The following is a 50,115-nucleotide window of genomic DNA, read 5'->3' on the forward strand; positions in this document are numbered from 1 at the left end:
GAAGAACGCATTTCTCTAGCAAAAATGCTGTTCGCCACGAGGCAGAACCTGCAAACCACTTCGAAAGATGCTCTAAAATCCGCCGCCACCGAGAGCTTGGTAGGAGTTGACAATCGCTTCGAGTTGCTGCTGCTTGATTTCGATCAGGTGCATTTTGGCCTCCATCAGTTCACGTTGAGCCAAAAGGACTTCGACGTATTCAGCTCGGGCATTTTGGAAGAGCTTATCTGCGACGTCGACCGATGTTTCGAGTGATTTAAGTTGCTCTTTCTTGACCTCGATACTCTGGCGATAGTTTTCAACCTTGGTCATGTGATTGACGACCTCAATGTGAGCGTTGAGGACGGTTCGCTGATATTCATAGATGCTCTGTAACTGCATCGCGTTGGCAGTGCGATAGTCAGCTTGAATCGCACGCTTGTTGATAAGCGGTCCCACCAGATCGATTGCGGCATTGTAGATTAAAGATTCCGGTGTTGAGAGCAGATACCGCATGTTGTAGGCGTTTAAGCCGACTCCAGCTCTAAGACCGAGTGACGGGTAGAAGCGAGCACGAGCAACTTCGACATCAAGACCAGCCGCTGCGACTTCACGCTCGGCCTGGCGAATATCAGCTCGGTTTTGGAGCAGTTGCGAGGGCAGTCCGGCGCTGAGTGCATTGAGATTGAGATCAATATATTCGACAGAGATGCGTTCGACAGGTTGAGGATATCGACCGGCGAGGAAGTTGATGCGGTTCTCAGCTTCAACGATCTCTTGCTGAATGATCAGCTTTTCGCTTTGGTTCTTCTGAACTTCAGCTTGGAAACGCTGTACGGCCAGTTCGGTGCCACGTCCTGCTTCCTTCTTGGATTTCGCAATCTCAAGGCTGTGCTTCTGGATTTGAATCGTTTTGTCCAGCGTCAACATGCGATTGTCGAGTGCCAATAACTCGTAATAATTATCAGCGACTTCGGCGACGAGTCGAGTGACGATGTAATTTCGTCCTTCATTGGTTCCCAGCCAACGCATCGATGCAGCGTCCTGAGCGTTTCTCAACTTTCTCCAAATGTCCAGTTCCCATGAGATGTTCGTTGCGACGAGGAAATCGGGGAGCGGTTCAGGAAAGCCTCGTCCGGGGGCTGCCTGAAGTTGATCCTCGACTGCACCGTCTCGGCTGAAACGGCTCGATTTCTCCACACCGGCTCCGGCTCCGAGAGTGACGAATGGACGGTATTCCCCGCTTCTTGCCTGAACTTCGTTGCACGCGATGTTGATCTCTTCAGCCAAGATTCTCAGTTCTTGATTTCCGACTAATGCCTGATTAATCAAACTGACCAGGAATGGGTCATTGAAGAAAGAACTCACCGATAATTGCGACGAGTTTTCCAGCGTGATGACTTCCGGAATCGGATCGAGAGGAGGAGGGATGAGCAAACTTCCCTCGGGTTCGTCTGGAGCTGAAAAGTCTACATGCGTACTGTTCGCTTCGTTACTCGATGGCTCTGCTTCGAGACTTCGGATCTCGGTTTCATCCTGACTCAGCTCTTTGGGCGGCTTAATGAAGTTGACAAGCTTGATTGTGTCCAGAAGGCCTTTCGATTCAGGCTCGGTCTTATCCGCACTGACGACCTTGATCTCTGATTCGACAGCTTCTTCGCTCTTGCCGATCTCTTCGCTGCTCCGGAGTATGACTCCGTTGTTCAAACTGTAGTAATACGGAAGAGGGGGACCTGAAAGAGCACCGCGATGCCCTGGGATTCCACACCCCGTCAGGCCGAGCATCGAGCCTGAAATCATTGCAGTGAGGCAGGCACGTTTTTTGAACTTCTTGGAGAATGAAGCGGCTAGGAGATTACTCATTATCGTCCCTGATAAACTTGCATAGCTCAGCATCCTGCCGAACTGGTATTTGAGATCGAATCTGATCGAGACCGAGACTGAGGTGGTTGCCCTGACAGATGGTGGGCAATGAACGCTGCCAAGAAAACCGATGTAATGGTTATCGTAATTGCGGTTTTGTTGAAATTACGTCTTGTCGTATGCGTATCGATTGTGCAAGAGATTGCAGCTTAAAGAGGGTGGTTATTCCGGATAGGTAAAGTATGTCGGCGGCCGTTCTCACCAATAGGAGAGCGATTCGCTGGCAGCAGGGGGGGAATGCGATTAGTCAGAGATCAGTACGTTGTAAAACGGGACCATCGTCATGTCTGGTCCGTTCGGGACACGGTCCGAAGTGGTTGATTTCGTAGATCGTGCCCAGGGTGGAAAGATCTATTAACCGACGAGCTACAGTTAAATCGTTTGAGCCGTTAGAAACTTTCCCGTTTCTTGCCGAGCATCAAGTAAGCGATCGACCGGAAGATACAGGGTGTCGCCTGAAGTAGACAGTCTGCGGAGAGAATGCTGACACCGTTGGCAAGTCTCTCCGGGCAGAATGGCTTTCAGCCTGTGTTCACGAATGAAACAGGCTGAAAACGATTTATGTTGAAGCTTCACATCTGCGGTCGATCTTACGTCTTTTGAGGCGCTGCCGATTTGTGCTCGAAGAGTTCAGTCAGCGGTTCGTCGTGTTCATCTCTAATTAATCTGCGACCATCGGAGATCTTGGCGAAAAGATAATAGAGGCCGGGGATTACCAGGACCCCAACCAGAGTTCCCATGAGCATACCACCGACTGCGGTGGTTCCAATCGTGCGGTTTCCGATCGCTCCAGGACCGGTCGCACGGACTAATGGAATGAGACCAGCGATGAAGGCGAAGGAGGTCATCAGAATCGGTCGGAAACGCAACTTTCCGCCTTCGATGGCTGCATCTTTGATGCTTAAGCCTTCCTGGCGACGCTGAACAGCAAACTCAATGATCAGGATCGCGTTCTTACCCAGCAGACCGACCAGCATGACCAGACCAATCTGGCAGTAGACATCATTCGCTAGACCCATTGCCTTTAAAAACAGAAACGATCCAAAAAGACCGACCGGTAATGAGGTAATGACAGCTAGAGGAATAATAAAGCTTTCGTATTGTCCAACTAAAACCATATAAACGAAAATGACAACGATTAAAAAGATGTAGATCGCTGTATTTCCCGCTTTCGCTTCGTCGTAGGCAAGACCCCGCCAATCGATGTCAAACCCCTTGGGCAGCGTTTCGGCAGCGACTTCCTTGATGGCCGCGATCGCTTCACCGCTACTGTAGCCAGCTGCAGGTGCTCCTTGAATTGGAGCAGTGGGATACAGGTTGTAACGACTAATTTCGTTCAGTCCCTGATTCTTCTCGATCTTCATGAACGCAGAGTAGGGGACCATTTCGTCACGATCATTCTTGACGAACATGTTCTCCAAATCTTCAGGGTAACGTCTAAATTCCGGGGCTGCCTGAACATATACCTTGTAGAACTGACCGAAGCGAACGAAGCCTTGCTCCCAGGTACTTCCGATCACAATTGAGAGGTTGTCCATTGCGTCCCGGATCGAAACACCCTTTTGCATGGCGACATCGTTGTCAATGATGATTTCATACTGTGGATAGTTGGCAGCGAAAAATGTGAACAGACCTTTGAGCTCCTTACGTTTTCCCAAAGCTTCCATGAACCTGTCTGTTTGCTCTCCTAGCGCCTTGTAGTCGCCGCTGTTTGTTTTATCGAGCAGATTCACGGAGAACCCCCCGGCAGCACCGAAGCCTGGCACAGCTGGCGGTTCAAAGAACTCCAGCTTCACGTTGGAGATGTCGGTTCCTTTTTCTTCGAGTGCCTCGATAATTTGTTTTGAAGTCAGTTCGCGCTCTGCCCAAGGCTTCAGGTTGATGATGCATGTTCCCGCATTCGATCCGCGACCCTCGGTCAAAACTTCGTAGCCAGCAATGGAGGAGACCGAAGTGATTTCGTCCATCTCTTCACAAATCGCCTGCAGCTCATGGCACTTCGCGTTGGTGTACTCAAGCGTCGATCCGGGCGGGGTTTGAACAATTCCATAGATCATCCCTTGGTCCTCCAGTGGGATGAAACCACTGGGAAGGACCTGATTCACAACCAGAATTCCATAACCAAACGCGCCGATCACGAGCATCGTGAGCATGCGCCGGGTGACGATCCCTCTCAGGATTGAAACGTAACCTCCGGTCACCTTTTCGACACCTCGGTCGAACAGATGCAGGAAGATTCCCAGCGGACCACGCTTCTTCTTCGTTCCGTCGCTTCCTGAAAAAGAGGCTCGGAATGTGAACATCGCTAACACCGCGACGATGCCAGCCATGATTTTTACTCGTGTCGCAGTCAGAGGGAATTGCTCAGAGACCAGTTCGTGGACAATCTCAACGTGCATGAGTTCATAAAATCCGAAGCCGACTGCGAGACCGAGGAGGACGCAAAGCAATCCACGGAGGATGAAAGCGTAACGGCCTGCGACCTTCGACATCCCACGATTCAGTAAGCCAGTGAGACCACTCTGCTTTTCACCATGGTTATGAGGTTTCAGAATCATTGCACACAGAACGGGCGTGAGCGAAAGAGCGACCACACCTGAGATCACGATGGACATCGCCATCGTCAAAGCGAACTGTCGATAGAAGACCCCGACCGGTCCGGTCATGAAAGTCACAGGGATGAACACCGCAGTCATCACCAGCGTGATCGCGATGATCGCTCCGCTGATTTCGCTGACAACTTCTTTAGTCGCCTGATAGGGGCCAAGGTGCTTCGAGTGCATTTTCTCATGGACAGCCTCGACGACCACGATCGCATCGTCCACCACCACGCCGATTGCCAGAACTAAGGCGAACAGGGTGATCAAGTTAATTGACATCCCGAACATCAGCATAAAGAAGAAGGTTCCGATCAAAGACACGGGAACAGCCAGAGTCGGAATCAGTGTGCTGCGGACGTCTCCGAGGAAAAGATAGACGACCAATGAAACAAGGATGAACGCTTCAAACAGAGTGTGCAGCACCTTTTCGATCGAAGCGTCCAGGAAGTTGGAAACGTCGTAAGTGACTGCGTAATCCATTCCGGGAGGGAAGGACGATTTCTTGATTTCCTCGACTTTTTCTTTGACTCTTTCAATCACATCGGCTGCGTTGGAGCCGGGAGTTTGCTTGAGGACGATGGCTGCTGATGGCAAACCGTCGATGTCTGAGTAAAGGTCGTAAAACGAAGAACCGAGCATGACATCCGCGACATCTCCGAGCCTCAGGATTTCCCCTTCGGGGTTAGCCTTCAGAATGATATTTTCGTATTCCTCAGGTGTTTTGTAGCGTCCGATCCAGGTGAGCACATATTCGAGTGATTGCGATGTCGTACCTGTCGCCTGCCCAAGTCGTCCGGGGGAACCGATCATGCTCTGGTCGTCGAGCGCTTTCATCACGTCTTCTGCGTCTACTTCGTAGGCTCGCATGCGTTCCATGTTTAATTCGACACGCATGGCGTACGAGCGATTCCCGAGGATTGTCGCTCGACCGACACCTGGAATTCGCTTGATTTCGTTGAGGACGTTGACGGTGGCGTAGTTGTACAGAAAGTTTTGATCGACGTCCGGGTCTTTACTGAACACGTTCACGTACATCAACATACTCGTCATGTTCTGCATGACGATAATCCCTTCCCGTTCCACGATGGGAGGAAGGTTGTTTTTGACCATTTGCACCCGGTTGTTGACGTTCATCACCGCCACGTTCGGGTCGGTCCCCGGTTCGAAGACGATCTGAATCGTCCCTTCACCGGCACTGGTGGCGTCACCCATCATGTAACGCATGTTCGGCACACCGTTGATGGCCTGCTCTAAAATCACCATCGTCGAGTCGATCAAAATTTTCGCACTCGCCCCCGGATAAGAGACCGAAACTCGCACGCTCGGCGGCGCGACTGAGGGGAACTGGGAAATCGGCAACGTATTGATTGCCAGACCTCCCATGAACAAGATGAGAAGCGAGATGACAATGGCCAAAGCTGGCCGATGTAGAAACTTTTCGAACATGATTTTAGACGTGCCGTCGGTGTGTTCCGGAAGGATGCGAAGTCAGTGGTCTCGTTGCGAGATGAAAACAGAGCCGTAGCACTCTTTATTCTGCGTGGTATTTCAGGTTGGATAGAACTTCTTCGGGAGACCGAAATTCATACTCCACTTTCTCGCCGTCACGAACTTGACCGATCCCTTCGAGGATGATCTTTTCGTTCTCATTGAGTCCTTTCGCGATCAGGAAGATGTCGTCTTTCTCGGCCTGAATGATGATCTCACGTTGATGGACCACATCATCGTCTCCGATCACGTAAACATACTTCTTGGCGAGAGTCTCAAAGGTTGCTCGCTGAGGAATGACGATGGCATCTTTTTGCACGCGATTGATCAAGATGGTCCCTGTCTGACCATGGCGCAACAGACCTTTAGGATTCGGGAAGTCTGCTCGGAAAGAGATGTTTCCAGTTTCATTGTTGAAGTCAGCTTCAATCGCCCCGATCTTCCCGGGCTGCGAGAATTTTTTATGGTTCGCTAACATCAGTTCGATGTTGAGTTCTTCATGCTGGGGATGGTCAGAGTCCTGTTGGTCATTATCATCCTCTTCGTCAGTCTCTCCGGCTTCATCATGGGTATCATCCTGACCCAGCGAGGCCTGATATTCGAAGTAGCGAGCCTCAGGAACATTGAAATAAACCCACATGGTGCTGTTGTCAGACAAGGTCGTGAGGACATCGCCCTCTTCAATCAAGCTCCCCTGTTGTTCGTACAGGCGGTCGATGATGCCGTCAAACGGTGCTTTGATATTGGCAAAGTCGACTTCGGCCTGTGCGAGATTTACTTGAGCCTGGGCTTTGGAAAGTTTGGCTTGTGCCAGTTTCAGTTCCTGGGTCGAGACAATTTTCTGTTCCACAAGTTTCTTGGTGTTGTCGTATTCAACTTGTGCAAGTTCGGCTTCTGCCTTGTCAGCGTCTAACTTCGCCTGGTAGATCGTTGGAAGAATGTTGAAGATGAAATCGCCTTGCTTCACCGTCTGGCCTTCTTTCACTTTGATCTCTTCAAGATATCCACCTTCCAGAGCACGGACTTCGATGTGTCGGCACGAATGGATTTGGCAAACGTAATTTTGGGTAAGAGTGATGTCTTGTTCGACAGGACTGGTCACGATGAGCTTATGTTTTGCATGGTGCTCCCCTCCCTCGTGTTCCGCATGTTCTGCGTGTCCCTCAGCATTATGCACTTCTGCGGAAGCAGAACTCCCGAAGAATTCAGTGTACTTTGCTTTAAGGGTGTCAAAACCTTGGAGTGCAACAGAAGTTGCTAAAAGGACGATGGCGAGAAGTGATGTAATACGCATGAGATGTAACTGCCTGGTCATTAAATCCTGTTCCGAACTCTGTCTGTTGAGTGATCGGAGAAGAGAGAGAAAATTGAAAAATCAGCTGTCTTGTTTCTTCTTTGAAGTCGCTGCAAAGCGTTTCGTCGTTGGTTTCCAATCAGTCCGTTTTCTGAATCCGTGAAACTGATCGCTGCAACGTGTGCATTCGATTCCGTTATTCCCATCAGGTGGATGGGGCAGTTTCCGGTGGAAGATTGGTTTTTCTGCGAGGTCAGTTTGCTGGGATGCAGAAGACTTGCGAAAAGATCGAGTCCTTCCTCGACCTGGTCGCAGTCCCGCGAGTGAGGCAAGACTTGGCGAGACGAAACATGTTTGCGAGGACCGTGGGGGTTTCTGAGCACTAACAAAATTGAAGAATGGGTCTGTCACTTCAGTGAGTGACAGCGATTCCTCTGGCGTTGCTAGCGCTTCTTAGAAATTCTCCAGATCAGAGCGGTGCAGGATCGATGAGCCGACAGAGACGTGAGGTGTCAAAGAGAGTCGAGCTACCCTGTTCCATCTGTGAAGAAGCGGTGATTTTCATGCTGCGAAAAAAGAGTTCGCGAAAGAGAGTGATCATTCTAACTACCTATCCGAAAACATTTTTCAATGTCAAGTTTCTCAGTGTTTAGGAGACCGATTTCAGGTTTCCGGATCTGTTACAAAAGCCTTGGAACAACTGTTAAATCTGTTGTGGTGGATTCGGTCTTCGATTACGTGTTGAGTGTTGAGAGCGGGGCAAACCCGAGCAAATCCAATCTGTGTCTTTCTCTCCTGCCCCGTCACGATCAGCTTCTGAGGTCATGAATTGAAGTCATGAAAGTGATCTTCCCGGGCACGACAAACGTTGAAAATACTCAAATCTAAAGGTCGCTCCACCTTGGGTAATCTTGGAATCTGACTTCTTCTAAGCACCTCTCATGCCAAAGGAAATCTGTGATGCCTCGTTCCGGGCCTGGAAAGTCTTTTGACACGCTGTTTTCTAGGGAAACGAACTTCGCAGTCGATGACTCACAAACGGGAATCGTGACCGGATCTCTGCAACATTTGGCACATCGAGTGCAAAATTTCACATGGGTGAACAGATTTGCGGTCGGTTTGCAAAACGATTTCACAAGAAATCTCCATCGTTGAAACAACTCTTATTTGAATCTAATAAAGGGCTGTTCGTTCTGCCTCGCGAAGACCACTCGTTGAAGTTCTGTCAGTGATCTTCACGGGCACACGGAAGAGCAAACTGCTCTAGATATATTGAAAAACCTTTAGTATTTGCGAAGTTCGTTGCCGAGTTGTCGGCGGGCTTCGTAAACAATCTGCTCGTTGATGGTCAACTCTTCCTGCGGCAAGCTGGTCGACTGGGCTGATTGTGAACTTTGTTGGATTTCGGCTGAAGCATGCGTCTGGGAGGCTTCCGCAGCTAACATTGCGGAGACGAATGCTAAAACATGGGAGGGACGCAACATCTTTGCACTCCTGTGGAATTGAAATGGGAAAAGAGCTGCACAGCTTTAAGCAATTGCAGCCAAGAATTAAAATGCACGATTCATGCCACGCCTGTCTGGCGGGAGGTCGTTCAGCTCATCTCGATGAGCTCGCGACGTAATTGATGCTTGACGTAAGTTGCTTGCTGGCAGCGAAGTTGCTTCAGGCGAAGAGCGAAACATCTCCATTATTTTGAGACCTCCCGAAGGGCTGCTCACCGGAGTGCATATGTTCGGTGAAAGAGCCAGCCATCCTTTATGAGATGAAGCAAGCACTTGCACGATGTGCAATTGCTTGCATTCGAATGGAGAGTGAGAACGTTTTAGGAACTCAGTTCTTTCAGAAGAGAAATTGATCTTCGGTGGCGCGACGATCAGCAATTCTGGAATGCCTGTCCAATCTTGTCTGTCCATTCTAATGCTGGAGTGGCAGCGAATCGCTCTCAAATCGGAGCGTCAGTGGCTCACTGATATCATGACTGGCACGAGACTTGCCTTTATAAGAATGGTGGTTTGCCATCATTGAGGTGTCGTTCTTACCTCACAGCCTTTCCCTATTGCTGATTTTGTATTGTCGAATTCTGACTGGCCCAGACGGAACCTTATGAACACCGATCACTTCGGCATCTTAATCGTCGATGATGAACCCAACATTCGCTCCGGTTTGAAGAAAGGGTTATCCAGAGAAGCGGACTTAACTGAAACCGCAGGCGACGCTGATGAAGGGCTCGCAAAGTTTCGCGAGACACCATTCCAACTCGTAATCACCGATATCCGACTTCCCAGTTCCATCAACGGTTTAGGGCTTGTCGAACTGATGTTGCGAAGCCGGCCGCAGACAACGGTCATTGTGATAACCGCTCATGGAACTGTTGAGACAGCAGTTGAAGCGATGCGACTTGGGGCATTCGACTTCATCACCAAACCGCTCGATCTCGATTTAATTCGTCAGCAGGTTCGAAAGGCGAGGGAACATCATCGCTTAAGGTTGGAAAACTGTGAGCTTCGTGATCAGTTAGCAAGCACGGGAGAGATCTCTGGAATCATCGGCAACTGTAACGCGATGCGGGATGTGTTGCAGCAGGTTCAACAGGTCGCCGGAACAGATGCGACCGTCATGATTCAGGGGGAAAGCGGGACCGGCAAAGAACTCGTTGCTCGAGCACTTCACGACTTGAGTGACCGCAGCAACAAACCATTCGTCGCAGTCAATCTCGGAGCACTTCCGGAAACGCTTTCCGAAAGTGAACTCTTCGGTCACGAGAAAGGTTCCTTCACCGGAGCGTCTCGACGAAAGCCTGGATGCTTTGAACGCGCTGAGGGGGGCTCCTTGTTTCTTGATGAGATCACTGAGATCCCGACAAAATGCCAAGTGGATCTCTTACGGGTACTTGAGTCTCAGCAATATACACGGGTCGGCGGCGAAGAAGTCCTCGACAGTGATGTGCGACTGATTTCTGCAACCAACAAAGCGGCTCAAGCCGAAATTGAGGAAGGAGTGTTTCGCGAAGACCTGTACTATCGGCTCAACATCGTTCCGATTCACATTCCTCCGCTGCGTCAGCGTCGTGAAGATATCCCCCTTTTGATCGACCACTTCCTCACCTGCTGCTGCGAACGTCATCACCGCTCACCGAAAGTTTTCGCCGAGGACGCCATGCAGAAACTGATCGAAGCACGCTGGCCGGGGAACGTTCGTCAACTCCGGAATGTGATCGAACGACTGGTCGTAACCGTCCGTGGTGACACGATTCATGCTGCTGACATTCCTGCTGAACTTACGCAAGTAGACCTTTCGACCAAAAATCATGGGGTGAATTCGAACAGCGTCTGCTCGCTTGCCTCAGCTGTGGAGGAAGCCGAAAAGACAACCATTATCACGGCACTAGCTGCATGTGAGTTTCATCGAGAGCAGACCGCCAAACTACTTGGCGTCAGTATTCGTACGCTGCACTACAAAATGAACCGTTACGATCTTCATTAGAGCATCTTTCGAATTGGTTTGCAGGATCTGCCTCGTGGCGAACAGCATTTTTACTAGAGCTGGTCCTGAAACTTGAAATTGCTCTCTCAAACGTTGAGGAAAGCGACGATTCCAGAGGTTTTCGGACTGGTTCTAGAGAAATGCGTTCTTCACGGGCACACGGTAGAGCAGTTTGAATGCTTCCTCTGACCGTGAAGATCATTCATGGCATCGTGGACTGTTCGCCACGAAACTGGGAGAGGTTGTTTGCGTCAGGCCCTGTTTGCGGAACAATCATCTCACGCTCGTTTTTTCTTCGGCGCATAAAAAAACTCGCTTACCGGTGGCAATGGCCAAGGCAAACGAGCATCTCTGTGTCGAAGGGAGAATAAAACCAGCTAGCTTAAGTATGTAAAAGGGTCCCGAACCAAGTGACACAGCATAAACGGGAATGATACTTGGATATTAGAGCATATTTGATGCCAACGTGCAATCTAGATGTGTCGATAAATTGATTTCGTGGGCGAAATCCACGTAAAAGTCAAAATTCAGGCCGCTGAAAGCTAATTGGGAGGGGCAGTTCGAGTCGTTTCACGAGAGGCGATTCGAACCACTTTGCCGGTGCAGATTGATGCAGTTCGCTGAAAATGTAGAAAATCGCCTGGTAGCCATTCGCTGAGAACAGACTTTTTCACATGTCGCCAGAATTTCAGTCCATGACCACGAATCCAGAAGGATTGTGAGCACTTTTGGCTGTTCTGGCTGACTATGAGTGTTTTTGAATTCGAGGAAGGACTGAACGTGTGAGTGCGATTTCATTGGTTGACAGCGAACTCAGCGGTTGTGTGCACATTTCTCGGTGAGTTTGGTACGCGACGTGCTTTGATCACAGTTTCTGCAATCGAGTGAGAACAGGCCCGCACTTGCTCGAGAGTAAGACGACAAGCGTTTCCGGAGAGTCTCTGGAAACGCTTTCGTCGTTTTAAGGGGTGGTCGAATGCATGTTTTCATCGAATGGTTTATGATGAAGTATTCGGGCGCATCGAAATGCCACATGAAACAAATTTGGGCAGTTGAGGTTTAAGAGCTGACGATGGAAGAATCGGATGTGACACGGATTCATTCTTCGACCTCTGACCCTGCATATTTGATTGTGCAGCGAGGAGACGCATTGCTCGAGGTCGTTGAGCTCCCGGAAAATGGACGTCTGACCGTTGGAAGGGCCTCTTCAAATCGAATTGTTCTTCAAGATCCCAAATGCAGCCGAGAACACTGTGAAATCTACTGTCGAGGGGGACAGTGGTATATTCGTGATCTTGACAGTCGAAACGGATTGACGATCGATGACCGGCGCGTGAAGGACGACCACGCTCTCGAATTCGGTGAGATGATTCGCATCGGACTTTGCACACTCGCTTTTTCCAGTCAGCATCCGGATGAGAACCCTCTGCGAGCAAGCGGGAGAGAGCGATCTGAGTCAGATTCCAGCTATCAGATTATTGAACGGCAATCGGGGACTCAGTACGACAATCCATCGCTGAAAAGAATCCGCAATCATCGTGAAGGGGCTACCGATCTGTTTCGGATCGCCCGAATGATGGTGGCTCCCACGACGGTTGAAGAACTGAGCCGTGTTGTCTTAGACGGGCTCGTCAAGTTTACCGGAGCCACTCTGGGGGGGATCTTGATTGATGTCGATGTCGAGGCTCCCAAGAGTCAAGGTCTCGATCGATTGCTGCCTTACGCCTTGTATGGATGTCAGGATGCCGGTCGGCTTTCCACGTATCTTTCACGGATTGTCTTACACGATCAGGATGCGATCCTCGCTCACGACATCTCGAAGCATTCTGCGTTTGCGGCTCAGGACAGTTTGGTGGAGCTTTCTGCAGAAAGTGCCATTTGCGCTCCGATCCGACATGGTGACTCGGTCTATGGTGTGCTTCATCTCTACTGTATGAATCCTGATCAACCAATGACGCAAGCTGATCTGGAATTCGTCCTCGCAGTGGCTGACCAGATGGGCGACCATTTGCAGACATTATTGGAAAAAGAAGAACTTGAGGATGGGCTGAAAAAATCGCGTCTGCAGATTTCCGAACTACAAAATCAACTCGGTGCGGAGACCGAACTTGTCGGCCATAGCTCAAATTTGGATGCACTTCGCCGATCAATTGTCCGCGTCGCTCCCACGGATGCCCTGGTTCTGATTCGAGGTGAATCTGGCGTTGGAAAAGAGCTCGTGGCACGTGCAGTTCACTTCAATTCGCTGCGAAAAGACAATCCCTTCATTTGCGTCAACTGTGCCGCACTCACTGAAAGTTTGCTGGAGAGCGAACTGTTCGGGCACGAGAAAGGAGCGTTTACCGGGGCATCTTCCCGGCGGTCCGGGAAGTTTGAGCAAGCTGATCGAGGGACATTGTTCCTTGATGAAATCGGAGAGATGAGTCAGGAGATTCAGGCCAAGTTCCTTCGAGTTCTGGAAGGTCAGGCTTTCGAGCGAGTTGGTGGAGGGGAGTCCATTCAGGTGGACGTTCGCGTGGTGACTGCGACAAACCGTGATCTGGAAGAGGCCGTTCGTGAAGGAACCTTTCGTCGCGATTTATTCTTTCGCCTGCAAGTGATTGAAATTACTGTTCCGGCTCTTCGTGAACACAAAGATGACATTCCCGCAATCGCTCAGCACTTTGTTGACCGCTTCTCGACGAATTCAAGATTCAAAATACGTGGCTTTAGTACTGCTGCGATCAAAAAGCTTCAAAACCATCCTTGGCCGGGGAATGTGCGGGAGCTCAGGAATGTCGTCGAACGGGCAGTTATTCTCTCCGACCATGAAGTCCTGCAACCTGAAGACGTCGTCCTGACGAGCTTAAGACTCGACGAGGAGAAACCGGGGCAGGAGCTCCCACAAGCCGATGAAAACATCTCTGAACAAGGTTCTCTGGAAACCAGTGTCGATCCGCTGGTCGACTTGTTCGGAAGCTTTATTCAGTCAGAAACAAGCCTTGATGATCTCGATCGTTGTTATATCGAAGCGGTTTTGGAGTCGACTGACTGGAACAAGTCAAAGGCTTCACGGATTTTGCAAATCGAACGGACGACACTTGATCGGCGACTGAAGAAGTACGGGATTTCCCGTCCCGGTGGAGAGGACGAAGAAGAGTGAGCGAAATGTCTTCGATGGAAGAGCAATTAGCTGAATGTGTTCAACGCTGTCAGGAGCAGATGGCTCATGCTTGGGTCGTTCGTGCATTTGTCAGGCATTCCGACGAAATTGAAGACTTCCCCGAGCTGACCAACATCTGCCGCGCGATCTTTGATCTTTCGCGGGCATTAGAGACCCGCGTCGATGATCCTGTCGGCTACTTTAAGATGCTCACCAAGAAACTGGGCAAGTTTCGAGTGGCTGTCGATGAGTATTCGAAGCTGGTTCCAGAGATTTCGACACATACCAATTTCGGGCAAAGTGTCATTTCCACACAGGTTTGCGCTCGGGAACTCGGAGAATCTCTCGATAAAGCTAAAAAGATTGCCCTTGCCAACTCGTCTAAGTAAGAATTCGCCTGATTTAGGCCGGTTTTCTTCTGTAACACGTTACTCTGCAAGACTTTGCAGAGTCTTTGTGGGAGGCAGTTTCTCTTTGGAAAGCAGTCTCGGGCCTTGCCTTCCAGTTGCGCAGAGCCTCTATTCCTCTTAGCTTGCCACTCAATTCTTTGTCGGATTCGTTAAAACCCGAATATTCTCACAAGTTCCTCCAATCGTCAGAACGATAAAGGTGATAACGGACTTCATGTTAGTTGTCCGTTCGCGAAATGATTGACTGACTTTCTGTGTCCACGACAAGTCCCAATCTCGGCAACTGAACAGAACATTTCTCATCAGGTTTGAGAAGTCGAAATCAGGTTTCGAGAGCGGTTCTAAATAAATCGTACATGGACGTCTTCGCAGCACCTGGAGACAATCAGATGAACTTGCTGAAAAACCGCGTCAAACAATTGTGCCTGCTTGCAGGGCTTGCAATGGTGACGCTCCCGAACAGTGGATGTAACCTTCTGGCCTGGACGACTCAGCTCGCCTGGACAGGAGCCGCCTTCTGGGGGACTACTCCACTGATACCCGTGACTCCCTACTTCAGTCAGCAGATTGAAGATACATATTGGGAGGAAGAACGTTACAAGAAGGTTCCGATTCTCGATCCTGTTGAAGGAGAGAATGCTCCGTTGTTCTGTCTCGATCCGCCGAGTCCAGATGAAGTCATGCGAGCACTTCCAGACAACACTGCTGGAGGAGTTCCGTTCCTGGCGGAAACATCACGTAACAACGTACGAATTGTTGTGGAACCGATCGTCGATCGGGTTGATGAGTGTCGCTTCTTCCCGCAGGTTGGGCCAGCCCGGCTCCACCATTGCCACTACAAATGTACTGTGTACTTCGAAGAGACAAAGCGCTCCAGCTGGCCAGTGCCATTCACTCATAAAGATCAAGTTCAAGAAGTTGTCTACATCGACCACGATCACTTGATCCGTTGTACAGGACCAATTGTTAAATAACTGGAATCGGACTCTCGATGAGAATCGAGAACTCCAGGTGCGCGAAAGCCCGGTCTCTTGATCGGGCTTTCGCATGCGCTGATGCTTTTTGACTGGTGTTATTCCTTGTTCATCCGGTTCTCGTACCAGACGACATTCTTGCTCGTCTGACCTGCGACAAGTAAATCGAGATCGCCATCGCCATCCATGTCGAGCGAGCGGATGTCGTAGGCTGCCTGATCTTCATCGAGTTTGTGAGTTGTGAAGTTGCCTTGGCCATCGTTCTCGAACCAGGCTGTGATTTTCGAATCCTTCGCACAAGTGGCTGCGTCCATGTCTCCATCTGCATCGAAGTCGGCGATCGTTAAACAGTGGGGGCCTTCGAGATCGCTTCCAAAATCGGTTCGTTCCCAGTTTGGTCCTTTGAACCAGCAGAGCCCTTTACCATGTCCACGTGATGCCAGAATATCGTTTCTGCCATCCTGATCGACATCTACAACGAACAGGTTTGACGCCCCCGGTTCTTTGTCTGAAATGAGATGTTTCTTCCATCCCGGTTGCAGCGGATCTTTCGGAGCTTCCCACCACGCAAACCAGTCTCCCGAACCAGGTTTGGCTTGTGGTCCCCCTTTGGCTGCTGTGAGAATGTCTGGCCGACCATCGTGGTTGACGTCTCCCAGTCCCAAATAGTGTGTCAATCCGGGGGCATCTTTCCGGGCAGCGACTGTTCGAGTCCATTTCCCTTCCGGTTCCTTCGGGGCACGATACCAGACGACCGATTCTTGAAACGGTCCCTTCGGAAGGCCGCTATTGGCGATTAAATCTGGCACACCGTTCTGGTCCACATCACCAACGAGCAACCCGTGGATTCCATGGACTTGATCATCGATTAAACGCCACTTCCAGTCTTTCAGCGTCCCATTATTTTCAAGCCAGAAGATTAACCCGGGGTTGTATCGGACTGCGATATAATCGAGATCGCCATCCTGATCGACGTCCATGACTTCAGAGTGAATACAGTTGTGCTTTGGATTCTCATGAAGCACTACATGCTTCCAATCGGGGGCGATGAGAAGGTGGCATTTCCCCTGGCTGTTGCTGATGACGTCAATCAGGCCGTCTCCAGTGAAATCACCCGCGACCACTGTATTGCAGTGCCCCCCTTCAAACAGAGTGTGCTTCACCCAAGCCGTTGGATCGGCACCATGACTTGTTGAAACCATGGATGTCAGGAACGAGACAGCAGTCAGAAAAAGCATCTGGGAAGCAGAATTTTGAAGCACAGGCATTCAGTCACCCTTGGTTGAAAAGAAAAAACCGCTGATGAAGTTTTTCATCAGCGGTTTCTATTCTTACAACCCTCGAAGGGGTCTGTCACTTCCAAGCAAAAGTCTTGGCCTGTTGCTCGTCTTAGAGCATCTTTCGAATTGGTTTGCAGGTTCTGCCTCGTGGCGAACAGCTTTACTAGAGAAATGCGTTCTTCACGGGCAGCGGTAGAGCAAACTGCTCTAATTGAGAATCGGATGGAACTCAAGAAGTGCGATCAGGGCTCCGGCAACGGCACACGCAACGGTTGCGGCCCGGGATGCGGCAGAGTGCCAGCGAGGTTTTGAAATTCGTCTGACAACTTTTTTGCGAGCCACTTTTTGCGGCTGGCGTTGTTGAATTTGAGCTTGAAGATCGGAACAGAGTCCTTCAAGGAAGGGAATTCCGACATGTCTGTCGACGGCTATAATCATCGGTTTCTCCGAGTTAGACCATTGTTGAATGGTGGCGGTGCCCGCAAAAAAAATCGTTTGGATGTTTGGGAACCTTTCCTGAAATTTGAAGTTGTCTGCTCAGTGGATCGAGAGACGTTGACAGAGTTCAAATTTCGGAGCGGTTCGGGGGAATGCCTGCCTCTTGAGCACTCTCGTGCTTTCTGTACCCATCAAGCAGCGGTTCTCTCAGATAACGCTCAGCTCCGCGAGGAAGATTGAGAAGAGACGTTATTCAATCGACGAACCCCGCTTGCCTACAGGGTGCCCGGTGAAGCAATTTGCTCCAGGCAAACGTAAACGTCTGTGATGAGTCGTTGTTTGAGAAAGTTCACAACTCACGGAACAGACACTGTCTTCTATGTCGGCAATTCTTTCGGATCAGGTTTACTCTGGTGGTCAGGGAAACTGGAATATTCACAATGGGCTGAGAAGCTTTAATTCTTAATCGGTTCCTGACTATTCGCCAGATGGAGCGGTTGTAACGGCGGCATTGAGAGGGGCCAGAAATTGGTCTATCAATCGAATGCCGGGCGATTTCCCGGGCGGAATCTCTTTCAATATGCAGGTTCTGCCGATCGTGAACCACTACATGTGGTGTCGGTTGTGTCGATTGTAGGGGTTCTTCCTACAAAATGGTTAAATTGCTTTACATCGGGATTGACCTGATCTAGGATCTGCTTGCTTGAGAGTTGAAACGCGTGGAACGCAAAATTCGCTTTCAGCAACTTGGTGATGCCTTTGGAAAGGCTCACTGGTGAAAGTTTCTCAAACCGAAATGTTTGAGATCAAACAGACCGATGGATCGTGTCTTGATACTGGAATGGAATCCGATGCTTTTGCATCTTCATAATGTGTGTGGTCTCCTCACCTGCCTCCACATTTTGCGTCAGCCAAACCCGCATATCTTCCTTGCTGACCAAGCCCATTCTCTTCCAGTTTTCAAACATGTGGATTCGTTTGACTTGACGCCTCGGAGCTCTGCTCGGGTGGCTTTCACGTTTTGACTTGAATGACTCAGACCAATCCAAGGAAGAGATGTTATGAACGACAAGCCAATCATTGCGATGAATGCCGACTTTCGCCCTGCTAAAAGCGAAACGTTTTCCTTCACATGGATGCACACCGGATATTACGACTCTGTCAGCCAAAGTGGGGGCGTTCCCATCATGCTGCCGCCAATGGCAGAAGATGATGATTTACGACGTGTGCTGGAGCAAATTGATGGCTTGGTTCTCACTGGATGCAAGTTGGACCTCGATCCAATTCGTCTCGGATTTGAACCGCACCCTGTAACGCGTCCGATGCCTCCGCGTCGTGAAGAGTTTGATCGCCGATTGGCAAAGCTTGCCTACGAAATGAAAATCCCCACACTCGCCATCGGCTCGGGAATGCAAACCCTCAACCTCATTTGCGGTGGCAGCCTGTTCCAGCATCTTTCAGAAGATGTTTACAAGTCGCTCTGCCATCGTGACTCAGTTGAGAACTGTCTGCGTCACGTGATCGAAATTGTGCCTGGAACCAAAATGGATGGCATCTATGGTCCCGGAGAAATTCGAGTCAACAGCGACCACCACATGGCAATTGATCAACTCGCTCCAAACTTCCGCGTCTCCGCGACAGCTTTGGACGGCGTGATCGAAGCATACGAATCGATCTCTGAAGACTGGTGGTGCCTGGGAACTCAATTCCATCCAGAAAGCGAATCCTCTTCAGCCCTCGACATGCAGGTCTTCGAAGCATTCATCGACGGCGTCAAAGATCAACAAGTTTCGGGAGCCGATATCCTCTCCTTCGATCAAGCACGACGAGCAGCTTGATTCAAAGAATCACGAGTCGAGAGCAATTTGCTCTATCGTCTGCTCGTGTAGAACACCTTTCCTTTCCCCAGTGAAATTCCTGTTTGCTACGAGTCAAAACGCGAAGACATTTTTTAATACGGCCCAAGTAAGCAAAGCCCGGTGGATCGTTCTACCGGGCTTGCTGCTTTGATAGCATTATGAATGCGAGTTGTGCCTGTGAAGCTGAACTTCATGACTTCATCGACTGCTCGCCACGAGGCTGTTCGCGAATACGATTTCGCAAACTGATCTAAAAAATCTCAGGTTGAGCTGCGATGGAACGGATTGTGTCGACGGTGGAGCTTTCTTTGCCGATTGTCCAAGAGAACTGAACCATCGCTCCGGCAGATTGAAAGACCCACAGTTCGGTGACCTTTCCGTTGGTGGCGAATCGAACAACAGAGTCGGGAGCGACCCCCATTGCTGTTTTCACTTGAGTGGTGGTCATCCCCTTCACAATGCGACCTTCGCGAATCGCTTTTTCGATGGCGGACTCCTGAGAAGGAGGCAGCATTTCAGCGGGCACCCATTCCCCATCGTTCAAAGCGTAACCATTTTGTCTGAGCCAGGCAGCGGCGAGCGGATACTGTGAATTCTGCTTCCAGGCGGCGATGTAATACTTCGCTGCTGTTTTTCGGTCGTTGAGAAGTTGAATCCATTCTTCGGCCAAGTCGACCAGACCACGAGCCCCGTTGTCGGTGTAAAGCGATTCGCGGGCATTGAGCCACGTTGTTTTCGTTCGCGTTACGCCAGCTGCGTCATCCCGTGCTGCGTATCGATTCGCCAGATTCTGCATCTCCTGCCGCGTCATCACGGGGATACGCTGGCTCTCGTACTTCAAACCTGCTTCTTCGTACTGATCGATGAAATCAGTCCGTTCAGGAACTTCTTTCTTGAGTTCAGCAGCAATTTGAAAAGCGTTTTTCCCGGTGGTGTCTGCCTGATTGAGGATTTTTGTTGTTGCGATATGAATATAGAAATATCTTTCGAGTGTCTCGCGTTCTTCTTCAGAAGCTGCTTTAAAGATTCCTTTAGCGTTTTCCAGGTAAGCTTTCGCCCTTTCTGCATCGTAGGTTTCAAGTGGCTTGCGAGCGCCTTCCATGTCATTTGAAACGGAGACCAGCAGGTCCGCGTAGTCTTCAGTTTTGGTCGCCCGGTCTCGTTCTCGAATGAACAAAAAACGGTCCCAATAACCATCGTGTAAAAACTCTTCAATGAGCACTTGGTCGAGTTTGAACTTCCGGGCTTTTTGGATTAACGAAACCAAACCGTTTCGGTCCGAAGGCTTCAGTCCTCGGAATTCAATTTCAAGACCGGTCCGCTGGATCTCTTGTGACGCTTCACGAAGCGCTGGGTCGTTGTAGAAGTTTGCTCGACGAGAGGCCCAACTCGCCAACTCGTACCATTTGGCTGCGTCGTCAGCGTTGATTGCAGATTTCTCGAAAATCAACCGCTCCATATCACTCGGGCGTGAGCGGATAGAGCTCATTGCAAAGACCAGTTTTCCGTCGCGACGTTCTATTTTCCCGGTGACTTCAAGGTTCGTGAAACGTCCAGGTGGTCGATTCACATTGGAACCAAAAATGAACGGCATGGAGCAGTTCACAAATCGCATACTGTCCTCACTAATGAGGGCGTAGCGACCTTCCAGTCTCCAGGTGGTGCCGATCGTTTGCGGCCACTTTTCTTCCGCTTCAACAAAAGATTGAATCGATCGTGCCTGACCGAATGCTTGTGAACAGAAAAGAAGGCAAACCAGCATTGTTGGTACGAGTGAAGTTTTCCGGTTCATTATTTCACTCCCATCCATTTTTCCTGACGATCAAACATTAACTGTTGGTCCGGCAGTGACTGGATCGAGCCAATTTGCAGGTGAGTTGCATTGTAAGTCGGCCGATTCACCCAGAAGAAACTTGTCTCAGGGTCAAACCGGATCTCCCATTCTCCGTCAGGACCGATAAAGAATTCTTTCAGTTGTCCGCTGAAAACGGTGAGGGTCCCACTTCCGGAATCATACGCTGCTTCTGTCGTGGTCTTGGGGAGATGCTTCGCTGATTGAAAGCTGAGGCAAACATTCACTGGCCGTTTTTTCTGGCCGGCTGTCCACGGGAAGATAAGTTCTAGATCGAATCCGTTCTCAATGGCAAAAGGATCATTCGATGGGCGAACATATCCTTCGATGATGTACCAGTCATCCTGAAAGTTCAGACGGAATTTTTCTTGCCAGGCCTCTGCACCATGTTCCACATAGTAACTTTCCGCTTCCTCAACCAATTCGAAGAGAGTGGATGATGTCAGGCGAGTGAGTGCTCGAGTCTCTCGGTAGTACTGGCGAACAGTCTGTGCCTCCAGATCTTCTCGGCCGAGCAAGTCGACAGCATTGGTCGCTTTTTCGAAGTGTCTCCGCGCCTCGACCCAATTTTCGTTTCCGACGGCGACCAAGCCTGCGTCCAGTTCCGTTTTCACAATCGTCACGGCACCGCGTAATTGGCTTTGGCGGATGGAATAGAAGATTGTCAGGCCGAGGATACAAAATATCAGCAGGGCAATTTTGCGATAGGGTGTCCAGAATTCCCAGAACACAATCCAGAAGCCTAGAGCAGTTCGGCAGGAAGCTCCCCACATTCTTACGATGATGTTGGGCTTCTGTTCAACGACCTCAGTCGGGGCGGTCTCTTGGTTTTTTTGTCTTCGTTTACGGCGGGAAACAAACTCTCTCTCGGGATCGAGTTCCTGAATTGAGGGTTTCTGTGTCTCTGCGGAAAGATCGATCGAATCTGAAACTGGCTTGGTTAATGATTTCGTGGCAGACTTTCGTCGCTTCTTCTTGTTCGGAGACGTCTTCGGGATATGCGGCGGCGGATAGACATCTCGGGGGAGAACGAACAGCGAAGAACCGCAAGACTTGCAAACGATATGCTGGTGACGAGAGCGACGAATTCCGGTGTGTTGTTGCCCGCACTCACAATGGACTTCAAACGGCTGAGGCGTTTCAGAAACGTCTCGCTTAAACACATTCGACGCTTTAGAAAACCACTCGTTCATGAATCACGAAAGATTGAAATGAATTTGCCCGCGAAGTCGATTTTGCAAGTAGCCAGAGACCCTTCAATTCTATCGGTTCAGAGCCCTATTCGAATAGTGCTCTCTTTTGATTCTTCAGGAGCCTCAACTTTGCGGAAAGTTCTGCTTTTCTCGTAGTCCCTCGATCTCTCGGATCGCGCAACCAACACAATCGTCTTACTTGTGACGTCTGACTGCCACACGCCCGGTTTACGTGAGCGGTGCTGGAGATGCTGGTTGGAATTCTACGAAATCCAGAATTTGATTGAGATTTCCTGAGCGGAATCCTTCCAGGTCGATTGTGACATACCGAAATCCGATCTCTCGAAATTTTTGAACAATCTGTTCGCGGCAGTCCGGAGCAACCAGAGTTGCGATCGATTCGACAGGGACTTCGATGCGTGCCAAGTCATTTGTTTCGTACCGCACACGAAGTTCACGAAGCGAGAATGTTTCACGAAGAAATGATTCTGCGCGATCAATCATTTGAACTCGTTCAGCGGTCACTTCAACTCCATAGGCGACACGGCTCGACAGACACGGCATCGCCGGTTTGTCCCAAACTTCCAGGCCCCAATGCTTCGCCAAAGCTCGGACGTCTGCTTTTGTCATTCCGGCTTCGACCATAGGACTTCGGACAGAATGCTCCTGTGCCGCTCGCATTCCCGGGCGGTGGTCTCCCTGATCATCCAGATTTGCACCGTTGCAAATGACGTCGACATTTAATCGCGGCAGGATCTCTTCGATGAATTGATACAGTTCACTTTTGCAGTAGTAACAGCGGTCACCGGCGTTTCGCTGATAGCCTGCGACTTCGAATTCTGCTGTTTTGATGACTTCGTGACGAATGCCAATTTCTGCAGAAAGTTGCTTTGCCAGATCGAGTTCGCCTGTGGCCAGTGATGGACTCGATGCCGTCACCGCCACAGCCTGGTCTCCACAGGCAATGAACGCAGCTTGAGCGACAACCGCGCTATCGACACCTCCTGAGAGGGCGACAGCGACACGCCCGTATTGCTGAAGGATTTCGACTAATTTTTCTGCGTGTTGCTCATCCATGTTTCGAGATCTGTTTAAATTTTCCATTCTGATGCTGTTTCTGAATGCAGCCCCTTTGCAAGCGAACAGCTGATATGCAAACAGCAAAGAAAGGGCTTAAGGGTAATCGTCCTTCGAGACCATTGTCCTTAACGAACCGGCAAGAGTAATGGTTTCATGGGACATCGTCGTACATCGTTGCTGGGAGTTCTCTTGGAGCATTTTCAATGCTTGTTGTGCCTGTGAAGTTCACTTTCATGACTTCAGAGACCGCTCCCCAAGAGGCAGAACGCGTACCTGATTTTCAAAAAGGCTCTAGTGAATCAACAACTCTGGGCTCGCTGCCGATCGGCTGTTTGGTGTTGGTGGATTATCTAACGGTCTAAAGGTGAAGACAACAGAGTATTTCGTTTTGTCGGTTCTGTTCCGAGAGGCTGCGTGTAAGGTTCGGCAATGGAACAGCAACACATCACCCGGTTCAAGTTCTGCATATACGCGTTGTTCGATCAACGCTTGGTTCTCTTTGAGATCGTCACGAAAAAAGAGTTCTGAATCAAACTGGTGCTGCCCGAAAGTCATTCGATGCGTTCCGGGAACAAGTTGCAGACATCCATTGTCCTTGTTTTCCGGTCTGAGTGCCAACCACATGCTGACCAACTCCGGGCGAGAATAGGACCAATACCGGATATCCTGATGCCAACCAGTTTCGCTGCTGAACTCCGGTTCTTTCGTCATGATGCAGTTGTGATGAGCAAAAGGGCAGACCAGCGCCGGTCCCAGAAGTTGCTTCAAGCTTTCCCGCAGTGGTGGGAAAGTGAGCCACTCTGTGAAGACAATCCCTCTGCTGTGTGCCTGTTTGAGGCGTCGAATCGTTTTTCCACCGGGATCAAGCTGCGAAGCTGGAGATCCGGGATATTGCAGGTCTGCCTCAAATTCGACTGGTGGAATCGCTTTTTTACGACCAATTTCGGTCGCCTTGAGCATTCTTTCAACAACATCTGAACTGGCCAGATTCCGTAAGATCACGAATCCATGCTCTTCGAAGTGCATGCGATCTGCGTGCGTCATTCCGCTGGTTGAAGTCGATTCAGGCGTTTGCAAGTCACTCTCAATCAATGTAAGTGCTTTTCAAGTATGAGATTCCATCGATTTTCGATGGGGCGAACATTTTTGCGAACAACGGGAAACTCTCCACCATTTGTGATGAAATTTTCATCCGCTGACTAGAATTCTCTTATATTTACGGTCTCTGTGAAGAGTGCTTTCAGGTGCAGAATCGCTCATTTCCACGAGACACGCATGTGTACATCTTTTTTGAAAATGCTTTAGGATGTCACACGCTCAACTCCGTTCGCGAATTGTACGAAATCCGTTTTCTACCGACAAAGAGTTTCAGACGTCTCTCTGTGAGATATGATCAAATCTATGACTACCACATCCGATGTTCCGGTTAAAGCGAAGGCGACACAGCAGAAGAGTGACGCCGGGGCCAAAAAGTTCGCTCCGATGTGGTTGCAGTGGGGAGCCACGATCTTTGCGATCTGCGTTGTCCTTCTGATTGGCGTGTCTCTATTTTGGGGTTTGGCACGCATGAAAACCGCCCCGCCTCGAGAGGAACCCAAACCGACAATCCTCAGAGTCGAAGCATTCCAGATCGAAGCCGTTCCGCTCAAACGATTCATTGCCAGCTTCGGAACAGCCCGGGCTGATATCGAAGTGACCGTCTCGGCAGAGGTTAGCGGTCGAGTGACTGAAAAGAACGGCCTTGAAGTCGGCAATGTCGTTCGTGGCCCGGAGATTCGGACTCTTGCGAATGGGCAATCTTCTCGAAAGCAGGGAGAGGTTCTTGTACAGATCGATCCTCAAACGTACCGGGAACGTGTCACTCAAGCGGAGTCGCTTCTCGAGCAGGACCAAGTCAATTTGAGTCGAATTGAGAAGCAGGAAGCTCTCAATCAGCGACTATTAACTCAGCAACGTGAACGGTTGGAGACAATCACAGCTGAGTATGAGAGAACTCTTGATTTGTACAATCGGCAAGCTGAGAACGAATCGATTGTTCGGCAAAAGAAGCTCGAGCTTGAACAGTATCGGGAAGCGCTCATTCGTCTGGAGAACGATGAGGAATTGTTGCCGATTCAGCGTGAAGAATTGAAAGCACAACGCGCCACACATCAAAGTGACCTGAAACTCTCCCAGCTTGAACTCGACAAGGCGACGGTCCGAGCTCCGACGACCGGAGCGCTCAGCGGTGTCTTTGTTGAGCAAGGTCAGTACGTCAGGGCAGGGGACCCCATTGTTCAAATTACCTCGACAGACCGCGTTGAAATCCCGGTCGCCGTCACACTTGAAGATGCTGTCCGCCTGGGCAAACTCATTGAACAGGGAAAGATTCCTGTCGCTCAACTTGCTCGACACGAAGCGGACTTCGAGTCGTCACAATCGAAAACCTGGAAAGGCTATATCGAACGGATCGACCCCGTGGCTGACGCAGAAACTCGCACAGTCCGTGCGTTTGTCGAAGTCGAAAACGCCGAGCAAAATCAACCACTCCGTCCGGGAACTTTTACCTATGCACGCATCGAAGCAGGAGTAATTGAGATGGATCAGGGTGTTCTGATTCCGAGAGAGGCCCTGCTGGATGGAACTGTATTTGTGGTCTCGGAAAATGACAGGCAGGGCGAAGGGGACAACGAAAAACTCTCTCTGGCAAAACCCCGGCAGGTCACGATCGCTGAAACTTATCAAGCTTTCGCCTTGATCTCTCAGGGACTTCACGAAAACGAGCAGATCGTGACGACCAATCTCGATATTGTCGCCAATAATTCTCTGCTCGATGTCCGCCGGATTCGCTCGCTCGACGATGAATTGAGCCGAGTGAAAATTCCGTACCTGCAGCGACTTTCTCCAAAAGTGCAGGAATAGTTTCTCATCGATCGGACGATTTTCTCTGGAAGCACTTTCTTCTTGTTATGAACGAATAAATCCAGATGATACGCGGGAATGCAACATTCCGAGTAGAGCATGTTCACGGTTGGTCTGAAGCAATGCCGCTGTGTCTTTAGCAGTCATTTAGCACCCGGTGAGTCACCGGGTGCTAAAGAGAACACGAAAGTGTTCTGAACGCAAATGTATCACAGCAGACTAATCTGTCAGTAAAGACAGAATGAGCGTGATTTTACAACTTGATTTTTCTATTCAAATGCCAAGAATTTTCAAGTGACAGCGAATGAATAGAGCTCCCTTCGAGTAGGTGTGCAGGTTCTGCCTCGTGGCGAACAGAAGTTTTATTTGCGAAACGCGTTATTCGCGGGCACACGGTAGAACAGACTGCTCTAGAATTGTCGCTCGAACATCAATCCCTTTTGTAGATACACAGCCATGATGCCAATTTTCGACCCGATGTATTTCGTTTTTCTCGCTCCTGCTCTCATTTTAATGATGTGGGCTCAGGCGAGAATTCGATCGACTTATGCAAAGGCGTCGCAGGTCCCAGCAAGACTTTCTGGAGCTGCCGCAGCGAGGCACATCCTCGACCAGTTTGGGCTTCAGGATGTTGACATCGAGCCGATACGCGGCCACTTGACCGACCACTACGATCCTCGCCATCGCGTTCTCCGCTTGAGTGAGGGAGTTTACGACGGTCGCAATGCCGCTGCGATTGGAATCGCTGCACACGAAGCGGGACATGCGTTGCAGCATGCCGAGCATTACGGGCCGCTCGTGATTAGAAACATGGCGGTCCCCGCTGCTCAGTACGGACCGGGATGGTTCATGGCCTTTTTTGTGTTGGGAATGTTTATCCCAGCGTACTTCTCGCAGTTCTTCTGGATCGGAATCATCGGCTTTATGGCAGTTGCAGCCTTTCAGCTGGTGAACTTACCTGTCGAGTTCGATGCCAGTAACCGGGCGAAACGACTTCTTGCAGAGACCGGAATTTCGGACGAACAGAGCGGCCCAGCACTCAGCAGTGTCCTCAACGCCGCTGCCTGGACCTACGTTGCAGGAACATTGCAGTCTGTTCTGGTGGTTGCCTACTACATCATGCGCTTCGGTGGCAGAGGAAATGACAACTAAAGCAAAGTCGCTCAAGAAGCAACGTAGCCCGGGACCATTGTCCCGGGCAATCAATGATTGCAGAAAATCGTTTTCGAGATGTTATTCAACATCTCTTTTCGAAGAGAAATTCCCTGAGGACAACTTGGGAAACCCACACCAATAAGTTTGCACGGGACAATGGTCCCGTGCTACGTGTGAATGTCGTCTTCGAACTTCCAGCCGCATTCTTTCCAAGCTGGGTTTAACCATCGATGCCAGTTTTTTTTGGGAATCTTCGCAACCAATGGATTGCGACCGATGTACTGAACGACTCGCCAAAGGTGTTCTTCGTCTCTGATAATGCGATCGTAACTCTCTTCCTGCCAGAGAGGGGCCGGGGCTCTTTCTCGTTCACAAATGAACCGACTGCTCGCCCGTTTGATGGCTCCGAGTTCGTTCTCTAACTCAAAACCGTTGAATGGACGTATGATGAGGTGGCAATGATTCGCCATGACCACAAAGCAACCGATTTCGTATCGCTTTTGATGAAAGTGCAGAATTGCTCGATCGAGTTCGTCAGCGTACACATCTCGGGCAAGCAGGCAGCATCCATAGCTTGCATCCATGATGCGATCTTGCCGACGGAACATTGTTTTCGCGTATTCTAGCCAACACTCATCATCCTTAGGATTCGGATATCTGTGTAGCCACTCGCGGCGAATCGCTTCAAGCTCTTGTTGCTGTGCTGCTGGCACAGCGTCAGCGAGATTGAACGTGACGAAGTAGCTGGCCCCCTCTTGTCTCCAATGTGGAAGATTTCGTTGATATCGGTGGATGGGATGGTGATCGAGCAGACCACGAAATCCCGGTGGAGCCGGAAGATTCAATGACATGACAACGAAGCTCAAGAAGCAACGTAGCCCGGGACCATTGTCCCGGGCAATAGATGACGAACAAGAAGTTGATTTCGAGATGTTTTCAACATCTCTTTCTGAGAAAAAAATTCCCTGAGAACAACTTGGGAAAACGCACACTAAAAAAATTGCACGGGACAATGGTCCCGTGCTACGTTGGGTTGGCATTCAGTTATAATTTGCTTAGCTGCGTTTCTCGATAGCGCGTTGCATGGCTGTTCCCATGTCGGCGGGGGATTCGGCGACTTCGACACCAGCAGCTTCCAGAGCAGCGATTTTTTCTTCCGCTGTTCCACTTCCTCCAGAGATGATCGCACCGGCGTGTCCCATCCGTTTTCCGGGAGGGGCTGTTTTGCCAGCGATGAAGGCTGCAACCGGTTTGGTCACATGATCTTTGATGTACTCAGCAGCTTTGATTTCTGCATCGCCACCGATTTCACCGATCATCAGGATCGATTCTGTCTCTGGGTCGTTTTCGAACATTTCGAGCAAGTCGATAAAGTTCGTGCCGATGATGGGGTCTCCACCGATTCCGACAGCGGTCGACTGGCCCAGGTTCAGGTTTCCGAGTTGCCAGGCTGCTTCGTAGGTGAGCGTTCCACTTTTGCTGATCAGGCCGACAGTCCCCGGTTGGTGAATGTAGCCAGGCATGATGCCAATTTTGGCGACACTGGGGGTGATGATGCCGGGGCAGTTGGGGCCGATGAGGCGAACTTCTGGGCGAGTCGCCAGAAATTTGTCGACTCTCGACATATCGAGAACCGGAACACCTTCGGTGATCGCCACAATCAATCGAATTCCAGCATCGGCAGCTTCCATAATGGCATCGGCACAGAATGGAGGGGGGACGAAAATGAGTGAGGTATTCGCACCAGTTTTTTCAATCGCTTCCGCAACGGAATCAAAAACCGGGAACCCATCGACCTCTTCACCACCTTTGCCTGGCGTCACTCCGCCGACCATGACAGCTTCGCCCGGGCGATGCTCTTCAGCATATTCACGGCATTTTTGTGAGTGAAACAGGCCAGCACGGCCTGTGATTCCCTGTGTGATGATCTTCGTTGAACGATCGACTAAAATTGACATCGAATTGATATTCTCGGTTCTGGCGGTGAAACAACTGTCACGAGGAGCAAAATCCCCCTTACTCCCGAATTTCCCTAGACGCTACCCTCTAGCCCCTAGACCTTTGACAAAGTTTAGAAGACCATCGACTCTGACGGAAGCCAAGCGGATTCAGGCTCTCGCACACAGATGCACGTTTGTTGTTTTGAAGATCCATTTTTAAGACTTCGGCCTTTTCTTTCATAGCAATAAAACGAAAAAATCGCAGCGAAACGTCCACGCAGTCACCGAGAGGCTGAGCGAGAGGCTCGGAGAAGCAAACAGAGTCGGTCCGTGGTGACGTTCGACTTTCAAAATCTTCACCAAACATAATTTCATAGAACCCATTTAGCAGTTGCTTGCTGAACGATCATTTTGAGTTTCATGTCTGATTCAATCGAAATACAACCTGTTACATCGCCGGTTCGCGGCACAATTCGGCCTCCGGGATCGAAGAGCCTGACAAACCGGGCGCTCATGATCGCCGCTCTCGCCGACGGCACTACAACACTCACCGGAGTACTGGAAAGCGTTGATACTCAGGTGATGGCAAATGCCCTCGGTCAACTCGGAATTCTGGTTGAGACCGATTTCGCAAACCAGTCCATCACTATTCAAGGGGCCGGTGGAAAGATTCCTGCTGCCAAAGCGGATCTATGGTGCGAAAACAGCGGGACCAGTATTCGATTTCTCACAGCGTTGTGTGCCATCGGAAATGGAACATATCGGCTCGATGGAAACGAACGAATGCGCGAGCGACCCATCGCTCCGCTTGTGGCCGCCTTGGCGAATGCTGGCATTGAAGCAACTTGTGAGCTCACAAATGATTGCCCTCCGGTCGTTATCAGGACAAAGGGATTGAACGCGGAAACTATTGAAGTTTCAGGAGCAATTTCGAGTCAATATCTGAGCGGCTTGCTGATGATGGCTCCCGCTGCCCAGAGCGATATCACGATTCGTGTCGTTGGAGAACTTGTTTCACGCCCCTACATCGATATGACCCTCGAAGTGATGCATTCCTTCGGCGCGGTCATTGAAGAACCTGAACCGAATCAGTTTCGAGTGAAGGCGACCGGTTACACTGGTCGCGAATACGACATCGAGCCGGATGCCTCCGCTGCAAGTTATTTCTTCGCAGTCGCTGCGATCACTGGAGGAGAAGTCACGGTTGAAGGACTGCATCGAAACGCACTTCAAGGTGATGTCGGCTTTGTTGATGCACTCGTTGAGATGGGCTGCGAAGCGAAGTGGAATACGAATTCCATCACCGTGATCGGCAAACCACTCAAGGGAATCGACATCGACATGAACACCATCAGCGACACGGCTCAAACATTGGCCTGTGTTGCACCGTTCGCTGAAGGGCCGACACGCATTCGGAATGTGGCCCACAATCGAGTTAAAGAAACAGACCGCATTCAGGCCGTTGTTGATGAACTTCAACGGGTTGGAATCAATGCTGAAGAACATGAGGACGGAATGACCATTCATCCCGGCAGCCCACAGTCGACAACAATTCACACGTACGATGACCACCGAATGGCAATGAGCTTTGCTCTCTTAGGGCTGAAATCGCCGGGGATTTCCATTGCTGATCCCGGTTGCACATCAAAAACATATCCCCATTACTTCGAAGACCTCGAACGTCTTTGCCGAGGTGCCCAATGAGTTCTTCACCGAATGGTCCTAATCGTGGTCGTCGTCCCAAAAATCAGGGCAGTCATCCGAATAAAAAGAAGTTCGTCAAAAGCGGAGCTTCCAATGCCAGATGGTTCGCATTTAAAGCGTTGCAGGCAAACCGCGAGCGAGATGTCTTTGTCTCCAGAATTCTGGATGACCAGTTCAAGTCGAAAACGATCCCTTCGGTCGATCGTAAAATGGCGACAGAACTCGCCAACGAAACAGTCCGCAGGCGGGCGACTTTAGATGCCATTCTCACCGCGTTTGTGACTCGTCCACAGGAGAATGTCGAAGCCGATTTGTGGACAATTTTGCAACTTGGCTGCCTGCAACTCGCCTGTCTGCCACACATCGCTTCACACGCTGCCGTTCACGAAACAGTTCAGCTTTGTGAAGAGTTGCGAAATGCTCAGGCGAAGCCTTTCATTAACGGCGTCCTGAGAAACATCGGGCGCAGCGTGGTCAGCCGGGAAGAAGTTGAGGACCTTGATCTGGCTGAACTTGGACCGCGTCAGCTTCCGCTGCTCTCATTGAGGGGACGCGACAAGAAGTACGAAATTGCCACTTTCGACCGGGACATCTTCACGAATCCCGCTGACGATGCGCTTGCTTACATCTCTCAGGTGAGCAGCTTACCGGAGTGGCTGCTTCAGCGACTCACCCCAGAAGATGCAGACAAAAACCAGATGTTGAAATCCGGTTTGTGGATGACGATTCCTGGTCGGATGTCTTTGCGAGTGAACCTGCTGCAAACCGACCGCGAGAAAGTTCTCGATGTTTTGGAAGCTGCGGAGTTGTCAGCTCATCCCGGAACGCTACCTGAAGCGATCGAACTCGATGGCAGCGTCGCGATTATCGATTTGCCCGGATACCGCGAAGGCTGGTTCAGCGTGCAGGATCTCTCAGCGATGTCCTCAGCCGATCTTCTCAATCCACAACCAGGTGAGAAAATTCTCGATTTGTGTGCGGCTCCCGGTGGGAAGTCGACGCACATTGCCGAGCGTCTCAAGAACGAAGGTCGAGTCGTTGCTTGCGACACCGCAGGGAATCGGATTCGGATTATCAACGAAAACGCCGGGCGGTTACAACTCCCCTGTATCGAGACCCACCTCATCCATGAGGATGGCAGCAATATCCCCAGCGAAGACTACGATGCTGCCATTGTCGATGTTCCCTGCTCGAATACCGGAGTGCTTGGAAAACGGCCCGAAGCCCGCTGGCGCATCATGCCAACCACATTCCGCGAGTTGATTCCGCTGCAGATGCGGTTATTGAAAGATGCGATGAGCCGGGTCCGTCCCGGTGGGCGTGTCGTCTATTCCACATGCAGCATCGACTTCGAAGAGAACCGAGGTGTTGTCGATGCGGTGCTGTCGAAACATCCCGAGTTTCATATGGCAGAAGAACGAATCCACCACCCCGGCGAACCCGCCGACGGTGGGTATCAAGCATTGCTCATCCGCTCAGAACCATCGCCCGTTTAAGCTTCCTCTTCGAAGGGAGACGTCATCGTCCCGACTTCGAGCAGTTTGCTCTATCGTGTTCTTGCGGAACCTGTTCCACCAGTAAAATAGCTGAGCACCGCAAGGTAAACCCCGACAGGGGGACAGGGCCGGGTGGTCATCCCGTCGCGTTGTTTCCTGCATTCCAGCATGATCGCGGGTGCCACTGCTGGCTTGTCCAGCAGTACCAAATTGCACGCTCATTCAAGCGGTCTAACTCGTCAAAATAAACGAGTTCGACAATAGGGTGCATTGGTATTATTCTCGTGGCATACGCAATTAGTGCCGCAGGCTGGGACCAGTCCCAGCCTGCGGCACTAATTTTAAGTGAGTACCTGACCCTACTCTTGCAGACTGTCTCCAGCCACCCGTCGCCAAGTCTTGGCTGAACGTCTACGGAACATGTAAATTGATAAGGTGATTCCCAGCAAAACCAGGCTCGATGGTTCCGGGACGGCGGCGGTGTCGTTCACGAATGCGTAATTGAGTCTGCCTTGCCCACCGAGGTTGTCTTGGATCAACGCCGATGACGCGGAGATACCAATTTCACCCGTGTATCCGGAGGTTGGACCGTAATAGAGACCGAGGTGTTTAATATTCCAGTCTTCGGCTTGAACCGAGCCGCCAATTCCAATTGTGTCGTACCACGCCATATTGTTGACGTTAGAAGGGTTAGTGCCGATTGTCGAAATCGAATAGTCACTGGGACTGCCGCCGAATAGCAGCGCAGCTGCTTCCTGCCCTGTGTAGGCCAGCGGACCATTAGGAGGAGACGAGCTCCAAGTTGGTGCATTGGGGTTCTCATAGACATCCCAACTACCGACGTAAATCAGTGCCGCGTCGACCTGATGCGGCACGTAGAACACAGCGGCCATTGCTGCGATCATTAAAACCAACTTCTGAAAACTCACCAACATAAATTCGTCTTTTCCTTAGAAGAGATGCTTTCCATGCGTACCCTCTTCCGCCTAATCGAAGAGATCATGGGATCGTGGCAGGTGCACGCTTCGCTCGATTTTTGGCCCAATTGTGTCTTTACTTACAACAATGGTCTAGAGACTGGAAAGGTCTATTCTCGAATAATCTTCAATAATAGTACCGTAGGGTGGAGTGAAGCAATCCGTTGATGAAAAGGTGGGTTACGTTCTCGATTTCCCCGATGAAGAACAGTTAATATTGATTCACGATTCATTGCGCAACCCACCGTTCACGAGGACCGCCGAACTTCACTCACCCTACTTTTACTCAGCCTACGGCACTGAACGGGATGAAAGACCAGACGAATGATTCTCCAGAGATAGAAAAACAAAAAGCTCCGAAGTGAGAAACACTTCGGAGCTTTCGTGTCAATTTCTTGTATTGCTATTAGCGGTTTTTGCCTTTGCCGTTGCCTTTTCCATTCCCCTTGCCGCGAGATTTAATCTGAACAATATCAATTCCATAAATGGTATCGCAGTTGATCAACTCGCCTTTGAGTTCTAAACCTGTCGAATTGGAATCGATTGCCAAGGATGACTCCAAAGTTGTCAAGTCAAACTGAAGAACCAGGTCAACGAAACCATCTCCGTTGGTGTCTGAAAGTTGAACGTCATAAGGAGCGACAGTATCGCCTCCCTCGATAGTTGGATCCCCTAAGTTCAGTGTTTCTGTGTCGGTGAAAACAACGTCGACTTCTTCATTCCCGTAGACGACAACCTCAAAGGGTTTTGGTCTTTTCTTACCGAGTTGCACAACATTGTCGACGCTCTCTGGAAGGACATCAACTTCCACAAGGTGTTCAACACATGCTTCTTCAGCAAAGAGTCTGATCCCGATTTCTACGTTCGGCGAAAGCCGTGTCATTTTCACCCATGGAGATCCATCACGAGATTCCAAATATGGATACCCAAATGAGTTTGTGTTTGGTGCAGTCATGATACAGCGGTATTGAACACCAGCTGCTTCTGCAGTGAAGACGATGACATAATTTTGACCAGCTTCCACTTCGACATTTGCTCCGGAAACATCAAAATGGTTCATTGGTCCCGTGTTTGTTCCCCATCGAACGAAATCCTCAGCTGGAACAGAAACGGTGCCAAGAATTGTACCTGGGAAACCGCCGTCCGATGTATAGAAACTAATGTCGAGAGGGACATTACCATAAAATTTATCAACACTGGCCTCTAATCTTGTCAGCCTTCCGCTTGTTGTTGCGGTAAACTCTTGCCCCGCAGCGTTGCTCCCAACGTAGTGCGCCCAACCATTGATTCCGACCCAATCAGGGTTCATGTTCAATGCAGTGATGGTCTCCTGAGAGTAACCAATTTGAGCAGTGACAATTGAGAAAACGAAGAATAAGTGAGCGGCTCGAATCATGGTGAATTCCTGAATAAAAAATAATGGAAAGTCATGATGATGGAATTTTGACCGAATGGCCTTTTCATGCGAACGCATAAAGTTGTGCGAATGTAACAGCTCGATGTTTCCTCTTCAATTCACTTTGAAATGCTATGAATCTCGAATGTACGAAACGTAATGAACGCCGGATGCCACTGCTGGCTTGTCCATCCGTGCCACGAGTAGTACTGTCCCTGCCACCCTCTAGTTTTTCACCCAGCCGGGCCATCGTCTCACGAGAAGGTCAAGGTTCGCGCTGCGGCTCCAGGTTGTTTTTTTGATCCCGCCCTGTCGATGGTGAGGGGGGAAGCTCGGCCTGTTTTCTCACTCTCAACTTGCGAAACTCACACACTTTATGAGTGCTTACAGCTTTGATAAACTGGTGCTTGTGGACCTGTTCTGTGAAAGCAGAGAGTTCATGATGGAGTGCCCCGGGCGACAGTTTTTCGAGGCTGTCGGGTCGATTTGGTCCCCCACCCAGCAGTTGAACACGTTGGGCGAGTCCCAGCTTACATATTGGTCGCAGCTTGAATGCTGCAGCAGGAGTGACGTCTAGATGAGTAATGCGAATCCATTTGATGCGGAAACCACCCTCTCGACAAAAGCGGGCGATTTCAAAATCTATCAGCTGCAAAAACTTGTTGATGCCGGTTTGGGCGACATCTCAAGGCTTCCCTACTCAATTCGAGTTCTCCTGGAATCTGCACTTCGGAACTGCGATGGCTTCGCGATTTCCGAGGATGACATCAAGAATATCGCTGCCTGGAGCCCGAAAAATACCACAGCGACCGAAATTCCGTTCAAGCCGGGGCGTGTTGTCCTGCAGGATTTTACTGGTGTTCCCGCAGTTGTCGATCTGGCAGCTTTGCGTGAAGCAATGGTGAAGATGGGTGGCGATCCCAAGAAGATCAACCCCCTTGTGCAGTGCGATCTGGTAATCGACCACAGTGTTCAGGTGGACCAGTTTGCGACCAAATTGGCGTTGCAATTTAATGTCGATAAAGAATTTGAGCGAAACAACGAGCGGTATCAGTTCCTGAAATGGGGACAGCAGGCGTTTCAAAACTTCCGAGTTGTTCCACCAGCGACGGGGATTGTTCACCAGGTGAACTTGGAGTACCTCGCCGGCGTGGTTTTGACCTCCGATGGAAAAGCCTATCCCGATTCTCTCGTCGGGACAGATTCGCACACGACCATGATCAACGGGCTGGGCGTTGTTGGTTGGGGTGTTGGGGGAATCGAAGCTGAAGCTGTCATGCTTGGTCAGCCAATTTACATGCTCTTGCCGGAAGTGATTGGCTTTAAGCTCGTCGGCAAGCTGCCCGAGGGAGCAACCGCGACCGACCTTGTGCTCACCGTCACGCAGATGCTGCGGTCTCACGGCGTGGTTGGCAAGTTTGTCGAGTTCTACGGACCGGGACTGGCTGGGATGTCGCTGCCAGACCGAGCGACTCTCGCCAACATGGCACCTGAATATGGAGCGACCATGGGCTTCTTCCCTGTCGATGATGAAACGCTCCGCTATCTCGAACGAACAGGTCGATCCGCCGAGCAAATTGATCTTGTCGAAAAATACTTCAAAGCTCAGGGAATGTTCCTGACTCCTGAATCTCCAGAGCCAGAGTTTACAGCCACACTCGAACTCGACATGGGAACAGTCGAGCCATCACTCGCTGGCCCCAAACGTCCACAAGACCGAATCGTTCTGACGGGAATGAAGAGTCAGTGGGAACAGGATCTCAGTGCGACATTCGGGAAATCAACCAAAGGTGGTGAATCGACCCCAGAGTCCATGACTTCCGAAGGAGGAGCTGCGGTTGCAACTGCAGTTGCTGAAGATCCCGGACTCGCGGGGGTTCCCGTGGAGTTCGATGGCAAAAACTTTGAACTGAAGCATGGTTCTGTTGTCATTGCGGCAATTACCAGTTGTACGAATACAAGCAATCCGTCCGTAATGATCGGAGCGGGACTTTTGGCACGTAACGCAGTTGCCAAAGGACTCAGCAGCCAACCGTGGGTCAAAACAAGCCTCGCTCCCGGATCACGTGTGGTGACAGACTACCTCGCCAACTCCGGACTCAATGTTCCCCTCGACGCTCTTGGTTTCAACCTCGTCGGATACGGCTGTACGACCTGTATCGGGAACTCAGGTCCGCTGCCAGAACCGATCTCCAAGGCGATTCAGGAGAACGATCTGGTTGCCTGTTCCGTCTTGTCGGGTAACCGAAACTTTGAAGGCCGCGTCAATCCAGACGTGAAAGCCAACTATCTTGCATCTCCTCCTTTGGTTGTTGCCTACGCACTTGCAGGCACTACCGATATTGATTTGACCACCGAGCCGATCGGTCAGGACAAGGATGGGAATGATGTGTTCCTCAAAGATATCTGGCCGACTCAAAAAGAGATCGCCGACACGATCGCCTCTGCAATGTCTCCCGAGATGTTCGTCAAGCAGTACTCCGAGTCGGCAGCTGGTCCACCAGAATGGCAGGCGATCTCTGGTGCAGAAGGGGATCTTTACGCCTGGGATAAAAAGAGCACTTACGTGCAAGAGCCTCCGTTCTTCCAGAACATGGACGCCGAACCATCGCCGATTAAAAGTATCAGCGGTGCTCGCTGCCTCGTCAGTGTTGGAGATTCCACCACCACCGACCACATCAGTCCTGCCGGAAATATCAAAGCCGATTCTCCAGCTGGGAAGTACCTGCAAGAGAACGGGATCGCCGCTGCCGATTTCAACAGCTATGGAAGTCGCCGTGGAAATGATCGCGTGATGACTCGCGGAACCTTCGCCAACATTCGGTTGCGAAATCTTCTCGCTCCCGGAACCGAAGGTGGGATGACGACTCACATTCCATCCGGTGAGCAAATGTCGATCTTTGATGCGTCATTAAAGTACCAGGAGCAGGGGACTCCGCTTGTTGCACTGGCCGGGAAAGAATACGGCACCGGTTCCTCACGAGACTGGGCAGCCAAAGGGACTCAACAACTCGGAATTCGAGTTGTCATCGCAGAGAGTTTCGAGCGAATCCACCGTTCCAACCTGATCGGAATGGGAGTGCTTCCGCTTCAGTTCCGCGAAGGGGAAAGCCGCGAAGCTTTCGACCTGGACGGAACCGAAATTTTCGATGTTGTCCTCGACGATAACCTCAAACCGCTTCAGGCCGTTGAAGTGACCGCCCGCAAGGCCAACGGCGACGAAGTTCACTTCATCACCACCTGCCGTATCGACACCCCCGTTGAAGTTGAATACTACCGCAACGGCGGAATCCTTCACAAAGTGTTGAGAGACTTAGCCAAGAGTTAAGACACTCTGGAGCACGGAAATTGAAACAGCCCGGAACGGCAATCTGTTCCGGGCTGTTTTTGTGTGTAGGGCATTTTCACGCTTGCCCATGCCAATGCCCATGCCTGGCACGACTACTTCGATTCGAAGTACTTTGACATTTCTGGTGCAACCTTATCGAGTTCATCGACGATGAGTGGTGCAGTGAGTTGGGCTCCTTTGGTGTTCAGGTGGGTGCGATCAAGGCCGCCTTTGGGTTGTTCGTAGGAGATTTCGATGCACTTTTCGGGGCCAAGTTTTTCGCAAAGTTCGATGCTTCGAGTATGGAGATCGACAACTGGAACATTGAGTTCTTTGCCAACTTTTTTGACGGCAGCGACATAAGGGGTCAGTGTCGATGTGATCTTACCTTGTTCGTTAAATCGTCTGCGTGTGAGTGATGTAATCAGGATTGGCGTCGCTCCGATCTCTCGCGACTCGATGACGTACTGTTTCAGGAATTCAGGATAGGTCGTTGCTGGATCTGTCTCGCGTGCTTCCCCTTTTCCGGGTTGGTCGTTGTGGCCAAATTGAATCAGAATGTAATCCGGTTTTAGGTCGAGACACTTCTGCCAGCGTCCCTCTGCCCGGAAACTCTTTGAACTTCTCCCGCCAGCGGACAAGTTGACGCACTTTGCTTTTTCGTTCAGAAGATCGCTGAATCCTTTTCCCCAGCCTGCGGTATCGGTGACGGTCGAATCTCCCGCCAGCACAATCGTCACCGGTTTGTCATCTGCCATTCCACAGCGACACATCAATGCCGCTGCCACACAGAAAAAAATTTGTCGTCGCGCGAGCTTGTTGAATTGGTGGAGCGTCATCTTTGAAAACCTTGTTGATCTGAATGAACATATCAAAAGAGAGCGATTCATGATTCCTTACTGTTAGCGTACTTGCTCCCTTTTCATCCGAGAAGTGACTTTCGAAATTGCGGAGCAGACTCTGTTTCTCTGATTGAAAATCGCATTCTTCTGGTGATTTGCCAGCAGTTCAATACTGTGCAGATGGCGAGGCAATCACTTCTTCTTTTTCTATGACAACTGTCCCTTCACGTCTTCTTTTCTGTTGGAGCAGTTTGCTCTACCGTGTGCCTGTGAAGAACTTGTCTCATCAATGAAATTGCTGTTCGCCGCGATGCAGAACCTGTACACCAATTCAAAAGATGCTCTAAGATGTCGGCTGAGATTCCATCGTCTCTCATGTCGTAAATATGCCGAAGAATGACCGCTCCAGTTTATGAAATTCCCATTCGAAATTTTGCAGCAGTGCTGGTTTCTGGCTGGTCCGACTGCATCGGGCAAGACGGCGCTTGGCATCGAACTGGCGAAGAGAATCGACGGAGAAATTATTTCTCTGGACTCGATGGCGATTTATCAACAGATGGATATCGGGACAGCCAAGCCGACGCCCGCAGAGCAATCGCAAGTGCCACATCATCTGATTGATGTCATCGCAGCCCATGAGGATTTCTCAACGGCTGACTATATGGAGCAGTCCCGCGTTGCGTGCGAAGAGATTCTCTCTCGAAAGAAAATACCGATCTTTGTCGGTGGAACCGGGCTCTATTTGCGGGCGGTCCTCCGTGGTGTTTTCGAAGGGCCAGAAGCGGATTGGGACTATCGTCGGCAACTTGAGGAACGAGCCCGGCACGAAGAGGCGAACTGGCTTTACAGCCAACTCCAATCTGTTGACTCGGTCACGGCGGAGCGACTACATCCGAATGACGCCAGGCGACTGATCCGGGCTCTGGAAATTCATCACGTCACCGGATCACCCGCCTCGGAACTTCAAGATGAAGGACCACTTCCGAAGGAAGAACAACCGAAGCATGTTTATTGGCTTCACCCGGATCGTGATTGGCTTTACGAGAGAATCAATCGGCGTGTGGAACTGATGATCGGGCAGGGGTTGGAAGAAGAGGTCCGCTCACTACTTGCTCTTGATCCACCGATTGGACGGACTGCCCGGCAAGGATTGGGGTATCGGGAGATGATCGATTTCGTCGAAGGTCGGATTGCAACCATCGAGGATGCGATCGAATTGATTCAGACTCGGACACGGCAATTCGCAAAACGGCAGCACACCTGGTTTCGAAATCTGGAAGAGTGCAGAGCGATTGAATTTTCCCCTGAAGCGACGACAGCCTCCCTTCTGGAAAGCTTCGAAGATTGATTTGGCTTACGTCCAAGTGAACTGGTTATTGGAGGTCGCTCAGCGTTCAGAATGGCTGGGAGAATCTGCCCAGAACCGTTTTCAAATTGAGATTCTTTGATGCCAAGCCTAGGATATAGGAAGTCCCCATTATTTAGAACTGATCCTGAAACTTGAAATTGCTCTCTCAAACGTTGAGAAAAGCGGCTATTCCAGAGGTTTTCGGACTGGTTCTAGCCTGCGAGTCAGGGATTGAGATCCTGAGAGAAAATGGAGGCGGGGACTGTTGGGTGGCATCAAAATAGAATCAAACTATGAACAACAACGCACAAGCGTGCAGCGGATTTTTCCCTGCCACGTCTCGAAGAGATTTTCTTTCGCAGTTCGGAATGGGGCTGGGTGCGGTCGCGCTTTCTCAACTGGGGGAGCCTGAGAAGGTTCTTGCGGATGCAGGGGCGATGCAGTCGCTGCATCATCCAGCGAAGGCGAAACGGGTCATCTTTCTGTTTCAGGCAGGCGGACCGTCTCAAATGGAGACGTTCGATTACAAGCCGGTTCTCAACGAACGGCAGGGACAGGAACTCCCGGACGAAGTTCGTAAAGGGCAACGGCTGACCGGGATGAGTGGGAATCAATCAAGCTTGCCGCTGGTGGGGTCTCCATTCAAATTCGCACAACATGGAGAGAGTGGAGCCTGGCTCAGCGAAGCATTCCCGGAGACAGCAAAGGTTGTCGATGATTTGTGCTTCGTGAAAAGTCTGCACACTGAGGCGATTAACCATGGCCCCGCAGTCACCCATGTGCAGACCGGCTCTCAATTCCCCGGTCGTCCAAGCATGGGATCTTGGCTGAGTTATGGGTTGGGAGCAGAGAACGAAAACCTGCCTGCGTTTGTTGTCATGGTTACCAAAGATAAAGGTGGTCAACCACTCGTATCGCGATTGTGGGGTAGCGGGTTTCTTCCGTCGCGGCATCAGGGAGTTCGCTTCCGGGCAGGTGACGAACCGGTATTGTATATCAACAATCCCAAGGGGCTTGGCAGCGAGAACAAGCGGAGCATGCTCGATGCGTTGAGTCAGCTACACCAATTGGAGCTCAAAAAATCACCCGACCCGCTGATTGAAACACGCATCTCGCAATACGAGTTAGCGTTTCGAATGCAGACAGCCATTCCCGAAGCGACGGACTTTTCAGGAGAGACCGCGAAGACGTTTGAGATGTACGGAGAGGATTCCAAAAACCCGGGAACGTTCGCAGCCAACTGTCTTCTGGCACGACGGCTGACTGAGCGGGGAGTTCGATTTGTGCAACTGTACCATCAAGGATGGGATCACCACGGCGGCATTCCCGGTGGTATCAAAGGACAGGCTAAGCAAACCGATCAACCGGCAGCAGCACTGATTCAAGATCTCAAACAGCGTGGTCTACTCGATGAGACACTCGTGATTTGGAGCGGAGAATTTGGTCGCACGAATTACTGCCAGGGGAAGCTGAGTGCCAACTTTGGTCGAGATCATCACCCACGCTGTTTTTCTGGTTGGCTGGCTGGTGGAGGGATCAAAGGAGGAATGAGCTTCGGTGAGACAGATCCTTTCTGCTATAATATTGTTGAGAATCCAGTTCACGTTCACGATTTTCAAGCGACGATTTTGCACCTTCTGGGAATTGATCATGAACGGCTGACCTACAAATACCAGGGGCGACGTTTCCGCCTGACCGACGTTCACGGACACGTTGTCAATGAAATCCTCGCGTGAGAGTGCACCACACTTTCCCGAAAACCTCATCGATCATTCTACGAGTTTGACTCATGAATCAATTATCTTCCATTGCGGTTGCTGCGATTTTCTTGACTAGCGTCTTGAACGCTGAGGATGAAATCAGTTTCAACCGAGATATTCGTCCGATTCTTTCTGATAAATGTTTTGCCTGTCACGGGCCTGAAGAAGCGTCCCGTGAAGGAGGGTTTCGGCTCGATGAGCAAGAGAGCTCTTACGGAGAAGCGGACTCGGGTGAGCATCCTATCGTCCCAGGGAAACCGAATGAGAGTGAATTGATCGCTCGGATTTTTTCCGATGACGAATCGATTCAAATGCCTCCAGCAGAAACGAACAAGTCGCTGACTGCGGCTGAAAAAGAACTGCTGAAGAAGTGGATTGCCAGCGGTGCAGAATGGGAAGCTCACTGGTCGTTCATCCCTCCCGAGCTTCCTGAACTGCCGGAAGTTTCTGAGTCAGAGTGGGTGAAGAACGAAATCGATCGGTTTATTCTTGCGAGGCTCAAAAAAGAGGGACTCGCCCCGACAGAGCAGGCAGACAAAGCAACGCTGATTCGCCGAGCAACGTTTGACCTGATCGGGCTTCCTCCAACTCCTGAAGAAGTCAAAGCATTTCTGTCAGACGATTCACCCGATGCATACGAAAAAGTGATCGACCGACTTCTTGCATCCGAACGTTTTGGCGAGCATGTTGGCCGCTTCTGGCTGGATGCTGCTCGATACGGCGATACACACGGACTGCACCTGGACAACTATCGCGAAATGTGGCCCTATCGAGATTGGGTACTCAAAGCGTTCAACAAAAATATGCCGTTTGATCAGTTCATCGTGGAGCAGGTCGCAGGTGATTTGATCCCGAATCCGACTGACGATCAACTCATCGCCACCGGTTTTAATCGTGCTCACGTGACGACCAGCGAGGGAGGTTCTATTGCTGCCGAAGTGCGCATGCGGAATGTCGTTGATCGTGTGGTCACCTTCGGGACCGTCTTCATGGGCACGACGCTCGAATGCACGAGTTGCCACGATCACAAATTTGACCCACTCACCATGACAGATTTCTACTCGCTGTATGCTTACTTGAACAGCATCGACGGAAATCCTCTCGATGGAAACAAAAAAGACCCTGCACCTGTTCTGAAAGTTCCGACTGAAGAAGAGAAAGCCAAGCTCGCAAAATTTGACGCGGAGATTGCAGAATTACAAAAGCAGCTCAATCAACCATGGCCTGAACTGGTCGCAGCTGAAACCGCATGGGCCAACACGGTTCTCGAGGAGTCAGGTGATGGCGACGTGGCCTGGGATGTTGTTGTTCCAGATGAATTCACATCGAATGGTGGAGCCGATCTTAAACTTCTCGAAGACAATTCTATTCTCGCGACTGGACCAAACCCTGCGAAGGAAATCTACGAAGTTGTCAAGCAGATCGAAGGAACCGGTTGGCAGGGGATCAGGCTGGAAGGTCTTCTCGACAAAGCCAATACGAACGAGGGAACCGGTCGAAGCTCGAACAGCAACGTCGTCTTAACCGAGTTCGAAGTCTACGCCGCTGCCATTCCAAATGAAGGTGAAGAGCCACAGTGGAAGCGAGTGGACATCGTCAAGGCGTCTGCCGATCACGCTCAAAGTAATGGCGACTTCAAAATTGAAAATGCGATCGACGGAAAACCACAAACCGGCTGGGCAACAGAAGGCTATGCGAAAAAAGAGCCGCGCACCGCATTGTTTCAAACGAAAGCTCCTTTCGGATTAGAAGGGAAAAGCCTCGTTAAAATCGTCCAGAAGTATGAGTCGGTTTATGCAAACCACCAGTTCGGACGGTATCGCCTTTCACTCACCAAGCAACAACCGATCCGCTCAGAAGTCCCCGCAGAGATCTTGGCGATTCTGAAAGTAGAACCGGAAAAACGAGACCAAAAACAGAATGAGGCCCTGCGGAAACATTACCGGGAGAACGTCACCACGGATGCCGGGTATATCGCAGTTCGTGACGGATTGGCTGCGAAGAACAAGGCGAAGACTGACCTCAATAATGCAATTACGACAACTCTGATCTGGAAAGAAAAAGCGAAACCGGAACCGGCTTATATTCTCACGCGTGGGGAGTACGATCAGCCCGGAGAGGAAGTGTCGCGTCGAACTCCAGGGTTCTTGCCGCCCATGGCGGAGGGGTTGCCGAATGATCGCATGGGATTGGCTCAATGGCTGATCAGTCGAGAGCATCCATTAACAGCCCGCGTCACGATCAATCGCTTCTGGCAGCAATTCTTCGGAACCGGTCTTGTGAAAACATCAGAAGATTTCGGCTCCCAAGGCGAGCAGCCAAGTCATCCACAGTTGCTCGACTGGTTGGCTGTGCAATTTATGAATGACAACTGGGATGTCAAGAAGTCGATGAAGCGAATCGTGATGTCAGCCACGTATCAACAGTCATCCAAGGTCAGCCCTGAGCTTGTCAAGAAAGACCCGGGAAACCGATTGCTTGCCCGTGGTCCCCGCTTCCGCCTCGATGCAGAAATGCTTCGTGATCAAGCATTATTTGTGAGCGGACTGATGGTTCAGAAATTCGGAGGCGAGAGTGTTAAGCCTCCACAACCGGATGGCCTGTGGTTTGCGGTTGGGTATTCCGGATCAAACACTGTGAGATTCAAGGCGGATACCGGTCCGGATAAAGTTCATCGCCGGACTGTTTACACGTTCATCAAGCGAACAGCTCCGCCACCGCAGATGAATGTTTTCGACGGTCCCTCGCGCGAGTCGTGTACGGTTCGACGTGAACGTACCAACACTCCACTTCAGGCACTTCTGCTCTTTAATGATCCTCAGTACGTTGAGTCTGCGATTGCCTTAGCAGCTCGGTCTATGGATGAAGGGGGAACGGACGAAGTCACCGTCGCCAACTCAATGCTCTGGCACGCCCTCAGCCGAGAACCTTCACCGACGGAAATCGAGTCGCTGGTCCAAGGTTATCAACAGGATGTCAAGCTCTTTGAATCGAATCCAGCTGAAGCTGAGAAACTGATCGCGATTTCATCAACAAAAGTCGCTGAAGGAAAAGAGATTTCGAAACTGGCCGCCTGGACGATGGCCGCGAATTTATTGCTGAATCTCGATGAGGTCGTCACTAAGAATTAGGCGCTTGGAACTAGATGTTTGGGGGCAAGGTTTTGTGTCTTTCCCTCGAAATCTATCACATGTCAACGTAAAACTTCTCCAGGAGAAACGTCTTGATTGATGCCCGACAATTTCTTTCACTGCTCATTTCAGGGTGTACTCTTGGCCTGTTGAGCTTGCTCTGTTGTGTCGCTGTGAATGCCGATGATCGACCCAATATCATTTTCATTCTTGCTGACGATATGGGCTACGGCGATGTTCAGACACTCAATGAGAAATCGAAAATCCCCACGCCCAACTTAAACCAACTTGCAGCTGAAGGGATGACCTTCACTGATGCACACACGCCGTCATCAGTTTGCACTCCCACCCGATATGGAGTCCTCACCGGTCGCTACTGCTGGCGGACCCGGCTGAAAAGTGGTGTACTCAACGGATACGGGGAGCCCCTCATCGAAGATGATCGGAGGACTGTTGCGGAAGCTTTGCGTGCGAGCGGGTACTGGACCGGGATCGTCGGGAAGTGGCATCTAGGATTAGGATTCGCCAAGGATGGCAAAGAATTTGATTTTTCAAAACCGGTTTCGAATGGACCACACACCCACGGATTCGACTACTCGTACATCATTCCAGCCTCACTCGACTTTCCCCCATATGTTTACATTGAAGCAGGGAAAATTACAGAGTTTCCGAAGCTCAGTCAGAATGCACAACGATTCCCCGCATTCCTTCGTCAGGGAGAGCGATCACCAGACTTTGTGATGGAGGATGTCCTCGACAACTTGCGTTCTCATGTGACGGCCCTCATTTCACTTCAGGCAAAAGAAGAGAAACCGTTCTTCATTTACTTCCCACTGACAGCGCCGCACAAACCAGTTTTGCCTCATCCACGATTTCGTGGGAAAACGGATCTTGGTCCATATGGGGACTTTGTCCATCAAGTCGATGACATCGTCGGAGGAGTCGTGAAAGCTGTCGATGGTGCAGGAATCGCTGAGAATACCCTCATTATTTACACGAGTGACAATGGGTCATTCATGTATCAATATGACGGGACGAAAACCGATCACATTCAGGATGAAAAAATCCAGGGGTACAGGGCAGAAAACCATCAAGCGAATGGTCCATTTCGTGGAACAAAAGCAGACATCTGGGAAGCGGGACATCGTGTTCCATTCTTCGCTCGCTGGAAAGGGAAGATCGAAGCAGGAAGCAAGTGTGACGAGACGGTCTGCCTGACTGATTTCTTCACAACCGCGACTGAGATCGCCGGCGCGAAGATTACAGATGACGACGCTCCAGACAGCTTCAGCCTGCTCCCATTGCTGAGTGGGAAAGACCTGGCGAGTCCACGACCACCGGTCATTCATCATTCTGTCGGAGGGATGTTTGCAATCCGCGATGGCGATTGGAAACTCGTCCTTGGCAACGGGTCCGGTGGCCGTCAGGCGCCGAAAGGAAAACCGTTCAACAAGCCATATCAGTTGTTCAATCTAGCCAGTGACATCGGCGAAACCACAGACGTGATTGCTCAAAACCCCGAGATCGCCAAACGTCTCGAAGCCGAGTGCGAACGCATCCGAGAATCGGGCACGAGCCGCAACTAGAGCAGTTTGCTCTACCGTGTGCCCGTGAAGAACGCGTTTCATCAGTAAAAGTGCTATTCGCCACGAGGCAGAACCTGCAAACCAATTCGAAAGATGCTCTAGAGCAAACTGCTCTTTAGCGACCGATATTTTTATGGCCTCGAGTTCAAGCCGAACCCTCAGAAGGGACGTCCGAATTCGTCTGTCTTGCCTGAACCCATTTTCCAAGCGGGGCAATCAGCATTGTGTCCAGAATCAATTGCGTTGCGTGGAACATGAGAATCGGAAACGCGGCGAATGGAAGGTTTCGATCTGCGAGAAGATCGGTTGCGATATAAATTCCGATGGCAAGTGTCTTCTGAGATCCCGAGAAGACCGTCGCCACAGTATCTTCTCGTTTGAATTTAAATGCTTTCCCACCAAAGAACGCCAGGACGAGACCTGCCACATGCAGTGCTAAGCAGGAAAACCAGACGAAGAGTATCGGCCCAATCGTCATCCCTGAAGAATCGGACTCTTGAAGTTGCTCGCCCCCTTTCACAGAAGCCCAGAGAACCAGACCCAGAATACAGATTTGGGAAATCGATCCGAACAATGTTTTTCGTGTATCTGCAACCATCTTTAAAAGTGGGGAGATTCGAGCGACTTGCCCCAACGCAATCGGGAGCAGGGCAGTATAGAAGAGTCGCTCGATCATCTTCATCGTATCGAGCGTGACCCCATCACCCAGAGACTGGCTGAGCCAGAATGGTGTGATTAAAAAGCAGAACCCGTTGGTGAGGATCGTACAGAGCAATGAGACGGCATCATTTCCATGTGCCTTTCTGGCCCAAACCGAAGCTGATGCCATTGTGCTCGGGACACTGGTCGTGATGATCAACCCTGCTGCAAAATCCGGAGTGAGCTGCAATTTCGAAAGTGGAATCGCAATCAATGGAAGTGCCATGAAGTTCACAAGGCAAGCCCAAGTGACAGGGGCGGGAGCTTTAACGGCAGCTGTCAATTTTCTAATGTCGAGTGTGACCGACATTAGAAAAAGAATGAATGCGACGGTGTACCGGTTCGCCTGTCCCATGAAGTTCGAGGAGAATGCTTCGATTCGTTCCACCGGGATGATGATGCCCAGGAGCAGCCCCAAAGGAATGATGAGAATTAAACTCGTGAGAAACCAGCGTTTTCTGAGGAAATCAATCATACGTTTTCGTTGGTCTCGGATCGGTTGGTGCTCATCATGGAATCCGATTCGTTTTTCGTTCTGCCTCGTGGCGAGCAGTTTATGAAGTAATGAAAGTGACCTTTACGGGCACGACAGGCATGAATAATTTCTAAAGCTGGAAGTGAATAGCTCGTTCGGTTTTAAGAGAACGACTTATTCACTTGGCGCTTGTGGGTTGTCCGCCGATTTAAAGAGTTGTTCCCAGCGCTGAATCAGATAAGCATATCGAAGTGAGGGATTGTCTCGGTTCGCAGCTTTGAGTGTCGCAAGTGCATCCTCAAAATCTTCAGAGACAATTTGTGCAATCATTTTAAGATCGGTCGCTGAGTGTCGCATCTCTTTCAGTGGGACAAGCTGGGTGCGTGATTGCCGAGCAGTGGCAACAAACCGGTCCAACGTATCGATTGCGACACTGGTCTTGTGGATATCAAGTTGGGATTCACCAGCCCACAAGGCAGCGTAGTTGGCAGCCTCCTCATTCAAAATTGTTGCGTTCGTCCGGTATGCACTCAAGATTGGACCAAAATGCTTCAAGGCTGATCGGTGATTTCCTTGAAGCTGTTCGATGCGAACCGCGTGCAATGTCGTGTCGGCAGCTTGGACGGTTGGTGCTTGTGCTTGCGGATCCCGGACAAGTTTTTGGGACTGTTCGTCATAGATCATGCTCACTTTCTTGAGCTGCGGACCAGCGAAAATCTGAACCTGCAAAGCGTACGCGCTGTCTGGGTCCTGCTTTGCCAACTCGAGTGCTGATAGCTGCTCGTACGGAAACTTCCAGATTTGAATTTGTTCACTCTGCCAAAGCTGATTCTTTTTCCCAGCTGCGATGGTGCGTTGCTGGACAGAAGCATTTGGTCGCAAGGCATTCTCCCCTAAGCCGTCGTAGAGAGCGATCGGGAGTAATGGGTCGAGCATGTATTGCAACTCAGCCATTCGTCTCGACCATAAACTCGGCGTGCCGATGATGCTTACGCTGAATTCAGCAAAGTCTTCCTTGGTGAGAGGATATTTCAAATCGGAAGAGTCGAGTGCACGTAATGCAGCCCCATCTTTTTTGATTTCAGCAAGTGTTGCCGGCAGAGTCGGGAATGGAGTAGTTTGCTCACCGCTCAAGCTCGGAATTGGCAGGCCGAGCTTCGGATCGAAGAGTAACACCTCACCCTTCGCCGTTTGGACACCGACAACCCAGTAGCCAGGATTGCTGGTTGGCGTGATAATGAAGCTATCCATTCGCAGTGGTCGCAGTAACGTCGCGAAAGTCCAGGCTCGGTGTTCTGCTGTTCCTTGTCCCCAGACAAGTGCTTCATACGGAGTTTTAGGAAGAGTGTTTGATGCCTCATCCATTAGCATGATATGGCGTGTCACATACTGAAACAGATCCACGGCCTGTTCTGTCTCGTCAGGCATGTTCGCGCAAACATGCTTTGTAATCTGATCCGCCAAGAGACAAAGGCGGACATGTGCAGCGTCTTCCGGTAGGAACCGTGGCGCAGATGTACGAGTGAAGATCTCGTCGCTGAGCAACTCTCGTTGGGTGTTTTCGTCTTGCGTCAGTTTTACGTCAATCTCTTGACCGCACTTTGAGAACCAACGATTCAATTCTATTGCGAGATCTGCAGAGTCGGAATCGATACCCAAGCGACCCGGCTGCAATCCGTTGAGAAGGCGAGAAAGATCGCGAATGCATTCAGAATCTTCATTCTTGCTGGTGAGCTCTTTGTTCTTGCTGCCACCATTCTCTGAATCAGCCGGTTTATCCCTGCTCGGAGGGATCATCAAGACTGCCAAAACAGCCAATGCAATAACGGTCCCCAGTATTCGAGCGGGGAGGCCGGACCAGAAGGGTCGATTTGGAGTAGACATGATACAACCTCAATGAAATAGATTCGCTATAAAATGAATGATCGAATATTCGTAGAAGGAGTGTGTTCACCGAGCGGAAGATCAGGTTGAAGATCGTAATAGGCCAATCACGTAAGGATCTCTTCCGATTCTGAACAATCTTCAACTCTGAAGATGGAACAGTCATTCTCGTCGATGTGTAGTACAAAATGATACGAAGACAAAGGGGGCAGTATAGAGATGAATTCAGCGATTCGCCCCTCCGCTAGGCAATTTCATGCCAAGGAGTACAAACATTCCACTCATCATAGAACAAATTGTAGCGAGCGATCATGGAGAGTTGTGTGATGCAGGACCTGGTGTGAGAGGAGTTCTGTTGAAGTGCTCCAAGTAATGATTGACGCAGAGAATCAAAATAGAAGGGTATAGGTTCTCAGTATGAAATGAACAGTGGGCGCACAAAAACACCCCGGTGATCATGAAGACCACCGGGGTGTTTAATGTTTTGAACTGACT

Annotated in this window: 31 protein-coding genes; 14 read left to right on the forward strand and 17 right to left on the reverse strand. The window is 50.5% G+C overall.

What is annotated here, in order from left to right; translation table 11 throughout:
* Positions 1-72: 72 nt before the first annotated feature.
* The 4 genes from ACN0YR_RS23430 to ACN0YR_RS23445 form a co-directional block, all read right to left on the reverse strand.
* The gene (locus ACN0YR_RS23430) at positions 73-1,842 is read right to left on the reverse strand and encodes a TolC family protein (RefSeq protein WP_417851639.1); all 1,770 of its coding nucleotides are present in this window, start codon (positions 1,840-1,842) and stop codon (positions 73-75) included.
* A gap of 650 nt (positions 1,843-2,492) precedes the next feature.
* Positions 2,493-5,948: an efflux RND transporter permease subunit gene (locus ACN0YR_RS23435; RefSeq protein WP_417851640.1), complete on the reverse strand. Its 3,456-nt coding sequence runs from the start codon at positions 5,946-5,948 to the stop codon at positions 2,493-2,495.
* 85 nt (positions 5,949-6,033) lie between these two features.
* A complete protein-coding gene (locus ACN0YR_RS23440; protein ID WP_417851641.1) occupies positions 6,034-7,284 on the reverse strand; it encodes an efflux RND transporter periplasmic adaptor subunit in 1,251 nt (416 codons plus the stop codon).
* A 1,283-nt stretch (positions 7,285-8,567) separates the two neighbouring features.
* A complete protein-coding gene (locus ACN0YR_RS23445; protein ID WP_417851642.1) occupies positions 8,568-8,768 on the reverse strand; it encodes a hypothetical protein in 201 nt (66 codons plus the stop codon).
* A 622-nt stretch (positions 8,769-9,390) separates the two neighbouring features.
* On the opposite strand from ACN0YR_RS23445, the gene ACN0YR_RS23450 reads away from it, so the two are divergent.
* From ACN0YR_RS23450 to ACN0YR_RS23465, 4 genes are all read left to right on the forward strand, one after another.
* Positions 9,391-10,770: a sigma-54-dependent transcriptional regulator gene (locus ACN0YR_RS23450; protein ID WP_417851643.1), complete on the forward strand. Its 1,380-nt coding sequence runs from the start codon at positions 9,391-9,393 to the stop codon at positions 10,768-10,770.
* Positions 10,771-11,842: 1,072 nt separating this feature from the next.
* The gene (locus ACN0YR_RS23455; RefSeq protein WP_417851644.1) at positions 11,843-13,912 is read left to right on the forward strand and encodes a sigma 54-interacting transcriptional regulator; all 2,070 of its coding nucleotides are present in this window, start codon (positions 11,843-11,845) and stop codon (positions 13,910-13,912) included.
* Positions 13,913-13,917: 5 nt separating this feature from the next.
* A complete protein-coding gene (locus ACN0YR_RS23460; RefSeq protein WP_417851645.1) occupies positions 13,918-14,301 on the forward strand; it encodes an amidohydrolase in 384 nt (127 codons plus the stop codon).
* Positions 14,302-14,711: 410 nt separating this feature from the next.
* The gene (locus ACN0YR_RS23465) at positions 14,712-15,296 is read left to right on the forward strand and encodes a hypothetical protein (RefSeq protein WP_417851646.1); all 585 of its coding nucleotides are present in this window, start codon (positions 14,712-14,714) and stop codon (positions 15,294-15,296) included.
* Between the two features lie 98 nt (positions 15,297-15,394).
* Here the strand turns inward: ACN0YR_RS23465 and ACN0YR_RS23470 are convergent, their stop codons facing one another.
* Together ACN0YR_RS23470 and ACN0YR_RS23475 are read right to left on the reverse strand one after the other, a co-directional pair.
* The gene (locus ACN0YR_RS23470; protein WP_417851647.1) at positions 15,395-16,564 is read right to left on the reverse strand and encodes an FG-GAP repeat domain-containing protein; all 1,170 of its coding nucleotides are present in this window, start codon (positions 16,562-16,564) and stop codon (positions 15,395-15,397) included.
* A gap of 219 nt (positions 16,565-16,783) precedes the next feature.
* Positions 16,784-17,014, reverse strand: coding sequence for a hypothetical protein (locus ACN0YR_RS23475; RefSeq protein WP_145205259.1), 231 nt, complete (start codon positions 17,012-17,014; stop codon positions 16,784-16,786).
* Between the two features lie 1,061 nt (positions 17,015-18,075).
* On the opposite strand from ACN0YR_RS23475, the gene ACN0YR_RS23480 reads away from it, so the two are divergent.
* Positions 18,076-18,852, forward strand: a complete 777-nt coding sequence (locus ACN0YR_RS23480) for a gamma-glutamyl-gamma-aminobutyrate hydrolase family protein (RefSeq protein ID WP_417851648.1) — start codon at positions 18,076-18,078, stop codon at positions 18,850-18,852.
* Between the two features lie 271 nt (positions 18,853-19,123).
* On the opposite strand, the gene ACN0YR_RS23485 is transcribed toward ACN0YR_RS23480, so the two are convergent.
* The 4 genes from ACN0YR_RS23485 to ACN0YR_RS23500 all read right to left on the reverse strand — a co-directional run bounded on the left by ACN0YR_RS23485 (position 19,124) and on the right by ACN0YR_RS23500 (position 24,042).
* Entirely contained in the window at positions 19,124-20,665 is a 1,542-nt protein-coding gene (locus ACN0YR_RS23485; protein ID WP_417851649.1) for a hypothetical protein, read from the reverse strand.
* Positions 20,665-21,918, reverse strand: coding sequence for a hypothetical protein (locus ACN0YR_RS23490; RefSeq protein WP_417851650.1), 1,254 nt, complete (start codon positions 21,916-21,918; stop codon positions 20,665-20,667). The genes ACN0YR_RS23485 and ACN0YR_RS23490 overlap by 1 nt, the downstream gene beginning before the upstream one ends.
* Before the next feature lie 228 nt (positions 21,919-22,146).
* Complete coding sequence (larE, locus tag ACN0YR_RS23495) at positions 22,147-22,995, reverse strand: ATP-dependent sacrificial sulfur transferase LarE (RefSeq protein WP_417851651.1); 849 nt, start codon at positions 22,993-22,995, stop codon at positions 22,147-22,149.
* 294 nt (positions 22,996-23,289) lie between these two features.
* Positions 23,290-24,042, reverse strand: a complete 753-nt coding sequence (locus tag ACN0YR_RS23500) for a phytanoyl-CoA dioxygenase family protein (RefSeq protein WP_417851652.1) — start codon at positions 24,040-24,042, stop codon at positions 23,290-23,292.
* A gap of 357 nt (positions 24,043-24,399) precedes the next feature.
* Here ACN0YR_RS23500 and ACN0YR_RS23505 point away from each other — a divergent pair, with 357 nt between their 5' ends.
* Together ACN0YR_RS23505 and ACN0YR_RS23510 are read left to right on the forward strand one after the other, a co-directional pair.
* Positions 24,400-25,899, forward strand: a complete 1,500-nt coding sequence (locus tag ACN0YR_RS23505) for an efflux RND transporter periplasmic adaptor subunit (protein ID WP_417851653.1) — start codon at positions 24,400-24,402, stop codon at positions 25,897-25,899.
* A 456-nt stretch (positions 25,900-26,355) separates the two neighbouring features.
* Positions 26,356-27,051, forward strand: a complete 696-nt coding sequence (locus ACN0YR_RS23510; RefSeq protein WP_417851654.1) for a zinc metallopeptidase — start codon at positions 26,356-26,358, stop codon at positions 27,049-27,051.
* Positions 27,052-27,221: 170 nt separating this feature from the next.
* Here the strand turns inward: ACN0YR_RS23510 and ACN0YR_RS23515 are convergent, their stop codons facing one another.
* Together ACN0YR_RS23515 and sucD are read right to left on the reverse strand one after the other, a co-directional pair.
* Positions 27,222-27,905, reverse strand: a complete 684-nt coding sequence (locus ACN0YR_RS23515; protein ID WP_417851655.1) for a transposase — start codon at positions 27,903-27,905, stop codon at positions 27,222-27,224.
* A 204-nt stretch (positions 27,906-28,109) separates the two neighbouring features.
* Positions 28,110-29,012, reverse strand: a complete 903-nt coding sequence (gene sucD, locus ACN0YR_RS23520) for a succinate--CoA ligase subunit alpha (RefSeq protein WP_145205282.1) — start codon at positions 29,010-29,012, stop codon at positions 28,110-28,112.
* Between the two features lie 402 nt (positions 29,013-29,414).
* Here sucD and aroA point away from each other — a divergent pair, with 402 nt between their 5' ends.
* Positions 29,415-30,698 carry a 3-phosphoshikimate 1-carboxyvinyltransferase gene (gene aroA, locus ACN0YR_RS23525; RefSeq protein WP_417851656.1) on the forward strand — a complete coding sequence of 428 codons (1,284 nt, stop codon included), beginning with the start codon at positions 29,415-29,417 and terminating at the stop codon, positions 30,696-30,698.
* Complete coding sequence (locus tag ACN0YR_RS23530; protein ID WP_417851657.1) at positions 30,695-32,194, forward strand: transcription antitermination factor NusB; 1,500 nt, start codon at positions 30,695-30,697, stop codon at positions 32,192-32,194. The genes aroA and ACN0YR_RS23530 overlap by 4 nt, the downstream gene beginning before the upstream one ends.
* A gap of 359 nt (positions 32,195-32,553) precedes the next feature.
* Here ACN0YR_RS23530 and ACN0YR_RS23535 read toward each other — a convergent pair whose 3' ends face one another.
* Together ACN0YR_RS23535 and ACN0YR_RS23540 are read right to left on the reverse strand one after the other, a co-directional pair.
* Positions 32,554-33,129: a PEP-CTERM sorting domain-containing protein gene (locus ACN0YR_RS23535; RefSeq protein ID WP_417851658.1), complete on the reverse strand. Its 576-nt coding sequence runs from the start codon at positions 33,127-33,129 to the stop codon at positions 32,554-32,556.
* Between the two features lie 448 nt (positions 33,130-33,577).
* On the reverse strand, positions 33,578-34,567 hold the full coding sequence (locus ACN0YR_RS23540) for a hypothetical protein (protein ID WP_417851659.1): 990 nt from the start codon (positions 34,565-34,567) through the stop codon (positions 33,578-33,580).
* A 577-nt stretch (positions 34,568-35,144) separates the two neighbouring features.
* On the opposite strand from ACN0YR_RS23540, the gene acnA reads away from it, so the two are divergent.
* Entirely contained in the window at positions 35,145-37,895 is a 2,751-nt protein-coding gene (gene acnA, locus ACN0YR_RS23545) for an aconitate hydratase AcnA (RefSeq protein ID WP_417851660.1), read from the forward strand.
* A gap of 113 nt (positions 37,896-38,008) precedes the next feature.
* Here acnA and ACN0YR_RS23550 read toward each other — a convergent pair whose 3' ends face one another.
* Positions 38,009-38,734, reverse strand: coding sequence for a rhamnogalacturonan acetylesterase (locus tag ACN0YR_RS23550; RefSeq protein ID WP_417851661.1), 726 nt, complete (start codon positions 38,732-38,734; stop codon positions 38,009-38,011).
* Positions 38,735-39,149: 415 nt separating this feature from the next.
* On the opposite strand from ACN0YR_RS23550, the gene miaA reads away from it, so the two are divergent.
* The 4 genes from miaA (at position 39,150) to ACN0YR_RS23570 (ending at position 46,562) form a co-directional block, all read left to right on the forward strand.
* Positions 39,150-40,085, forward strand: a complete 936-nt coding sequence (gene miaA / locus ACN0YR_RS23555; RefSeq protein ID WP_417851662.1) for a tRNA (adenosine(37)-N6)-dimethylallyltransferase MiaA — start codon at positions 39,150-39,152, stop codon at positions 40,083-40,085.
* A gap of 293 nt (positions 40,086-40,378) precedes the next feature.
* Positions 40,379-41,821, forward strand: coding sequence for a DUF1501 domain-containing protein (locus ACN0YR_RS23560; protein ID WP_417851663.1), 1,443 nt, complete (start codon positions 40,379-40,381; stop codon positions 41,819-41,821).
* A 53-nt stretch (positions 41,822-41,874) separates the two neighbouring features.
* Positions 41,875-44,976 (forward strand): PSD1 and planctomycete cytochrome C domain-containing protein, encoded by a 3,102-nt coding sequence (locus tag ACN0YR_RS23565; protein ID WP_417851664.1) that lies wholly within the window; start codon positions 41,875-41,877, stop codon positions 44,974-44,976.
* A 92-nt stretch (positions 44,977-45,068) separates the two neighbouring features.
* A complete protein-coding gene (locus tag ACN0YR_RS23570) occupies positions 45,069-46,562 on the forward strand; it encodes a sulfatase family protein (protein ID WP_417851665.1) in 1,494 nt (497 codons plus the stop codon).
* A 145-nt stretch (positions 46,563-46,707) separates the two neighbouring features.
* Here ACN0YR_RS23570 and ACN0YR_RS23575 read toward each other — a convergent pair whose 3' ends face one another.
* Both ACN0YR_RS23575 and ACN0YR_RS23580 read right to left on the reverse strand, forming a co-directional pair.
* The gene (locus ACN0YR_RS23575) at positions 46,708-47,736 is read right to left on the reverse strand and encodes a bile acid:sodium symporter family protein (RefSeq protein ID WP_417851666.1); all 1,029 of its coding nucleotides are present in this window, start codon (positions 47,734-47,736) and stop codon (positions 46,708-46,710) included.
* Between the two features lie 174 nt (positions 47,737-47,910).
* Positions 47,911-49,620, reverse strand: coding sequence for a hypothetical protein (locus ACN0YR_RS23580; protein WP_417851667.1), 1,710 nt, complete (start codon positions 49,618-49,620; stop codon positions 47,911-47,913).
* Positions 49,621-50,115 lie beyond the last annotated feature (495 nt).

Origin of the sequence: Thalassoglobus sp., assembly GCF_048270125.1 — a bacterium.
Lineage (GTDB): Bacteria > Planctomycetota > Planctomycetia > Planctomycetales > Planctomycetaceae > Thalassoglobus.

What these genes read in the sequence shown, in the direction of transcription:
- ACN0YR_RS23440 (WP_417851641.1), bottom strand. Translation starts at nt 7,284, where the DNA reads ATGCGTATTACATCACTTCTCGCCATCGTCCTTTTAGCAACTTCTGTT.
- ACN0YR_RS23535 (WP_417851658.1), bottom strand. Translation starts at nt 33,129, where the DNA reads ATGTTGGTGAGTTTTCAGAAGTTGGTTTTAATGATCGCAGCAATGGCC.
- ACN0YR_RS23510 (WP_417851654.1), top strand. Translation starts at nt 26,356, where the DNA reads ATGATGCCAATTTTCGACCCGATGTATTTCGTTTTTCTCGCTCCTGCT.
- ACN0YR_RS23445 (WP_417851642.1), bottom strand. Translation starts at nt 8,768, where the DNA reads ATGTTGCGTCCCTCCCATGTTTTAGCATTCGTCTCCGCAATGTTAGCT.
- ACN0YR_RS23485 (WP_417851649.1), bottom strand. Translation starts at nt 20,665, where the DNA reads ATGAACCGGAAAACTTCACTCGTACCAACAATGCTGGTTTGCCTTCTT.
- ACN0YR_RS23430 (WP_417851639.1), bottom strand. Translation starts at nt 1,842, where the DNA reads ATGAGTAATCTCCTAGCCGCTTCATTCTCCAAGAAGTTCAAAAAACGT.
- ACN0YR_RS23515 (WP_417851655.1), bottom strand. Translation starts at nt 27,905, where the DNA reads ATGTCATTGAATCTTCCGGCTCCACCGGGATTTCGTGGTCTGCTCGAT.
- ACN0YR_RS23575 (WP_417851666.1), bottom strand. Translation starts at nt 47,736, where the DNA reads ATGATTGATTTCCTCAGAAAACGCTGGTTTCTCACGAGTTTAATTCTC.
- ACN0YR_RS23460 (WP_417851645.1), top strand. Translation starts at nt 13,918, where the DNA reads ATGTCTTCGATGGAAGAGCAATTAGCTGAATGTGTTCAACGCTGTCAG.
- ACN0YR_RS23500 (WP_417851652.1), bottom strand. Translation starts at nt 24,042, where the DNA reads ATGACGCACGCAGATCGCATGCACTTCGAAGAGCATGGATTCGTGATC.
- ACN0YR_RS23505 (WP_417851653.1), top strand. Translation starts at nt 24,400, where the DNA reads ATGACTACCACATCCGATGTTCCGGTTAAAGCGAAGGCGACACAGCAG.
- ACN0YR_RS23530 (WP_417851657.1), top strand. Translation starts at nt 30,695, where the DNA reads ATGAGTTCTTCACCGAATGGTCCTAATCGTGGTCGTCGTCCCAAAAAT.
- ACN0YR_RS23550 (WP_417851661.1), bottom strand. Translation starts at nt 38,734, where the DNA reads ATGACGCTCCACCAATTCAACAAGCTCGCGCGACGACAAATTTTTTTC.
- ACN0YR_RS23470 (WP_417851647.1), bottom strand. Translation starts at nt 16,564, where the DNA reads ATGCCTGTGCTTCAAAATTCTGCTTCCCAGATGCTTTTTCTGACTGCT.
- ACN0YR_RS23450 (WP_417851643.1), top strand. Translation starts at nt 9,391, where the DNA reads ATGAACACCGATCACTTCGGCATCTTAATCGTCGATGATGAACCCAAC.
- ACN0YR_RS23475 (WP_145205259.1), bottom strand. Translation starts at nt 17,014, where the DNA reads ATGATTATAGCCGTCGACAGACATGTCGGAATTCCCTTCCTTGAAGGA.
- ACN0YR_RS23455 (WP_417851644.1), top strand. Translation starts at nt 11,843, where the DNA reads ATGGAAGAATCGGATGTGACACGGATTCATTCTTCGACCTCTGACCCT.
- miaA (WP_417851662.1), top strand. Translation starts at nt 39,150, where the DNA reads ATGAAATTCCCATTCGAAATTTTGCAGCAGTGCTGGTTTCTGGCTGGT.
- ACN0YR_RS23435 (WP_417851640.1), bottom strand. Translation starts at nt 5,948, where the DNA reads ATGTTCGAAAAGTTTCTACATCGGCCAGCTTTGGCCATTGTCATCTCG.
- ACN0YR_RS23580 (WP_417851667.1), bottom strand. Translation starts at nt 49,620, where the DNA reads ATGTCTACTCCAAATCGACCCTTCTGGTCCGGCCTCCCCGCTCGAATA.
- ACN0YR_RS23560 (WP_417851663.1), top strand. Translation starts at nt 40,379, where the DNA reads ATGAACAACAACGCACAAGCGTGCAGCGGATTTTTCCCTGCCACGTCT.
- aroA (WP_417851656.1), top strand. Translation starts at nt 29,415, where the DNA reads ATGTCTGATTCAATCGAAATACAACCTGTTACATCGCCGGTTCGCGGC.
- acnA (WP_417851660.1), top strand. Translation starts at nt 35,145, where the DNA reads ATGAGTAATGCGAATCCATTTGATGCGGAAACCACCCTCTCGACAAAA.
- ACN0YR_RS23565 (WP_417851664.1), top strand. Translation starts at nt 41,875, where the DNA reads ATGAATCAATTATCTTCCATTGCGGTTGCTGCGATTTTCTTGACTAGC.
- ACN0YR_RS23540 (WP_417851659.1), bottom strand. Translation starts at nt 34,567, where the DNA reads ATGATTCGAGCCGCTCACTTATTCTTCGTTTTCTCAATTGTCACTGCT.
- ACN0YR_RS23490 (WP_417851650.1), bottom strand. Translation starts at nt 21,918, where the DNA reads ATGAACGAGTGGTTTTCTAAAGCGTCGAATGTGTTTAAGCGAGACGTT.
- sucD (WP_145205282.1), bottom strand. Translation starts at nt 29,012, where the DNA reads ATGTCAATTTTAGTCGATCGTTCAACGAAGATCATCACACAGGGAATC.
- ACN0YR_RS23465 (WP_417851646.1), top strand. Translation starts at nt 14,712, where the DNA reads ATGAACTTGCTGAAAAACCGCGTCAAACAATTGTGCCTGCTTGCAGGG.
- ACN0YR_RS23480 (WP_417851648.1), top strand. Translation starts at nt 18,076, where the DNA reads ATGAACGACAAGCCAATCATTGCGATGAATGCCGACTTTCGCCCTGCT.
- larE (WP_417851651.1), bottom strand. Translation starts at nt 22,995, where the DNA reads ATGGATGAGCAACACGCAGAAAAATTAGTCGAAATCCTTCAGCAATAC.